At 51.4% G+C, this 51,706-nt stretch carries 51 protein-coding genes and 1 rRNA gene; all 52 read right to left on the bottom strand.

Annotated elements, in window-relative coordinates; translation table 11 throughout:
• Positions 1 to 672 precede the first annotated feature (672 nt).
• Positions 673 to 2,169 carry a lysine--tRNA ligase gene (gene lysS / locus D889_RS0111935; RefSeq protein ID WP_010632649.1) on the bottom strand — a complete coding sequence of 499 codons (1,497 nt, stop codon included), beginning with the start codon at positions 2,167 to 2,169 and terminating at the stop codon, positions 673 to 675.
• 185 nt (positions 2,170 to 2,354) lie between these two features.
• A complete protein-coding gene (gene dusB / locus D889_RS0111930; RefSeq protein WP_010632650.1) occupies positions 2,355 to 3,341 on the bottom strand; it encodes a tRNA dihydrouridine synthase DusB in 987 nt (328 codons plus the stop codon).
• Positions 3,342 to 3,415: 74 nt separating this feature from the next.
• A complete protein-coding gene (locus tag D889_RS0111925; RefSeq protein ID WP_010632651.1) occupies positions 3,416 to 3,619 on the bottom strand; it encodes a helix-turn-helix domain-containing protein in 204 nt (67 codons plus the stop codon).
• A complete protein-coding gene (folK, locus tag D889_RS0111920) occupies positions 3,571 to 4,452 on the bottom strand; it encodes a 2-amino-4-hydroxy-6-hydroxymethyldihydropteridine diphosphokinase (RefSeq protein ID WP_010632652.1) in 882 nt (293 codons plus the stop codon). The genes D889_RS0111925 and folK overlap by 49 nt, the downstream gene beginning before the upstream one ends.
• A complete protein-coding gene (gene folP / locus D889_RS0111915; protein ID WP_010632653.1) occupies positions 4,445 to 5,296 on the bottom strand; it encodes a dihydropteroate synthase in 852 nt (283 codons plus the stop codon). Before folP ends, folK begins: the two co-directional genes overlap by 8 nt.
• Before the next feature lie 163 nt (positions 5,297 to 5,459).
• Positions 5,460 to 6,380 (bottom strand): cysteine synthase A, encoded by a 921-nt coding sequence (gene cysK / locus D889_RS0111910; protein ID WP_010632654.1) that lies wholly within the window; start codon positions 6,378 to 6,380, stop codon positions 5,460 to 5,462.
• 116 nt (positions 6,381 to 6,496) lie between these two features.
• Positions 6,497 to 7,384: an Hsp33 family molecular chaperone HslO gene (gene hslO / locus D889_RS0111905; RefSeq protein ID WP_010632655.1), complete on the bottom strand. Its 888-nt coding sequence runs from the start codon at positions 7,382 to 7,384 to the stop codon at positions 6,497 to 6,499.
• Positions 7,385 to 7,410: 26 nt separating this feature from the next.
• Positions 7,411 to 8,181 (bottom strand): type III pantothenate kinase, encoded by a 771-nt coding sequence (locus D889_RS0111900; protein WP_010632656.1) that lies wholly within the window; start codon positions 8,179 to 8,181, stop codon positions 7,411 to 7,413.
• A gap of 88 nt (positions 8,182 to 8,269) precedes the next feature.
• Positions 8,270 to 10,300, bottom strand: coding sequence for an ATP-dependent zinc metalloprotease FtsH (gene ftsH / locus D889_RS0111895; protein ID WP_010632657.1), 2,031 nt, complete (start codon positions 10,298 to 10,300; stop codon positions 8,270 to 8,272).
• A 126-nt stretch (positions 10,301 to 10,426) separates the two neighbouring features.
• Complete coding sequence (gene hpt, locus D889_RS0111890) at positions 10,427 to 10,966, bottom strand: hypoxanthine phosphoribosyltransferase (protein ID WP_010632658.1); 540 nt, start codon at positions 10,964 to 10,966, stop codon at positions 10,427 to 10,429.
• Complete coding sequence (gene tilS / locus D889_RS0111885; RefSeq protein WP_010632659.1) at positions 10,963 to 12,396, bottom strand: tRNA lysidine(34) synthetase TilS; 1,434 nt, start codon at positions 12,394 to 12,396, stop codon at positions 10,963 to 10,965. The genes hpt and tilS overlap by 4 nt, the downstream gene beginning before the upstream one ends.
• Positions 12,397 to 12,521: 125 nt before the next feature.
• The gene (locus D889_RS0111880; RefSeq protein ID WP_010632660.1) at positions 12,522 to 13,457 is read right to left on the bottom strand and encodes a serine/threonine protein kinase; all 936 of its coding nucleotides are present in this window, start codon (positions 13,455 to 13,457) and stop codon (positions 12,522 to 12,524) included.
• Complete coding sequence (locus D889_RS0111875) at positions 13,438 to 14,175, bottom strand: vWA domain-containing protein (RefSeq protein ID WP_010632661.1); 738 nt, start codon at positions 14,173 to 14,175, stop codon at positions 13,438 to 13,440. The genes D889_RS0111880 and D889_RS0111875 overlap by 20 nt, the downstream gene beginning before the upstream one ends.
• 87 nt (positions 14,176 to 14,262) lie before the next feature.
• Positions 14,263 to 16,749 carry a stage II sporulation protein E gene (spoIIE, locus tag D889_RS0111870; protein WP_248676838.1) on the bottom strand — a complete coding sequence of 829 codons (2,487 nt, stop codon included), beginning with the start codon at positions 16,747 to 16,749 and terminating at the stop codon, positions 14,263 to 14,265.
• A 275-nt stretch (positions 16,750 to 17,024) separates the two neighbouring features.
• Positions 17,025 to 17,432 (bottom strand): S1 domain-containing RNA-binding protein, encoded by a 408-nt coding sequence (locus tag D889_RS0111865; RefSeq protein WP_010632663.1) that lies wholly within the window; start codon positions 17,430 to 17,432, stop codon positions 17,025 to 17,027.
• A 67-nt stretch (positions 17,433 to 17,499) separates the two neighbouring features.
• A complete protein-coding gene (locus D889_RS0111860; RefSeq protein ID WP_010632664.1) occupies positions 17,500 to 17,880 on the bottom strand; it encodes an FtsB family cell division protein in 381 nt (126 codons plus the stop codon).
• Between the two features lie 10 nt (positions 17,881 to 17,890).
• On the bottom strand, positions 17,891 to 18,469 hold the full coding sequence (gene yabQ / locus D889_RS0111855; protein ID WP_010632665.1) for a spore cortex biosynthesis protein YabQ: 579 nt from the start codon (positions 18,467 to 18,469) through the stop codon (positions 17,891 to 17,893).
• Positions 18,466 to 18,774, bottom strand: a complete 309-nt coding sequence (gene yabP, locus D889_RS0111850) for a sporulation protein YabP (protein WP_010632666.1) — start codon at positions 18,772 to 18,774, stop codon at positions 18,466 to 18,468. Before yabP ends, yabQ begins: the two co-directional genes overlap by 4 nt.
• Positions 18,775 to 18,858: 84 nt before the next feature.
• On the bottom strand, positions 18,859 to 19,125 hold the full coding sequence (locus D889_RS0111845) for an RNA-binding S4 domain-containing protein (RefSeq protein WP_010632667.1): 267 nt from the start codon (positions 19,123 to 19,125) through the stop codon (positions 18,859 to 18,861).
• Entirely contained in the window at positions 19,122 to 19,397 is a 276-nt protein-coding gene (locus D889_RS0111840; RefSeq protein ID WP_010632668.1) for an HU family DNA-binding protein, read from the bottom strand. The genes D889_RS0111845 and D889_RS0111840 overlap by 4 nt, the downstream gene beginning before the upstream one ends.
• A 142-nt stretch (positions 19,398 to 19,539) precedes the next feature.
• Positions 19,540 to 21,120: an oligosaccharide flippase family protein gene (locus tag D889_RS0111835; RefSeq protein ID WP_010632669.1), complete on the bottom strand. Its 1,581-nt coding sequence runs from the start codon at positions 21,118 to 21,120 to the stop codon at positions 19,540 to 19,542.
• A 162-nt stretch (positions 21,121 to 21,282) separates the two neighbouring features.
• Positions 21,283 to 21,822 (bottom strand): stage V sporulation protein T, encoded by a 540-nt coding sequence (gene spoVT / locus D889_RS0111830; RefSeq protein ID WP_010632670.1) that lies wholly within the window; start codon positions 21,820 to 21,822, stop codon positions 21,283 to 21,285.
• Positions 21,823 to 21,996: 174 nt separating this feature from the next.
• Complete coding sequence (gene mfd, locus D889_RS0111820) at positions 21,997 to 25,542, bottom strand: transcription-repair coupling factor (RefSeq protein ID WP_010632671.1); 3,546 nt, start codon at positions 25,540 to 25,542, stop codon at positions 21,997 to 21,999.
• Positions 25,543 to 25,632: 90 nt separating this feature from the next.
• Positions 25,633 to 26,211: an aminoacyl-tRNA hydrolase gene (gene pth, locus D889_RS0111815; RefSeq protein WP_010632672.1), complete on the bottom strand. Its 579-nt coding sequence runs from the start codon at positions 26,209 to 26,211 to the stop codon at positions 25,633 to 25,635.
• 145 nt (positions 26,212 to 26,356) lie between these two features.
• Positions 26,357 to 26,995 (bottom strand): 50S ribosomal protein L25, encoded by a 639-nt coding sequence (locus D889_RS0111805; protein WP_248676837.1) that lies wholly within the window; start codon positions 26,993 to 26,995, stop codon positions 26,357 to 26,359.
• A gap of 82 nt (positions 26,996 to 27,077) precedes the next feature.
• A complete protein-coding gene (locus D889_RS0111800; protein ID WP_010632674.1) occupies positions 27,078 to 28,028 on the bottom strand; it encodes a ribose-phosphate diphosphokinase in 951 nt (316 codons plus the stop codon).
• An 18-nt stretch (positions 28,029 to 28,046) separates the two neighbouring features.
• Entirely contained in the window at positions 28,047 to 29,426 is a 1,380-nt protein-coding gene (gene glmU, locus D889_RS0111795; protein WP_010632675.1) for a bifunctional UDP-N-acetylglucosamine diphosphorylase/glucosamine-1-phosphate N-acetyltransferase GlmU, read from the bottom strand.
• Positions 29,427 to 29,630: 204 nt separating this feature from the next.
• Positions 29,631 to 29,921 (bottom strand): septation regulator SpoVG, encoded by a 291-nt coding sequence (spoVG, locus tag D889_RS0111790; protein ID WP_010632676.1) that lies wholly within the window; start codon positions 29,919 to 29,921, stop codon positions 29,631 to 29,633.
• Between the two features lie 96 nt (positions 29,922 to 30,017).
• Positions 30,018 to 30,875 carry a pur operon repressor gene (gene purR, locus D889_RS0111785; RefSeq protein WP_010632677.1) on the bottom strand — a complete coding sequence of 286 codons (858 nt, stop codon included), beginning with the start codon at positions 30,873 to 30,875 and terminating at the stop codon, positions 30,018 to 30,020.
• Positions 30,876 to 30,918: 43 nt separating this feature from the next.
• Positions 30,919 to 31,797 carry a 4-(cytidine 5'-diphospho)-2-C-methyl-D-erythritol kinase gene (gene ispE, locus D889_RS14980; protein ID WP_033403968.1) on the bottom strand — a complete coding sequence of 293 codons (879 nt, stop codon included), beginning with the start codon at positions 31,795 to 31,797 and terminating at the stop codon, positions 30,919 to 30,921.
• Positions 31,798 to 31,957: 160 nt separating this feature from the next.
• On the bottom strand, positions 31,958 to 32,143 hold the full coding sequence (locus D889_RS0111775; protein ID WP_010632679.1) for a small, acid-soluble spore protein, alpha/beta type: 186 nt from the start codon (positions 32,141 to 32,143) through the stop codon (positions 31,958 to 31,960).
• 206 nt (positions 32,144 to 32,349) lie between these two features.
• Positions 32,350 to 32,604, bottom strand: coding sequence for a Veg family protein (locus tag D889_RS0111770; RefSeq protein ID WP_010632680.1), 255 nt, complete (start codon positions 32,602 to 32,604; stop codon positions 32,350 to 32,352).
• Positions 32,605 to 32,817: 213 nt separating this feature from the next.
• Complete coding sequence (yabG, locus tag D889_RS0111765; RefSeq protein ID WP_010632681.1) at positions 32,818 to 33,681, bottom strand: sporulation peptidase YabG; 864 nt, start codon at positions 33,679 to 33,681, stop codon at positions 32,818 to 32,820.
• A gap of 145 nt (positions 33,682 to 33,826) precedes the next feature.
• Positions 33,827 to 34,711: a 16S rRNA (adenine(1518)-N(6)/adenine(1519)-N(6))-dimethyltransferase RsmA gene (rsmA, locus tag D889_RS0111760; protein WP_010632682.1), complete on the bottom strand. Its 885-nt coding sequence runs from the start codon at positions 34,709 to 34,711 to the stop codon at positions 33,827 to 33,829.
• Entirely contained in the window at positions 34,704 to 35,267 is a 564-nt protein-coding gene (gene rnmV, locus D889_RS0111755) for a ribonuclease M5 (protein WP_010632683.1), read from the bottom strand. The genes rsmA and rnmV overlap by 8 nt, the downstream gene beginning before the upstream one ends.
• Before the next feature lie 11 nt (positions 35,268 to 35,278).
• Positions 35,279 to 36,079, bottom strand: a complete 801-nt coding sequence (locus D889_RS0111750; protein ID WP_010632684.1) for a TatD family hydrolase — start codon at positions 36,077 to 36,079, stop codon at positions 35,279 to 35,281.
• Between the two features lie 109 nt (positions 36,080 to 36,188).
• On the bottom strand, positions 36,189 to 38,186 hold the full coding sequence (metG, locus tag D889_RS0111745; RefSeq protein WP_010632685.1) for a methionine--tRNA ligase: 1,998 nt from the start codon (positions 38,184 to 38,186) through the stop codon (positions 36,189 to 36,191).
• A gap of 119 nt (positions 38,187 to 38,305) precedes the next feature.
• Positions 38,306 to 39,190 carry a 16S rRNA (cytidine(1402)-2'-O)-methyltransferase gene (rsmI, locus tag D889_RS0111740; RefSeq protein WP_010632686.1) on the bottom strand — a complete coding sequence of 295 codons (885 nt, stop codon included), beginning with the start codon at positions 39,188 to 39,190 and terminating at the stop codon, positions 38,306 to 38,308.
• The gene (locus D889_RS15440) at positions 39,105 to 39,428 is read right to left on the bottom strand and encodes a GIY-YIG nuclease family protein (RefSeq protein ID WP_345938776.1); all 324 of its coding nucleotides are present in this window, start codon (positions 39,426 to 39,428) and stop codon (positions 39,105 to 39,107) included. Before D889_RS15440 ends, rsmI begins: the two co-directional genes overlap by 86 nt.
• Before the next feature lie 14 nt (positions 39,429 to 39,442).
• Complete coding sequence (locus tag D889_RS0111735) at positions 39,443 to 40,171, bottom strand: tRNA1(Val) (adenine(37)-N6)-methyltransferase (protein ID WP_010632688.1); 729 nt, start codon at positions 40,169 to 40,171, stop codon at positions 39,443 to 39,445.
• 198 nt (positions 40,172 to 40,369) lie between these two features.
• Entirely contained in the window at positions 40,370 to 40,729 is a 360-nt protein-coding gene (yabA, locus tag D889_RS0111730) for a DNA replication initiation control protein YabA (RefSeq protein WP_010632689.1), read from the bottom strand.
• Between the two features lie 13 nt (positions 40,730 to 40,742).
• A complete protein-coding gene (locus tag D889_RS0111725; RefSeq protein ID WP_010632690.1) occupies positions 40,743 to 41,567 on the bottom strand; it encodes a PSP1 domain-containing protein in 825 nt (274 codons plus the stop codon).
• Positions 41,568 to 41,570: 3 nt separating this feature from the next.
• Positions 41,571 to 42,566: a DNA polymerase III subunit delta' gene (holB, locus tag D889_RS0111720; RefSeq protein WP_010632691.1), complete on the bottom strand. Its 996-nt coding sequence runs from the start codon at positions 42,564 to 42,566 to the stop codon at positions 41,571 to 41,573.
• 56 nt (positions 42,567 to 42,622) lie between these two features.
• Positions 42,623 to 43,060: a YaaR family protein gene (locus D889_RS0111715; protein WP_010632692.1), complete on the bottom strand. Its 438-nt coding sequence runs from the start codon at positions 43,058 to 43,060 to the stop codon at positions 42,623 to 42,625.
• Positions 43,061 to 43,088: 28 nt separating this feature from the next.
• Entirely contained in the window at positions 43,089 to 43,418 is a 330-nt protein-coding gene (locus D889_RS0111710; RefSeq protein WP_010632693.1) for a cyclic-di-AMP receptor, read from the bottom strand.
• A 5-nt stretch (positions 43,419 to 43,423) separates the two neighbouring features.
• The gene (gene tmk, locus D889_RS0111705; RefSeq protein ID WP_010632694.1) at positions 43,424 to 44,110 is read right to left on the bottom strand and encodes a dTMP kinase; all 687 of its coding nucleotides are present in this window, start codon (positions 44,108 to 44,110) and stop codon (positions 43,424 to 43,426) included.
• A gap of 4 nt (positions 44,111 to 44,114) precedes the next feature.
• The gene (locus D889_RS0111700; RefSeq protein WP_010632695.1) at positions 44,115 to 45,554 is read right to left on the bottom strand and encodes an aminotransferase class I/II-fold pyridoxal phosphate-dependent enzyme; all 1,440 of its coding nucleotides are present in this window, start codon (positions 45,552 to 45,554) and stop codon (positions 44,115 to 44,117) included.
• 121 nt (positions 45,555 to 45,675) lie between these two features.
• Entirely contained in the window at positions 45,676 to 45,924 is a 249-nt protein-coding gene (locus D889_RS0111695; protein ID WP_010632696.1) for a sigma factor G inhibitor Gin, read from the bottom strand.
• A gap of 284 nt (positions 45,925 to 46,208) precedes the next feature.
• Positions 46,209 to 47,273, bottom strand: a complete 1,065-nt coding sequence (locus tag D889_RS0111685) for an undecaprenyldiphospho-muramoylpentapeptide beta-N-acetylglucosaminyltransferase (protein ID WP_010632697.1) — start codon at positions 47,271 to 47,273, stop codon at positions 46,209 to 46,211.
• 94 nt (positions 47,274 to 47,367) lie between these two features.
• Positions 47,368 to 49,248: an ABC transporter ATP-binding protein gene (locus D889_RS0111680; RefSeq protein WP_010632698.1), complete on the bottom strand. Its 1,881-nt coding sequence runs from the start codon at positions 49,246 to 49,248 to the stop codon at positions 47,368 to 47,370.
• A complete protein-coding gene (locus D889_RS0111675; RefSeq protein WP_026039129.1) occupies positions 49,245 to 50,978 on the bottom strand; it encodes an ABC transporter ATP-binding protein in 1,734 nt (577 codons plus the stop codon). Before D889_RS0111675 ends, D889_RS0111680 begins: the two co-directional genes overlap by 4 nt.
• A 646-nt stretch (positions 50,979 to 51,624) precedes the next feature.
• Positions 51,625 to 51,706: ribosomal RNA gene (rrf, locus tag D889_RS15975) — 5S ribosomal RNA — on the bottom strand; the annotation flags it as partial.

Below are 51,706 nucleotides of genomic sequence, written 5' to 3'. Positions count from 1 at the left end.
TTTCTTTGTCAGCTTGCCGCTTCATTCCTCACGTATCGCAATACGCTCCGGTACTCGCGCCTTCGCTTCCTCGAACTCCTCGGCCCTTTTTGTCCTCGCCCTTGAACGATCCCTGCGAAAGCCTCAGCTTCCGTTTCTTACATTTTCGTTCATTCGATCCTCAGCAAAATTGAATTGACTAAAAGGGGTTTACCCTTCCAATCACGCTTGGCTTTTATTTAGTTTTCAAGGAACCATTCCTGCCGCATCTCTGAGCGACTTGTCTATTCTACCAACTAAAACGTCTCTTGTCAACAACTAAATAATCCATTGACTCGAAAAACTAATTCTCAACTGGCAGAATACCTTTATTTCAGGACCTCTATGTACAACACAGAGGAACAATCCTCATCGGCAACATTAAAATACTATCAGCATTCCCTTGTTTTGTCAATGCCTGATAGATTTCGGGTTAAGTTTTACACAAATAAGGTTGTTCGCCCCCATTGCCGGAGCTGCATGACTTCTGAGGGATCGGCAAGTGCCCGGCCTCACAGCGGTAATGGCGCGGAGACCAGCCGATCCGTGGAAAACGAGCACCTGCAGCAGAAAAACAACAACCGGGTTTACCAGGCTCAAAAAAAGAACCGTTCTGCTGCAAACGGTTCTTCAAACACATAATGAAAGATTAAATTATTTTTCTTCGTGCGGCTTCATCAGCGGGAAGAGCAGTACATCGCGAATCGATGGCGAATCGGTCAGCAGCATAATCAGACGGTCAATGCCGATGCCAAGTCCTCCGGTCGGCGGCATGCCGTATTCCATCGCTTCCAGGAAGTCCTCATCGATCACTTGAGCTTCATCGTTTCCGGCCTCACGCTCACGCATCTGTTCTTCAAAGCGTTCGCGCTGGTCAATCGGGTCGTTCAGTTCACTGAAGGCATTTGCCTGCTCTCCGCCGGCAATATACAATTCAAAGCGGTCGCTGAAGCGTTGATCATGGGGGTCTTTTTTGGCCAGCGGAGAAATCTCAATCGGATGGCCGAAGATGAACGTCGGCTGGATCAGCGTGTCCTCGACCTTCTGTTCGAAGAATTCATTGACGACATGACCATAGCTCATATTGGCGTCCACTCTCACACCATTATCCTCTGCCAGTTTTCTGGCCTGTTCATCTGTCATTTCCGGCCAGAGATCGACGCCGGTCGCTTCTTTGATCGCATCGACCATATGAATCCTGTGCCATCCCGGCTTCAGGTCAATCGGATTCCCGTCATAAGTGATCTGCGTCGTTCCCAGTACCTTCCTGGTCACGGACACAATCAGGTCCTCTGTCAGGGCCATGATATCCCGGAGATCATCATAGGCGGCATAGAGTTCAAGTAAAGTAAATTCGGGATTATGTTTCGTATCAACGCCTTCGTTACGATAGACTCTCCCGATTTCATAGACCTTTTCAAATCCGCCGATGATCAGACGCTTCAGGTGCAGCTCAATCGCGATCCTCAGATAAAGATCAATGTTCAGCGCATTATGGTGGGTAATAAACGGACGGGCAGCAGCGCCGCCGGGAATCGACTGCATGGTCGGAGTCTCGACTTCAAGATACTGCTGATCATCCAGATAGTCGCGGATGGTCTTCACAATTTTGCTGCGCAGAACAAATGTTTTCCTGACTTCAGGATTGACGATCAGATCAAGGTATCTCTGGCGGTAACGCTGTTCTACATCCTTCAGTCCGTGAAATTTATCAGGCAGCGGTCTCAGCGACTTGGAGAGAATGTTGAATTTCACCACCCGGATCGAAAGTTCGCCCATCCGGGTTTTAAATACCGTTCCCTCAACACCGACAAAATCACCGATGTCAATATGCTTAAAAATCTCATAGGTCTCGTCACCGACGTTGTCTTTACGGACATACAGCTGAATCCTGCCTTCAAAATCCTGAATATCGGCGAAACCTGCCTTGCCTTTGCGCCGCTTAGCCATCAGCCGGCCCGCAGTGACCACATGTACTGCTTTCTCCTCGAGTTCTTCTTCTGTCATCGCACTGTAAAGATCGCGGATTTTTTTGGTATCATGGGTGCGTACGAAACGCCCGCCGAATGGATTGATTCCTTTATCCATCAAGACCCTCAGCTTTTCACGCCTTGCTTCCAGCTGATTGGTCAGATCCACTTCCTGGCTCATGTCATTCCCAACCTCCAGTCAAGAGTTCATCCTTATCCCCGGTCGGAACGATCTGTTGCACACGCTTGTCCGCCCGGGGAAGGACCCCGAACAAAAATTATCCATAAATAAAACTGCCAGTTAAGCACCGGCAGTTTGACATCTATCAAAATTATAGATAAATACAGAAACACTGTCAACTTCGTTCAGACCGCCTCAGCTGCTTCGGATGCCCTGGAGAAATTTCTGAGTATTGAGCGGACTTCATCGGCGCGCTCACAGACATTGATCTTCTTGCGGACCTCGTTGCCGCCGAGAAGGCCTTTCACGTACCATGCCGCATGTTTGCGCATTTCAAGAACAGCCAGGTGCTCTCCCTTCAGCTTGATCAGCTGATCAAAATGAAACAGACAGACATCGGCCTTCTCTTTAGCGGACGGTACCGGACAGAGAATACCGTTTTCCAGATATTTGACAGTTCTGTAGAGCATCCATGGATTTCCAAGTGCCGCCCGGCCAATCATGACACCGTCTGCACCGGTCGTCTCAATCATTCGTTCGGCATCCTGAGGCGTCCGCACATCACCGTTACCGATGACAGGAATCGATACAGACTCTTTGACCTGCCGGATAATATCCCAGTCTGCGTGGCCTTCATACATCTGAACACGAGTCCGGCCATGGACAGCCACCGCCCGGCCGCCGGCAGCTTCGACGGCCTGAGCATTGCGGACGGCATAAATATGGTCGTCGTCCCAGCCCTTGCGCATTTTCACCGTAACTGGCTTATCCACTGCCGAAACCACTGCCGAAACCGTCTCATAAATTTTATCCGGATCCAGCAGCCATCGGGATCCGGCGTCACATTTCGTGATTTTCGGCACGGGACAGCCCATATTGATATCAATAATATCAGCATTTGTGTTCTGATCCACATATTCCGCCGCCTGGACCAGTGTTTCCTTGGAACCCCCGAAGATCTGCAGGCTTAGCGGCTTCTCCCGTTCGTCGACATAGAGCATATTCATCGTCCTCTTGTTATGATGAATAATCCCCCGGTCCGCCACCATTTCAGCACAGACAAGCCCGGCGCCGAAACGCCTGGCAATCAGGCGGAACGCAGAGTTGCACACCCCGGCCATAGGCGCCAGAATGACACGATTTTTCAATGCCACAGGTCCGATTTTCAGCATGTTTCCACCTCCTTCTTGATCCCCATTTACAACTCACCTCATGTATCTTACGGACAGACGTTTGAATACTGTTCTTACAATTTGCGTATATTCTGAGCAGAAATGTTGAGTGTTTCACAGATTTTTTCAATAATCTCCTGATCTGGTTTTCGGTTCTCACGCTCAATTTCACCAAGCAGAGAAAGAGAAATCCCGGTCTTTTTAGCAAAGGCAGCCTGTGTGTACCCTTTCAGCTTCCGAAAAGCCCGTATTTTCCTTCCCCATTGTTCTTCTTCCATACGCTTACGCCCTCTTTTTCGTTAAGCATCTGCCGGAGTTCAAGAACCGACCGGCCGATTCCGGGAATTACTAGATGCGGCGCAATTTCCATGAAAGGGACGAGTACAAAAGCCCGTCTGGAAATTTCCGGATGAGGCAATGAAAGTCGTTCTGTATTTAACTGCCGATTTCCGTAAACCAGCAGATCCAGATCGATCGTTCGCGGACCCCAGTGGATCTCCCGTTTGCGTTTCAGTGTTTTCTCGATGTTCTGCAATTCTTCCAGCAGCACCTCAGCAGGCAGCACGGTTTCAATACCAACCACCATATTCAGAAAGTCGCTCTGGCGGACAGGCCCTACCGGAGCAGTCTCATAAATCGAAGAGCACCTGACGACCCTTGTCAGCCGCAGAGCATCGAGCATACCGAGTGCGCGATTCAGATAGCTTTTCCGGTCTTCAATATTCGAGCCCAGTCCAAGATAGGCGATGACACGTTGCCTTTCGACTTCTACTGATACTTGTCCGGTACTTCCGGGTATCGGCGGATCCGGTTTGGTGATCCGGACGCGGCACGAGGAAACGCGGGCAAATGCCGACAGAATCCGATCGGCAATCCGGCCGGCAACCGTCTCAATCAGCGCGCAGGGCGGGCCTTCGATAATCTCTCTGACCATTTTGTACACGGCCGCATAATTAATCGTCTGCCCCAGACTGTCTGTCACACTCGCCTGATAAAGATCAACAGCAAGCGTGACATCGGCGGTAAATCGCTGGCCAAGACGATTTTCTTCCGGAAGTGCGCCATGATAGCCATAGAAATTCATTTGTTCCAGTCTGATTCGATCAGTCACAGGAATCCTCCCTCAGCATGGCATCCATCATCTTTGCCATGCGTGTGATCGGCCGGACGTCATGAACTCTCATGATCTGGCATCCTTTCATGATCCCCAGGCAGACCGTTGCCCCGGTTCCCTCGACACGCTGGTCGGCGTCCAGGTTCAGCGTCTTTCCGATGAATCCCTTTCTTGAAGTACCCAGGAGCAGCGGATAGCCGAGTTCATGAAAAGCCTCCAGATGGTTCATGACGACAAGATTCTGATGGTAGTCTTTTGCAAATCCAATGCCCGGATCCAGAATAATCTTTTCCGGTTTCACCCCGGCTGCAAGTGTCCGGTTAATACTGACCCTGAGATCGGTTTTCATGTCGTCGATAAGGTTTTTATACTGATTCCCGTCCCTGTTGTGCATCAGAATGATCGGGACATCATAAGCAGCTGCCGTGGCAGCCATGTCCGGATCCGCCTTCGTCCCCCAGATATCATTGATGATATCGGCGCCTACATCAATGGCCCTTTTTGCCGTCTCAGCTTTATAAGTGTCGATGGAAACAGGGATATCGGTATGCTGCCGAATCGCACGGATCACAGGCAGTACGCGGCCGATCTCCTCCTCCACAGGCACCGGCGTGTACCCCGGTCTCGTCGATTCACCGCCGATGTCAATGAGATCCGCGCCTTCCTGTTCCATCTCAAGCGCATGACGAACCGCCCGGTCCACTAAATCGAATCTGCCGCCGTCCGAAAAAGAATCCGGTGTGACGTTCAGAATGCCCATAATAACTGTTTTCTTACGGTAATCGATGACCCTTTTCTCCGTTTGGAGCAGGTGAATCGGTGAAACATGAAAAGTATACACAGACAGATCCGTTCCCCCACAGTTAGTTTATCTATGCGTTCAGTATAGCATATCAGCACTTCCGCTCTGAAGCGCCCGTTATTTTTTTAGACTAAATCAAAAAAGGGGACCTCAATGCGATCCTCTTTAATTCGGTCAGGCATGCAATTGTTAACAAATTTGTTCAGTGTGCGTCCTGATATAACGGCGTGCTGAGATAGCGTTCACCACTATCAGGAAGAATGATAACGACCTTTTTCCCCTTCCCGAGTTCTTTAGCCACCTGAATCCCGGCAAAAATCGCCGCTCCTCCGGAAATTCCAGCCAGAACGCCTTCTTTACGGCCGGCCAGCCGGGCATATTCAAACGCCTGATCGTTGGTGACGTCGACCACTTCATCGTATATCTCAGTATCGAGTGTCTCGGGGATAAAGCCGGTCCCGATGCCCTGGATCTTATGAGGGCCGCCCTTGCCGCCGTTGAGTACCGGAGAGCCCTTGGGCTCGACAGCAACAACCTTTATATTCCGGAAATGTTCTTTTAAAGCTTTACCGGTACCGCTCAGCGTTCCACCGGTGCCGACACCTGCAACAAACGCATCCAGCGAATCAAAGGCTTCGGCAATTTCTTTACCGGTTGTCCGGTAATGGGCTTCGGGGTTCGCCGGATTTTTGAACTGCTGGGGAAGGAAATAGTCCTTCTCCTTTGCCAGTTCCTGTGCTCTTGCTATGGATGCCTTGATGCCCTGAGCGCCGGGCGTCAGGATGACTTCAGCTCCGTAGGCTTTAAAAAGCTTGCGGCGTTCAATGCTCATCGTTTCAGGCATGACCAGAATGGCCTTATAACCCTTCACCGCAGCAACAAGAGCGAGTCCGATACCGGTATTCCCACTTGTCGGTTCAATAATCGTATCGTTGGGCTTCAGTTTCCCGTCACGTTCCGCTGCCTCAATCATCGACAAAGCAATACGGTCTTTGACACTGCCCCCCGGATTAAAATATTCGAGTTTTGCAAATAATTCTGCGTCATTCTCCCCAGTCAGATGATTCAGCCGGACAATCGGCGTATTTCCAATCAATTCGGTAACAGAATTTGCAACAGTCATACAAACACTCCTCCCAACTGTTTCTCTCAGTAAACACCTATGCTTTCTTTATAATAGTATCAATCTGTACCCCTATCGTCAATTTAATCCGCCGGTCATGAGAAGTAGGTCTCGCATTATGGCCGGTCCGGACGATGTTTCATCATTGCCCGAAGGTCCTCTTCAGAATAATGGTAGCTTGTCCTGCAAAAACGGCACACCGCTTCTGCACCATGATCCTCGTCAATCATCGACTGAAGCTCGGCAGCATTGAGTCCGGCAATGGATTTGCCGAACTTTTCCCTGGAGCAGGTGCAATGGAACTGAACCGGAATTTTCTGCAGCACCTTACTATCCTGATCCGAGAACAAGGCAATCAACAGATCCTCCGCACTTCTTCCGTGATCAATCAGCTTTGAAATCGGGGGGATTTCTTTTAATCTTTTTTCAACCTGGCTGATCAGGACATCATCGGCACCGGGCAAGACCTGAATGATAAAACCGCCTGCTGCCCGGACAGAATGGTCGGGGTTCACAAGCACACCGACACCGACAGCCGACGGAATCTGTTCCGAACGGGCAAAATAGTAGGTGAAATCATCGCCGATCTCCCCGGATACAAGCGGAACCCGACCGGTAAAATGATCTTTCAGGCCAAGATCACGGACAACACTGAGAAAGCCATCGTTCCCCACGGCACGGGCAACATCCAGTTTACCAAGTGCATTGAGATCAAAATGTACCTGAGGATGCGTCACATAACCGCGGACGTTTCCTCCCGTATCTGCATCGGCGACGATTGCGCCGATCGGACCGCCGCCTTGCACCGTCACGGTGATCTTCTCATCACCCTTCATCTGCGCTCCCATCATCAGCGTTGCCGTCATCGTCCGGCCCAGTGCTGCGGTAGCCGTCGGCCAGGTGTCATGCCGTCTCTGGGCTTCACCGACGGTCTCCGTTGTCACGCAGGTTGTCACCCTTAACCTTTCATTACAGGCCAGAGCCTTGATCAAATAGTCACCCATTCGCAATCTCCTTTCCAGATTACATTTCATTTATTTTGATTTCGTCTATAGATTAAATAAAGTCCTTTTAATGTCAGCAGTTTATCCACATGATCAATCACATTTGTTTCCCTTGATATCAGCTTGCATAGCCCGCCGGTAGCGACAACTACCGGATTGACTGGTGCTTGCTTTTTCATCCGTGCGACAATGCCCTCTACCTGACCGACATAACCGAAGACAATACCGGACTGCATGGCATGAACCGTATTACGGCCGACAATGTCAGGAGGGGTTGTAATCTCAATTCTCGGCAGCTTTGATGCTTTTTCATAAAGTGCCTCTGCTGAAACAAGCACTCCCGGCGCAATCGCTCCACCGATATAATTCTGATGTTCATCGATGTAGGAATAGGTAGTTGCCGTTCCAAAATCAATGATAATGATCGGTGCCGGATAGTCATGAACAGCGGCAACGGCATTAACAATCAGATCAGCACCGACCTCCCTGGGGCGGTCATATTTCAGATTCATGCCGATATCCGTATCCGGTCCGACGATCAGCGGCCGGACATGAAAATATTTGCGGCTCATTTTTTCCAGCGAAAAGAGTACGGACGGAACAACTGTGGAAATGGCCACACCATCAAAGTCATCAAACGTTAATTTGCTGTACGCCAGCAGGTTATCGACAATCATGGCAAATTCGTCTTCCGTCTTTTCCCGGTCTGTAGAGATTCGCCAGTGCCGGATGAGCCTGTCTCCATCAAAGGCGCCCATGACAATATTCGTGTTGCCGACATCACATACGAAGATCATTCTTCCCGCCACCATTCAAAAAAAGAGGCACCTCCATACGGAAATGTCTCTTTTTATACTTCTTACTCGTCACTAACAGCAGACATCATCAGGGTTTCTGCTCACCCGGATGATCTGTTTTGGTATCAGTCTCACCTTTTTGTTCCTCATCTTTGGGATGAAGGGTGACCTTAATATCCGTGCCCTTTACCTCATCCGTTTTTTCAGATACCGGCTTTGCTTCTGCAGCCGATTCCTCATCGTTACCGGAATCCTTCTTATCCGGCTGAGACGCATAACGATGCTTGCTTGGTTCTATATATTTGCCTGTTTCCCAGAGCGACTGAATCTGCCCTTCATCAAGGGATTCATGTTCGAGCAGCGTCTGAGACATCAGTTCCAGCTTATCGCGATACGTGACAAGCAGCTTCTTGCAGCGGGCATACTGCTCCTTCACAATTCGCTGAACTTCAGAGTCAATCTCAAAGGCAATCGTATCACTGTAATTCTGATCGTTTTGCAGGTCACGGCCCAGGAATATCTGGCCGCCATTATTATTTCCGAATTGCAGCGGTCCGAGCTTTTCACTCATGCCGAATTCTGTGACCATCCGGCGTGCCAGGTTGGATACACGCTGCAGGTCATTGCTTGCACCCGTTGAAATTTCACCGAAAGTCACTTCTTCAGCAACACGGCCGCCCAGGAGTCCGCATATTTTATCCAGAAGCTCAGGCTTGGTTAGCATACCTCTGTCCTCTTTCGGCAGGGCAACCGTATACCCGCCGGCCTGGCCTCGGGGAATAATCGTTACCTTGTGTACCTCATCGGCTCCGTTGATTGCCAGGCCGATGATGGTATGGCCGGATTCATGGTAGGCGACGATATTTTGCTCTTTCTTTGAGATCACACGCGACTTCTTGGCCACACCGGCAACAACCCGCTCAACAGCCTCATCGATATCTTCCATCTGAATGACCTTTTTGTTTGCCCGCGCTGCAACCAGCGCCGCTTCATTAAGCAGGTTCTCCAGATCTGCTCCGGAAAAACCGGGTGTCAGTTTGGCAACGGTTTTCAGATCGATATCGGGAGCCAGAGGCTTGTTTTTGGCATGAACCTTAAGCACAGCTTCACGTCCGAGAAGATCCGGGCGGCCGACAGGTATCTGACGGTCAAAGCGGCCGGGACGCAGCAGCGCCGGATCAAGAATATCCGGACGGTTGGTCGCGGCGATGATAATAATACCCTCATTGGCACCAAAGCCGTCCATCTCAACGAGCAGCTGGTTCAGCGTCTGCTCACGCTCATCGTGGCCGCCGCCCAAACCCGCACCACGCTGACGGCCGACAGCATCGATTTCATCAATAAAGATAATACATGGTGAATTTTTCTTCGCCTGGTCAAAAAGATCACGGACACGCGATGCACCGACACCGACAAACATTTCGACAAAGTCGGAGCCGCTGATCGAGAAGAAAGGCACTCCTGCCTCACCGGCAACGGCACGGGCCAATAATGTTTTACCGGTACCCGGAGGACCTTCAAGCAAAACACCTTTCGGGATTCTGGCACCCAGCGCAACAAACTTGCGGGGATCCTTCAGAAAGTCGACGATTTCCACCAGTTCCTGCTTCTCTTCGTCGGCTCCGGCAACATCTTTGAAAGTAACCTTTTTCTTATCATCAGAGTATAGTTTAGCCTTGCTCTTCCCGAAATTCATCACCCGGCCGCCGCCGCCCTGCGCCTGGTTCAGCAGGAAGAAGATCAGAAAAAAGATAATTGCAAACGGAATCAGTGAGGTCAGAAAAGTCATCCATCCGCTGCTGGTCTGTGCCGGTTTGACATCCACATTCATTCGGTTGGCCATATTGGTAATTTGCCCGACAGCTTTCTCGCTGGCCGGAATATATGCCTTAAACGTCGTGTTGGAGTCATAGCTTTTAAGCCTGCCGGTAACGGCATAAACGCTGCCTTCCGGCTGAAGCGCTGCTTCAGCAACCTTGCCGGCATTCAGATTCTGCTCAAAAGCAGAAAACGTCATCGGCTTGACACTTTTATTATTTTCAGTCAGCCAGCTGACAATTCCGATAATGACGACAAAGATAAATAAATATATGACGATATTCTTAAATAGTCGGTTCATGCCTTACCTCCTCCCACTCTAAACAAGCCATAGTTTATAGTACCACATACCCTTTATCCGCACCAAGAAAAGCCACCGGCCGGATCTGCTGCTCACCCCCGGACACAGATGACTGTCTCCGAGTGCTTAACCCTGATATATTTCCGGCTTCAGGATGCCGATAAACGGAAGATTCCGGTACCTCTCTGCATAATCCAGCCCATATCCGACCAAAAAGGCATCGGGTACGTTAAATCCAGTCATATCGGGGACCACGGATTTTTGTCTGCGTGCACTCTTATTCAGCAGTGTCACGATTTTAATCGACTTTGCCTTTCTCGTTTTGAACAAGTCGACGAGATAGCTTAAGGTCAGTCCGCTGTCTATAATATCTTCGACAATCAGGATTTCCCTTCCTTCCGCCGATGTATCCAGATCCTTAAGAATTTTTACTTCACCTGATGAAACGGTGGAATTCCCGTAACTGGATACATCCATGAAATCGATCTCGATCGGAATACGAATCTGTTTAATCAGGTCGGCCATAAAGGGCAGGGCACCCTTCAGCACACCGACGACCAGAGGAAAACGCCCATTATATTCTTCGGTAAGTATGGCTCCGAATTCGCGCACTTTTTCCTGAATCTGTTCTTCTGTTATTAATATTTTCCTGATGTCTTCCTTCATTCCTGAATCCTCCCAAAATCCTCTGACGGCTGAATCACCAGCATCAAGCATGTTTTCTTAAGTATGGCCGTTTCCGGTGGAAAATTGATTGCCCGCCGAAGCAGCGGCAGCCAGATAATCCGGCCGTCACCGTCGGCAACCACAGGCCAGCCGGTACGCTGATCACGGGCCACTTTCTCATTGATGAAAATGCGCCCGACCTTTTGCGCATGAACCAGTCCGTTCGGCCGGATCCGGTCACCGCTCCGCCAGTTCCTGATCCGAAGCGGAAGAACCATATTATCCGGATCAATAACCAGGCAGTCCGGACCGGCTGCAGTCCTGGAGAAGTCAGCCGGAACAGGACCGGCTTTAATGAAGCCCCTCGGGAACGCTGTTGTCCCGGGCAGACGGATCAGCCGGTCATATTCAGAGTCGTCCTTTTGCCTGAGAAAGCCCATGACACAAAATGTGTAAGATTTTCTTGCAGACAGGCCGCCCGGAAAGCAGAGTTCACCGGATGCCCGGTCAGAGCGAATCAGCTTCATAAAATTTTCGATATGTATCGTTTGATGCAGCGGAGGCATTTGCCTGCTTGTGTAAAGATAATTTAATATTAGATGAATCATTCTTCTTTGTAAAGGCAATGAAACCGATAACAAGGCCGAAGTTGATATTTTTACCAGTTCCGGTTCTTTTTGCAGAATTACCGTTTTCAGCGCCTTTTCGGCAAGTTCGCCGAGAAAGCGTTCGTCCTCGGTGATCCGTTCGCTTTCATACTGGAACTTCAGGTGGACAAGGGGGTTTTCTTTTTTAAGAAAGGGAAGGACACTATTTCTGAACCGGTTGCGTGTATGGCTGTCCGAACAGTTGGTTGCATCGGTTCGCGGCTGAATCCCGTTGCGTTCGCAATAGTCCGTCAGATCTTTTTTTGTCTGGCAAAGAAACGGCCGGATCAGCCGCCCGCCCGCGAAAGTCCTGCTGACCGGGATACCCGCTCTAGCCGGTCCGGCGCTGCCCCGCGTCTCACGCATCAGCATCGTCTCGATCTGGTCGTCCCCATGATGGGCGAGCGCCAGTGCATCGGCCCGGAAAAGCTGCATCACTTCAGCAAACGCCTGATAGCGCAGCAGCCTTGCTCCCGCCTCAATACCGACATGGTGGTTGCGGCAGTAACCGGCAACGTCCGCCGATCTCGGATAGAACGGGATGCCGCGCTTCCGGCAATAGTCGGAAACAAACCGGACATCCTGAGTACTTGCGGCTCCGCGGAGCCTGTGGTCGACCGAACATACCGCCAGTTGCAGATCCCATTCTGTCCTTCTCGAGTGCAAAAAGCAGAGCAAAGCCATGGAATCTGCACCGCCGCTGACGCCGGCAACGATCCGCATCCCGCGGTGAATCAGCCGGTGCCGTTCGATAAATTGCGTTACCTGTTCTTCAAAAGTCATGATTCTCCTGCTTCCTGTATATCTGATCTTGTTCTATAGACTATTCTCTCTGTTTCAACAGGAAAAGCAACAACCGGCAGCCGGTTTAAAAGATACGATCATCAGGTGGACCGGGGAAGTGTCTCTTACATCATGATGAAAATAACAAGAATAATATAAGCCGCCAGAATTAATGAGGCGGCTGTGAGTGCACGAAGCCATTCATTCCGGACGCGGTCGGTGCCCGTCCGCTCGGTCCGGCGCATCCCCGCATCGCCTTTCTTCGCCGTCACCTGATCCAGCAGCTCGCGCCGCATCTGCATGGCATCCTGATATTTCCCGGTCAGTGCCCGGGACAGGATCTGCTGATACGGTCTGAGTTCCGCACGCGCACGGATCTGCTGCAGCAATTGTTCCCCTGGACGGGCCGACTTCTCAAATCGTTTCCCCGTGGTCGCATAGATCAAAATCATCGCACATGCAAACAAATCGTAAGACGGTTCCGCTTTACGGGTGCCAAGGCCCCAATAACCCCGGTCATAAAATTCCGTATATTCTCGGATCGACCGCCCCATCCGGGTAGCCCCGCCAAAATCCAGACAGCGAATCCGCTGCTCCTGTTCGGTCAGCATCAGATTCTCCGGCTTGAGGTCGCCGAAAACATAGCCGCTATGGTGCAGCTTCTGCAGCTGACCTAATAACTGTATAAGATAAACGACCGACCAATCAAAGGATTTCGCCGGCAGTGTGTCGATCAGCGGTTTTCCTTTGAGCAGTTCCATGGCACAGATGCTGATGTTCTTTCCGGCTCCGGTTATCCAGTCGTCAAGATCAAAACAGTGCGGAGCCAGGGTCCGGTCCCCTGAACGGTTCAGTTCTTTAAGCACATTGGCCTCGGAAATCAGGGAGCCGCGAGCCTTTGCGATTTTAAGGGCAACTGCCCTTTCTCCGTTAGCCGCCAGATATACCGTACCCTGCGCCCCGCTGCCTATTTTCCGGATAATCCGGTAACGATGACCGTGCCATTTGCCGGTCAGTACCATGCCCGGAGAAAGCTGAAGATCAGCCTGGTCCGTCGTCATAAGCCTCATCGCTCTGTTCTGCAAGCTGCCGTCGCGACAGCTGATCAAAACTTTTCACTGCGTCACGAAGTGCCGGCCCGGTCGGGGTCACACCCCGGGCGCTGATCTTGTCAAAAGACCGGGTGAGATTGTCCAGTTTCGGGGTCCAGCTGATTACCTTCTGAACTGTTTTCCTTTTCCCGGGAAATAAATACAGGCAAAACTGATTATGACCCATTCGGGCAGAAAGGCTCAGCGACAGATCGGTCAGGGATTGCCGGACGGTTGCCAGCTTGCTGGTCATGCTCGCGCTTGTATCCACAAGCAGGCATACATTCAGATCGACCGTTTCACCCAATTCATCGATGACCTCCATCACTTTGCTCTGCTTTTCAGGCGGCAGGTCTTCAAGAGCTTGCGAGTTTCCGAGAATATCCTGAAGTTCCTGATCAATCACGCCCTTAATGGTTTGTGTCATCGCCTGTTTCGTAACCATCTGGACTGTCTGGACCAGCTGCTTTGTCCGGACAATCTGGCTGATACCTCCTCCGGCCCGGGCGATTCGTTCAACTTCCTGCAGTCCGCGACTGTCTTCATGATCAAAATCATCAAGAACGCCGATGACATTGACCGCAATCCCCTGTTCTCTGGCCAGCGCTGCCATCGCGACCGGATCCTCTCCCTGATTGGAACAGCCGTCCGTGATTAATAGAATTTGCTTCAGCCTTCCTTTTGCCACTTTACCGACACCCCTTTCTGAGTCTGGACTCAGCTTCGCCAGAAAAGGATGAATTTATACGCGACAAGGCAAGGATATGACCGGATCCTATCTGTTTCCCTGCACTTTACGCAGCATGGCCTTTCTGAGTTCTGTCTGAGCAGGGATCGAGGACCACTTCGGCAGATGATGATGGATTCTGGCAACAATCACCGTCAGATCGTCATTGATCGTGCCGCCGGCCACCCGGATTACCTCCTCCAGCAGGAGATCAGCCATCTCCTGCGGATTCTGCGTCTCCAGTTCTTTTATTTTCCGCTTGATCCAGAGCTCTTTATTCTCAATATTTCTCGCAGCGTCAAACATCCCGTCGCTCATCATGATCAAGAAATCCTCGGATTTAAGCTGCTCGGTCCGGACATCCAGGTCCAGCTCGTCCAGCATGCCGATCGGCGGATTCCCTGCATCAAGCATAAAGACCTGGCGGCCCCGCCGGATAAAGCTCGGGTTCGAACCGATTTTTAAAAACTTCGACTTTGCATTCTGGAGATCAATCAACGCAAGGTCAAGGGTGGCAAAAATTTCTTCTGTCGAGCGCAGCGACAGAATCGAATTGATCGACTTTATTGCCATTGTTTCATGAATACCGGATTTCAATACCTTGGTCAGCAGCTGCAGTGTATCCTTGCTCTCAGCCGATGCACGCGGGCCGTTCCCCATCCCGTCGCTGATCGCCACTGCAAATTTTCCCGATCCGACATGAAAGAGTGAAAAGTTGTCACCGGAAACAAAATCTCCGCCTCTTGCCGCCGTTGCCGCGCCGGTTTCAACGTCAAAGGCCTTGGCCGACACAAAGACGGCACGGCAGCGGCCGTTGCCGGAACGCTCAGCCTCTCTTTTATCGACAATAATAGTTTCTCCGAGAATTCCCGACAGCATCGGCGCAATCACCTTTTCACAAGTCTGGTAATCATCGCGCCGGAGCAGCATCTCGATATCCACCGCCCCGGAATCGAGTCCATAGATTTCCACACTCTCGACAGGAAGCCCGGCACCGCTCAGCTGCTTTAGAATAATCTCTTCCTGCCAGTCATGGAGACCGCGCTCCCGCTTAATTTCTCCGGCAAAATCACGCATGACCTGGGAAACGCCGTGAAGCTGATCGGCGACCAGTTTCCGGTTTTCCCTGAATTGTTTCTTCATTTTTGCACGGATTTCTTCAATCCCCTGCTCCTTCATGATGACCTCTCCGGTCCGCTCGGAGCGAACGCAATGCTCCTGCCAGTCATGTCGCAGATCACTGCTCCATTTTTTATTGCCCCCTTCCGATTCAGTCCGGATTCGAGTGATCAGCCGCTGCGTCTCAACTGTATGTCTGACCCAGCAGAAATCCTGCTTATAGCAGTTACGGCAGGATTTATCGTAGACTTTTTCAAAAAAGCGCTGATCTGCCCCCGAAGACGATGGGGATCCGGGCGAAAAACTCTTGGCCAGCGTCTGGAACAGGCCGGCAAACTGTTCGACACGGCCCACCGTGGCATCGCGGAGTCTGCGAATGTACTGCTGCTGTTCTTCCTGGTTCTCTCTTGTTCCCGGTATGAAAAAAGCCAGCTGACGGATCAGTCCTTTCGGTGTCGCCAGGAACAGGAGTATCGCGGCCATCGAGTCCATGCTCTCTTTCTGGAGCGCTGTGTAACCGCCTCCATAAATGGCAATCAGCAGTGTTGCAATCATCAGGCCGGCTGATGCGCCGATTTTTCCCGCTTCTTTCATCAGGCCGCCGAGCACACCGGAAAACGCCAGCAAACTCATCTGATACAGACTGGCCACGCTCGACATACCGACAATCAGTCCGATCACCACCCCGACGGTTGAACCGATCGCCGCGCCGCCTGCCGAGGCAAACAGCAGAACGGTGTAGCGTGCCAGAACATGATCGATGGAAATACCCAGCGTTGTCCAGCCGATGGTCCCGGCCAGAAGCGCGGAAAGAAGGATAATGAAACAGATCATCTCTTCATTCTTGAACAATTTGCGACTGACTTTTGTCGAGAGCAGAGGCACGCTCTGCATAAAGATAAGCATGACCAGGAACGCCATCGACGCCTCTGCAGCCGCCATCAAAACATCCGACCAAAGCAGATTCAGTGTAAATGCCGTCTGGCAGATGAGCCTGGCAGATAAGCCGACTGCAAATACCAGTGCCGGCAGCCCTTTATCCGATCGCCCGCCGGCATATTTCTGCACCGCTTTCCAGCTGATATAAAAAAGCAGAAGTGCCATCAGAGCATAAAAGGCCTGTCCCAACGACACCGTCATGGCGCCGGCAACAACCGCAGCCACCGACCACTTCCTTTTCCGGTTCAGCCAGAAGACGGTTGCGAAAAAGGGAAGAATAAATGGTGTCAGTGCCGACAGCAGAACGGCCCGTCCCAACAGAAAACCGGCAATCAGGTAGAGCAGATCCAGCCGGATCGCCAGCCTTTTCATTCTTATCTGAAGTGCATTGCGCCGCCCGATCCACCATCCTCCATTTTGCCGTCCGGGAAATGAACCGGCTGTGTGTGCGCCGGAATCTGCTGACTTCTGAATCATACCCATCGCCACCTTCAGCTTATTAGTGTATGATTCATTAAACCATGGCAGACTTTCATAATTTGTCAGAATTGCGATCCGGTCGGGAAAAAAGCTTCGACGCATTTCCTCCAGGTTTGCGTTGATTGCTGGAAAATCGCCGTACATGACGTTTATTGCCGGCACCTGCCGGGAGACATGTCGATACCGGCGTAAAAAAGATGCCCGGAATTTCTCCGGACATCTTTTTTTTAAATAGAATAGCGTTTAAATATATAGGAACCCCTGCCGAGTGATCAGCCCCGGCGCGCGCCCCGACCGCCGCGCTTGGATTCTGTCTGCCGTTTAATGGTCGAGAGACGGTCTTCGCTCTCTTTAAGATAGCGGCTGATTTTATCCTCAAAACTCGGCGCATGATTAAACCGTCTGCCGCCGCCGTTCCTCGGACCCCGGGAAGTATTTCTGGGTTTGTCGACAGCTTTGCGGATCGAAAGACCGATCTTTCCGTCAGGTGCGACCTGTAATACTTTCACCGTGACTTCATCACCGATTGACAGAACATCATGAATGTCTTTCACGTACCGGTCCGCAACCTCGCTGATATGCACCAGTCCGGTTTTACCGTCCGGAAGATCAACGAAAGCTCCGAAATTTGTGATTCCGGAAACCTTACCTTTCAGCTTGCTGCCTGCTTCAATTGCCATAAAAAAAAGCTTCCTCCTAATTTGGTATCTCTAATCATATTATTATACATAGTGAAAAAATTGCCTGTCAATGTGAACTCTGTCCCGGTTTTGAAAAAATAATTTCATCTTTCTTTGACAGCAGATAATTTTTACGGACAAGCTGGCCGATATAGTTCTTGTCGTGCAGCAGGCGGATCCGTTTTTTCAACACATTCTCTTTGTTTTGCGCTTTGGCGATTTGTTTTTCGAGTGTCGTTTTCTGATCAACCGCCCTTGCCAGTTGATGGCCCTGCGAGAGAAGTGAGGAAAACATGAAAGAACCGGCCAGGATCACGACCAGACAAAAAGTGATCAGGCGCCGAATCAAACCTTTGCGTCGTTTCCGGAGTCGTTTTTCCGCAATCTCCCGGGACTGGACATAATCCGTCCGGAGATGCCTCACACGTTGTCTATCCGGCTCGTTCATACTCATCCTCCTATCTGTGTCCTCTGAAAAAAGCCATCCAGCTGTGCAAGCGTTCTCTAAACTGAGCCGCAGATTTATTTACGCCGAGCAGCCATTTATCCGGAAGAACCAGATGAATCACCCCGCGGAAAAACTTCAGTGGCAGAAGCAACAAGAAAAGCACCGTACCAAGCACTGCTTTTACTGTCATTCTACACAATCTGAAGGTGAGCTTCAATAGCAAATAAAGCGGCCGGACGAATAAATTAAAGACACATTTCGCGACCAGACGGCAAGTCCGCACAAGAACAGACATCATGAAATCAAATGAGCGTAGAAATGTCTTTTCCAGCAATCCCTTGTAGAACGTATATCCCAGGGCGAGACCAAGAAACAGATAGACGCGCAAAACGCCTTCGTTCACAGGAAGAAGCACGGCGAACAGCACTATTGCCTGAACCAGCCAGAACAGCAGATCCGCCAGGGCGAGGACGACACGACGCCGGCGCAGCAGGCGCGTGAACCGCTGGTGAACCGAGAAACAAGCACCGATCCAGATACCTGCGGCAACCATCAGACCGAGCGAGGCAAACTGTTCGTGCAGTGTCATTTGAACAGCTTGCCGAAGAAGCCCTTCCCGGACTCCTTACCGGGTTCATTTAGATAGCTGATTTCAAAAATCTTTCCTTCGATGGTCACGACACCCTGCGCCACATTCAGGTTCTGCATTTTCAATGCCGCACCTTTGACCGCGAGGAACCCCATGACCGTTTCCAGCAAAAATTCCTCGTGGTCGAAGCTCTCAATATGGCTGACACCGGTAATCTCGATCATCTTCCGGTTTTTCACCACTATGTTCTGGTTCTGTTCCGGCTTGTCCGTAACCGGTCCCTGGGACAGATGGTATTGGCTCATCGGACTCCCTCCTCTTTGTCCTACACTATGAGGAAGTTGTCCGGTTTAGAACACGGCGGTGCCGCAGGAGAAGCCGTGATGCACTTATTCAGGACGGCCGGCCTGTTTCTCGTCAATGACCTGATAAAGTGAATCGGCTTCATCTTTCTTAACGGTTTCTTTTAACTGACTGATCTTTACGGTCATCAGTTTCTGTCCGAAGTGAAGGGACAGTACATCACCCGGAGCGACGTCGGAACTGGCCTTACCCGGACGGCCGTTAATGTCGATCCGTCCCTGGTCTGCCAATTCCTTGGCAACCGTCCTTCGTTTGATCAGGCGGGAAATCTTCAGAAATTTATCGAGTCTCACTTTTTTACCGCATCCTTCAATTTGTTTCCTGCCCGGAATCCGGGAACTCTGGTTTCCGGAATTATAATAGCATCACCAGTCTGCGGGTTGCGGCCGGTACGGCTTGCCCGGTGCCTGACTTCAAAGGTTCCGAAGCCGACGAACTGAACTTTTTCATCGACGCTCAGTGCCGTCTGAATGGCATCCAGTGTCGCATTGACGATAACCTCCGTATCCCTCTTTGCCACTCCGGTCTGTCCCGAAACTTTTTGAATCAATTCTGCCTTATTCATCGTGAAGTGATCCTCCGTTCCATAAAATTGTGTATCGGTACTGCCTCCGACGACACCAAATCACCTGAGTTTTCTTCATTTTAACATAAGTCACAGGGCAGCACAGCTTATCTGCACGAACTCTGCCTTCCTTCCGCCCACCTTATCGTTTCCGTGATCTGACTGTCCATCTGCCGATCAGCGGCAGGCGAAGCAGATCCCCCGGACTGAAGTAATGGAAGAACAGGATCAGAATGAGGAACACAAGGCCGCCCAGTGCTGTTCCCGACAGAGCAATAAACGTGGCGGATAGTCTGGAGGGCACCATCCAGCCGGTCAGCCACTGCCTCCAGAGGAGCACGGAAGCAGCCATGATCATGATCGCCGCACTAAGTCTGATCAATTTCCGGAACGACAGCGGTCCGATCAGCGAGAGCCGCCGCAGACAAAGAAAATCAAGAACAACGGTCAGCAAAGTCGCCAGCAAAGTTGCCGCTGCCGCTCCGGAAATCGCAAACCGGGGGATCAGCAGATAATTACCGAGTAATTTCAGCAGGGCACCTGCCAACAGGAAGAAAAAGGGCAGCCAGGGCTTTCCTGCAGACTCGAGAATCCCGGACGCAGACAAAATCAGTGAAAGCGTCAGCAGGGTAAATGCCAGCATGCCGAAAGTGAATGAGCCTTCATCGTTTCTGAAGAGCATCGTATTGACTTCCCTGCTGAGGACGGCCAGGCCGACTGAAGAACTCAAGCCGAAGACGGCACTGATCCGTATTGCCAGCCGCGCCTGACGCTGCATTTCGACACGTTTTCTCCGGACAGCCAGCCGGGCCAGTCCGGGAACAATGGAAGCGGTCAGTGACGTGGCGGCAATGATCCCAAACTGAGTCAGCAAATAAATCCGGTCATAAATGCCTTTTGACGCACGCGGATCGGGGATATGTGCCTGATGGAGCAGCGGGATGACGGTCAGCGCATCGGCCAGCTGGAAGACAAAAAGCGGCATGGCCAGTACGGAAAATAAACAGCCGCCGGTCAGCATTTCACGGATCAGCAGCCAGTCCGGCGGTGCGCTGAACAGCCGGACCGGACGCATTCTATGCTTCTGAGCAAAATAAACGAGGACGATAAATGCTGCCACAGGGGCTGCCGCCGAGCCGGCCGCCGCAGCCATACCAAACTGATAAGCATCACTCTGATTCAGGAACAGATACCAGGAAAGGCCGATAATCAGCGAAACCCGAACCGCTTGCTCGGCAATCTGCGAACAAGCGGTCGGCACCATATTTTCGCCTGCGCCCTGAAAGCTGCCGCGCAGGACGGCGACAAACGGGACAAACAAGTAAACCAGAGACACAGTCCGAAGCAGCGGACCCAGACGGGGGTCACCCATTAACAGGGTCAACGGTCCGGCGAACAGGCTAAGCAGAGCAAAGAGCACGCCGCAGAACAGGATCAGCGCAATCAGGCCGTGCCGACGTACGCGCTCCGGATCATTTCCGTTTTCTTTTTCTGCTTCGGCAATATATTTTGATAACACAATCGGAAAACCGATGCCTCCGATAGCAACAGCAAATGCGTAGAAAGGATAGATCTGCTGATAGGCGTAAAAGCCGATATCACCGGCAAAATTCTGATAGACCATTCGGTAAACTGCACTCATCAGTTTAACCAGCAGTGCAGCAATAGTCAGGACCACAGCACCATGCCAGATCCGCCGGCTTTCTTTGTTCGTTTCCTGCACGGGCAGCCTCCACCTTCCCCGGAAATTCTAAGTGGATTATAACATACCCCCCAACCGCCGGGGCTGCTTCGGTCAATGAACCATTGATCGGTTTTCCGGCACAAAAAAAGAGCCGAAGCTCTTATCCACACTTTTGCAAGGCCGCAAGCAGCGCCTTCAGGGTCAGTGTTCCATCTGTTTTCCAAGGAACGTCGCCGCTGTTTCAGCCAGTTTGACGTCGGTATCGCTGAATGGTCTGCCATCTTTATCGATCAGCATCACCGTGCCGATCGGATCACCGCCGGCAATAATCGGTGCGATCACATACGGCCCGTCTGCGCGCTCGCGTCCTTCGAGAAGCGGTTCCCCGCTGCTCTCCTTTTCGCGAAGCGTCTGGCGATACTCCATTGCCTTCTCCGGAGCGCCAAGGATCCGTTTGTCCAGAGATTCCTTTCTGGATCCGCCAGCCACTGCGATGACGACATCCCGGTCGCTGATCATCGTGAGCCTGCCTGAATTATCGGCCAAAGATTCGGCATATTCCTTTGCAAAGTCACTGAGTTCACTCATCGGGGAATACTTTTTCAGAATCACTTCACCGTCATGATCAACAAATATTTCCAAAGGATCTCCCTCACGGATACGCAAGGTACGGCGGATTTCTTTAGGTATGACAACTCTCCCGAGATCGTCAATACGGCGAACAATGCCAGTTGCTTTCATTGGGAATATCCTCGCTTTCGATTTTGGAGACTGTTCTTAGGTTCGCCAGGCGGTCCCTGCCGCTAAAAAGGCAAAATGCCCCGGCTGCTGTTCGTTCCGAACGGCCTGCTTATGATCACTGAATCTGAAATTATTATCTGCTTCAGCGACCAATCTATACATTTTCCTCCAAAATCAACCTGCTTTTTCCGCCTTCCTGCAGGTTTTCGCGATCACCTTTAAGGTCTTCAGTGCCGCTTCCAGCAGACGCCCTTTGCCCGAGTCCTTGGTCTTGATCGAGATCTTTACTTTGGAGCCGCTCGAGCCGACAGCTATACCTGTATCCATACGGCTGATCTGCTTGAAAAAGCTTTCGCGGTTCAGGGACCCCCATCCCTGCTCTGAAAAAGTGACTGCCAGGCCTTCACGATTCTGCTTGATTTCTTCAATCCTCAGTTGGTTGGCAATCACGCGGAGCGTCGCTACTTTCAGCAGTTCCGAGACCTCTTCAGGAAAACTGCCGTAGCGGTCGATCAGTTCATCTTCAAGATCACGCACCGACTGAAGCGTATCAACAGACTGAAACCGTTTGTACATATCGATTTTCTGCAGCGAATCCCCGATATAACTGTCCGGTATATAAGCATCGACATCCATCTCGATCGATACGCTCACCGGCCGGTCAAGGGTCTCTTGTACGCCCTGCCGTTTTCTGACCGCATCTTTAAGCATCTGGGAGTAGAGGTCGAACCCGACCGAATCCATAAACCCATGCTGCTGCGCGCCAAGAAGGTTACCTGCACCACGAATCGAAAGATCCCGCATCGCGATCTTGAATCCGGAACCCAGCTCAGTAAATTCCTTTATGGCCTGAAGGCGTTTCTCCGCCACTTCATTCATTACTTTGTCCCGCTGATAGGTGAAATAAGCGTAGGCGACCCGGTTTGAGCGGCCCACCCGGCCGCGCAGCTGATAGAGCTGGGCCAGGCCCATTTTATCCGCATCGTAGACAATCAGGGTGTTGACGTTCGGGATGTCGACGCCTTCCTCAATGATCGTTGTACTGACCAGTACATCTGCTGTGCCGTCCAGAAAATCGATCATTGCGGCTTCCAGTTCCGATTCCTTCATCTGGCCGTGGGCAAACGTCACCGACGCATCGGGAACGAGGGTGGAGATCAGATCCGCCATTCTCTGGATGCTTTCCACGCGGTTGTAAAGAAAGTAAACCTGTCCGCCGCGTGCCATTTCACGCTCAATGGCTTCGCGCACGAGTGTTTCGTTGTATTCGGTTACGTATGTTTGCACCGGAAAACGGTTTTCCGGCGGCGTTTCAATAATCGACAGGTCGCGGACGCCCATAATCGACATGTGCAGCGTCCTCGGAATCGGTGTCGCGGTCAGCGTCAGCACATCGACGTTGGCTTTCAGCCGCTTGATCTTCTCTTTATGTGTGACGCCGAATCGCTGCTCCTCATCCACAATCAGGAGACCGAGATCCTTGAAGACAACATCCTTCGACAGCAGCCGGTGCGTGCCGATCACCATATCGATCGTCCCTGCTTTCAATCCTCTGAGTGTCTCGAGCTGTTCCTTATGTGTCCGGAAGCGGCTCAGCACACCGATCGAGACCGGGAAATCCTCAAACCGTTCCATGGACGTTTCGTAATGCTGCTGGGCAAGAATGGTTGTCGGAACGAGAAAAGCTACTTGCTTTCCGTCCTCGATCGCCTTGAACGCCGCACGCAGCGCCACCTCGGTCTTCCCGTAACCGACATCCCCGCACAGTAGCCGGTCCATCGGCTTTTCCTTTTCCATATCCTTTTTGATCTCATCAATCGCCTGGATCTGATCCGCCGTTTCCTGATAGGGGAAGGCTGCCTCAAAAGCTCGCTGTGCAGGACCGTCCTTTGCGAAAGCATGGCCCCGGCTTGCCTCCCGCTTCGCATACAGTTTAATCAGATCGTCAGCGATGTCCTGAACTGAGGATTTTGCTTTGCTCTTGACCTTTTTCCATTCGCTTCCGCCAAGGGAATAAATCTTCGGCTCTTTACCTTCCGACCCGACATACTTCTGCACCTGACCGATATGCTCGACCGGCACAAAAAGTTTGTCGTTGCCTTTATAGATAATTTCCAGATAGTCCTTGTGTACCCCGTTGACCTCGAGCGTCTGGATCCCCGCGTAACGCCCGATCCCATGGTCGACATGGACCACGTAGTCACCGGTTTTCAGTTCATTATAATTTTTCAGTCGTTCGGCATTGGATATCTTTCTGCCCCGGTGCTGCGTTTTCGGAGATTTCTTCGTAAAGACTTCCTTCTCCGTCACCACAGCAAGCCGCTGAAGCGGTAATTCAAATCCGTTTTCCAGACCGCTGATCACCACCTGAAGATGGCCCGGCACCGGAGCTGAACCCCGCTCAGCCGTTTCGGCGTCAATACCATAATCCTGAAGGACCTGTTCCAGCCGTTTCGCGCGTTCCGGACTTGAGGCGAGAAAGACTACAGCAAATTCGCTCTTCATCCAGCGGCTTGTTTCTGTTTTCAGCAGGTTGATCTGGCCGTGAAAGTCTTGCATCGACCGGCAATTCAGATTCACAATATTCTGCGGCTGAAACTGGCCGTGATATCTGAGAAAAAGCGAGAGCAGCAGCAGCGGCTGTTTCAGCCGGTCGGACAGATCCGGCCAGCTCATGGTCAGCGGTACATCATTGACCATCTCTCCTTTTTGCAGCATATCGACCTGCCACTCTGCCTCTTCACGATCCAACTGATCCATCATTTCCTGGATTCTGCTGATCTCATCAAAAATGAGCAGCGTGTCGGCAGGGACATAATCGGTCAGTGTGGTCTGTCTGCTGTAGAGAAGCGCAGAAAACCGGCCCATATTCTGTGGCGCTTCATGCTGTTTCAGTTTCTCGATATCGGCGCCGATATGTTCATCGATCGCGTCCCTGACGGCCGGATCACCGACTCGGGACAGCGTGGCAGAAAGTGCCGTGTCAAGCGACCGGGCTGCCCGGTCATACACTTCGTCATAGAGCAGGTACTCTTTTGCCGGGCCAATGACCGGGGATTCCTGCAGCATATCAAGCGAACGCTGCGTTTCACTGTCGAAGAAACGGATGGAATCCACTTCGTCGTCGAACAGCTCGATGCGCAGCGGATGTTCTTCAGTCAGCGGGAAGATATCAATGATCCCGCCCCTCAGGCTGAATTGCCCCGGACCGGTAACCATTGCTCCCCGCTCATAACCGATGGCCGTCAGTTTTCGGATCAGATCTTCCAGATCGACCACTTCTCCGGACTTAAACCGGATCAGGCTGGTTTTCCACAGAAACGGCGGTGCGAGCAGTCGCTTGATGCCGGCGGCAGGTACTACTACAAGACACTTTTCTCCCGCTGCCAGATGGTTCAGCACATCAATGCGCTGGGCCAGCAGTTCCGGGCTGGCAACGGCAATGTCGGCAGCAATCAGATCATTCGTCGGGTACAGAAAAAGCGCTTCCGGAGCAACGAGTTCCGCAAGATCATTGTAAAGTTTCTGTCCTTGATAGAGGTTGTGCGTCACCGCAATCAGCGAACCTGAGCGCTGATCAAACATCGAGGCGATCCAGAGCGATTTGGCACTGCCCGACAGACCGGACACCAGTTGCTGGGTTATTCCTTCTGCGAATCCATCCAGTATCGTCCTGAGTTCATTTATTTTTTGCGCATAAAAAGCGCTTAGGCCAAACATTGGCAATCCTCGCTTTCGTGCACCAAAAGCGTTTTGCTCCCGCCAAAGCTTTCCGCTCTGTTACAATTCAGATTATTTCCCATAAATTAGTCACTTACTTGCATTAAACCTGTTCATCAGTTCGGAAAAAGGAAGAGACAGCCAGGCTGCTGCTGCATCCGAAGCACGTTCAAATGTATCCTCCATAATGGCCTGCTCTTCTCTGTTGAATCTGCTCAGGACATAGTTGACGACAGCCTGCTGCGTTCGTTCCGGATGGCCGACGCCTACCTTGATTCGCGCAAAGTTCTCTGTGCCGAGGTGAAGGATCAGCGATTTGATACCATTGTGCCCGCCTGAACTTCCTTTATGCCTCAGACGGAGTCTGCCCATATTCAGATCCATATCATCATGGATAACGAGCAGGTCATCATCCGGAACCAGTTTAAAAAAATGGAGCAGGGGACCTACGGCTTCTCCTGATGCATTCATATAGGTGAGCGGTTTGACCAGGATAACGGCGTTGCCGTCGATTGTTCCCTTTCCGAATAAAGCCTTGAACTTGCTGTGATCGAGACGAATCTGGTATTTTTCAGCCAGCCGATCCACAACCTCAAAACCCATATTATGTCTTGTATGCGCATACTCAGAACCTGGGTTCCCCAGCCCGACGATCATTTTCATGCCCATTTTTCTATACTCCTTCATTTTACCTGCTGCCGGGCAGATTCTACTGCCTGAGAAACAGGATCAGACGAATAAGGCTTGATTATTTTCGAGATAAAAAAAGGCGTAACCTGAATCGTTACGCCTTTTTTTATATTGTAATCCGCCATTATTCAGCAGGTTTTTCTTCCGGAGCTGCCGGTTCAGCCTGATTGGTTGCTTCCGTCTCAGGTGTCGTATCGGCTACCTTGCTGCTGTAAGAAACAGAGACGACAACGTCTTCAGGTTCGCCGAGAATCGTGTAATCGCCGGCCGGTTTGATCTCGCTGATTCTGATACTGTCGCCGACATGGAGTCCGGACACGTCAAGTTCAATCGCTGCGGGCAGATTCTTCGGCAGAGAGCGTACCGTCAGTTCACTTAGCTGATTATTGACGACGACTTCGCCGACCTCTACTGTTTCAGTACCTTTCAATTCAACAGGGACAACCGCATCAATGGCTTCGTTAACGTTGATCGCCAGGAAGTCAATATGCTGGATCGTTCCTTTCAGATTGTTAAACTGCAATTCATGGGCCATAACCGTATACTTTTTGTCATCACTGAGATTCAGTGTAATAATCGCGTTACGTCCCTCTTTGCGAAACGCCTTGCTGACTTCTCCGGCGTTTACCGCAATCGATTCGTTTTCCTCCACACCTTTTCCATAAACGACTGCAGGGATCTGTCCCTCACGTCTCAGTTGTTTTGCGATTGACTTTTTCGAATCATCGCGAATGGCCGCATTCAATGTTGCCAACTGTTGCACATCCTTTCAAACCCAATAATATATTATTTTTTAAACAGCTTGTTCCAGCTGAACCCCGTATCCTCCAGACAACCACACTGCATCAGTTAAACAGACGGCTGACCGAAAGTTTTTCATGGATGCGAATAATTGCTTCGCCAATGAGCGGGGCAACAGACAGCTGAACAATTTTGTCAGTTTTCTTTTCTTCAGGCAGCGGAATGGTATTTGTGACGACCAGTTCGCTGATTGCAGATGCCTGGATCCGTTCGATGGCCGGTCCTGAGAGAACAGGGTGCGTACAGCAAGCATACACCTTTTTTGCGCCGCGCTCAACTAATGCATTGGCTGCAAGCGTGATCGTTCCGGCCGTATCAATCAGATCATCAATAATGATCGCCGTCTTGCCTTCAATATCACCGATGATGTTCATCACTTCTGCGACATTCGGACGCGGCCGGCGTTTGTCGATAATCGCGATCGGTGCTTTAAGCCGGTCGGCCATCTTCCTGGCACGGATGACGCCGCCATGATCCGGAGAAACGACAACCACATCTTCAATCTTCTTGCTCAGGAAGTACTCGGAAAGCGTCGGCACGCCGAGCAGCTGATCGACCGGGATATCAAAAAAGCCCTGAATCTGCGGTGCATGAAGATCCATCGTCAGAATTCGGGTCGCACCTGCTGTTTCAAGCAGATTGGCAACCAGTTTGGCCGTGATCGGCTCTCTGGCACGGGCCTTCCGATCCTGGCGGGCATAGCCGTAGTAGGGAATGACTACATTGATGGTCTTTGCCGATGCACGCTTCAGTGCATCGATCATGATCAGAAGCTCCATCAGATGCTGATTGACCGGCGCGCAGGTGGACTGAATCACATACACTTCACTGCCGCGGATACTTTCTTCGATGCTGATCCGGATTTCGCCGTCGCTGAACGACGAAACCAGACACTTGCCAAGTTTAATGCCGATATGTTCGGCAATCTGCACGGCAAGATCGGGATTGGAGTTAAGACTGAATACTTTTAAATTCGGATCGAGATAGCTGACCATCCTGTTAGGTCCCTCCAGTTATGGGTTCACTCTGTAATTCAGTTTGAGTGCATAATTTTCCTTGTTCGTCTGCCGGGAACGGGCAATGGCCAGTGCATCTGCATTAACCGATTCAGTAATCGTCGAACCCGCGGCAACAAACGCCCCGTCCCCGATCGTCACCGGTGCAACCAGATTTGCGTTACAGCCGATGAAAGCACCGTTGCCGATGCGGGTTGCAAATTTATTCTTTCCATCATAGTTCACGGTAATTGTCCCGCAGCCCATATTTACATCGTTGCCAAGTACAGCGTCGCCCAGATATGTAAGATGCGATGCTTTGCTGCGCTCGCCGATTTCCGACTTCTTGACTTCAACAAAGTTACCGATATGCGCCTGATTATGGATCTTCGATAACGGACGGATATGGGAAAAAGGTCCGATTTCCACCCAGTCCCCGATCCAGCTCTCCTCGAGAACCGATTGATCGACGAGCGATTCGGAACCGATCCGGCAATTTTTGACGTGCGTACGCGGTCCGATTTTGCAGCCGCTCCCGATTTCTGTGTGGCCTTCGATAATTGTACCGGGATAAATGACCGTATCCTGTCCGATAACCGTCTCCGCAGAAATATAGGTCGTTTCCGGATCGATCAGTGTGACGCCCTGCGCCATCAAACGCCTGTTGATTCTGTCCCGCATGTACTTCTCCGCCGCAGCCAGCTGAATCCGGTCATTGACGCCGACTGTTTCTTCAAAATGCGGTGTCATCCGGGCGATTACTTTCTTCGAGGCCTGGATCAGAAGCTGAATGACATCGGGAAGATAATACTCACCCTGTGCATTCTCATTACCCACCTTGTGCAGCGTCTCAAACAGTAATTTATTATCAAAACTGTAAATACCTGTGTTGACTTCATTGACTTTCTTTTCCTCGCCGGTTGCATCCTTATCCTCAACGATCCGCTCGAGATCGCCGGAAGCCGTCCGGATGATCCGTCCATAACCGGCGGGATTGTTCAGCTTCGCGGTCAGTACGGCAGCCGCGGCGTGCTCACGTTCCTGAGCGTCGATCAGCTGCTCAATTGTCTCGTGCGTCACGAGCGGTGTATCACCGCATAGCACGATCGTTGTGCCTGCCTGTCCGGCGAGTCTGTCCGACGCCTGAAGCACCGCGTGCGCCGTACCCAGCTGTTCTTTCTGAAGCAGGCAGACCGCGTCATCTCCGACACAGCTGCTGACGGCTTCGGCACCGTAGCCGACGACCACATAGATACTTGAAAAGTCTGCCTGACGGACCTCGTCAACAACATGACGAATCATTGGCTTGCCGCAGACCTGGTGAAGCACTTTATATAATTTCGATTTCATTCTGGTGCCCTTGCCAGCAGCCAGAATAATCGCATATCGATTTGACATGATAAACCCCCACGCTGAAAACCTTGGCATCCTTTTTAGACTATAGCTTAATCACTGTGCTTTTTCAAGAAGTCATGAAACGGAGTGATTTACCGCCAATCGGCATGCAGGTTTTCTTCTGCAAGGTGACCTTTCTTTCCTGTAATTATAGAAAAAGGAACCCTGTGAAGGTTCCCGTTCGTGTTTATCTGACCGTTTCTTTTATCAGGAGGCACCGGCCTGCTCAAATGTCGGATCTGCGGCGCAGGCCTGCTGATATTCACCAAGCACCGCACTCTGTATCTTTTCCCGCGTTGCCGGTGTGATCGGATGCGCGATATCTCTGAATTCCCCGTCCGGGGTCCGCTTGCTCGGCATCGCGACAAACAGCCCGTTATTGCCGTCAATCACGCGAATGTCGTGAACCACAAATTCCTTATCAATCGTTATTGATGCAATCGCTCTCATTCGGCCGTCTGTATGAACCAGGCGCAGCCTGACATCAGTTATTTCCATGCTTCAGACACCACCCTTTCCGTGGATATCAACCCTATACTTAGGTTTCCACACAGAAAGAGGAATCTCCTGCAAAAAGAACCTGCAAATTAAATATTATCTCCTGTTCTCCAGCGAGCCACCTGTTCCCGGACCCGTAAAGAAATCCATCACATTGCCGTTTTCCATAGAAAGACGGTTTTCTTGTTCCGGAATGGACAGTCTCAATAATGATGTGTAATTACCGACCAGTTTCGGCTGTTCGTCTTCCTTTTCAACGAAAACGGCCATCCCGGCAACAGTTGCTCCGAACTCGCCCGTCAGGTTGATCATTCCTTTCATTGTCCCGCCGGCCTTCATAAAGTCGTCGACAATCAGGACACGTGCTCCTTTTTTCAGACTTCGCCGCGGCAATACCATCGTCTGAATCCGTTTCGACGAACCTGAAATATAATTAATGCTGACCGTTGATCCCTCCGTCACTTTGCTGCTGCGGCGAACCACCACTACCGGTGCGCTGCACTGAAAAGCAACCGCATAGGCCAGCGGAATCCCTTTTGTCTCCATCGTCATCACAGCATCGATTTTTTCATCGACAAAGACCGATGCGATCAGCCGGCCGATCGCATTAACAACATCCGGTCTTCCGAGAATGTCTGTCATATATAAATAACCGCCCGGAAGCAGGCGGTTCGTATCCGTCATTTGTTCTTTAAGTTCCGCTAAAAAATTCTCCGCTTCACGGCCGTTCATGAACGGCAAATAGCTGACTCCGCCGGCGGCTCCCGGAAGGGTCTGCAACCGGCCGACGCCCTGCGTCTCAAAGTTTTCTTTTATAATGGTCAGATCCTCGCTGATCGACGATTTTGCAGACTCATACCGATCTGAAAAATAGGAAAGCGAGATAATCTGGTGCGGATGCCTGAGCAGATATACAGTCATATCCACCAATCTGCTGCTGCGCCTGAGTTTCATGACAGTCCTCCAAATCCGAATAATTTACAATAATTCTACCGCATTATTCGTATTCAGACAAGAGTGCAAACGGTTTACACAGGCGTACAGCATAAACTTCCGGACAATATCCTTTCATGCCATTTAGAAGCCGCTGCATCCGTGACTCATGCCGGGTGAGAGCAAAAACTGTCGGGCCACTGCCGCTCATCAGAATGCCTTCGGCTCCAATCTGGCGCATATGCGCTTTGATTTTTGCGATTTCTTCCACCTTCTCCATCGTCACCGGTTCCAGTGTGTTGCCGAGCAAGGCACAGATCGCATCAAAATCCTGAACATGGATCGCCCGGACCATCGCATCAACATCCGGGTGCACGGCCGGACGGTTATCCCATTCTTTGTAGATCTGGCCGGTTGCCACGGACACTGCCGGTTTAACCAGGATCACCCAGCAAGGGGGAAGCGAGGGAAGCGGACTGATTTTCTCTCCCCGGCCTGTCGCCAGCGCTGTGCCGCCTTTAATACAAAAAGCCACATCGGAGCCGATTTGCCGTGCCAGATCAAGCATCGTTTCATAGCTCATACCCAGATGCCAGAGACGGTTAACCGCCCGGATGGTCGCCGCTGCGTCGCTGCTTCCCCCCGCCAGTCCGGCCGCCACAGGGATCCGTTTCTGTATTGTCAGCTGAAGGCCCTTGCTGATTCCGAACTTATCTTTAATGAGTCGTGCTGCCTGATAGGCAAAATTGCGATCATCTTCCGGAACATACGGGACCGATGAGTGCAGAACAATACGGTTGCCGGGAAGTTCGCTGCATTCAATTCTGTCGGCCAGATCAATCGCCGCCATCACCATGTGCACCTCGTGATAGCCATCGCTGCGCCGGCCGATAACGTCAAGCGACAGATTAATTTTCGCCGGTGCTTTTTCGAGTATCTTCACATCTTCCACCTGTTTCTGGATTTCCGCGCAGTCAGCCGGTTCCCTGCTGCACCGGAGTTTTCTCACACGGCGGCGTCCACCGTTCACCCTTGTAAGTGTACTGGAATTCATTCAAAAGAAAAAGGGGGCCGGCCATTTCCGGCCGACCCTCTGTTCCTGCTCAATCATTGCGCTTCCCGGCCGACAGCTGCTGTTCCGCGATCTCAATCGCCCGCCGTACCATACTGCCCGCATCACGGGCGCGGATACCGCCCCAGCCTTCCTTTTGGACGGTATCATAAAAGCCGAGTTCTTTGGCAAGTTCCACTTTCAGCGACTCCGACATGACGCCTCTTTTTCGTGACATAACCGCAAAACCCCTTTCCAGTGACCGAGCAGACATAGGTTGTGCAAAATCACTTTGCACTATTCGGCAAACGTGTTAGAATAGCAAATGAAAAAGGATTCAGGCAGCATAAACGCGCATTGCTGCTGCTTCCCGCTAATGGGAAACAAGAACATGCGCGTATCCGCTCAGACGTTAAATTGCCTTGATCCGAGAAACGGCCGGAATTATTGTCCGCTGGCCATCTCTTCCATAAAAGTGAGTTCTACCGAATCCGTCAATACATCCGTATAGCTGTAGGAAACACGGTCATAGGCGCTTGAATCTTTATCAAGCTTGACGATGAATACCGACGGATAGGTTCCCTCCAAAACACCAATGCGTTGAATCGTTTTACGTCTGCCACCATTTGCTTTCAGTGTCAAACGGCTGCCGACGCGGTCTTTCAGGACGCCCTTGATATCTTCAATGGTTTTTCCCATCTCGACAATCCACCTCGCTTAATTTTAATTGTAACATAATTATACGATTTAAGCAAATAGATTGAATTATATCAGGAAATTATGACTCATGTCAACGATTTTGCTGAGAAATTCGCTCCGATTTGCTGCCCAATTTTATTATGTCCTAAAAGTAAACCGTCATGCGCAGGCATTTTGAGAGCACTGGGCCATTCGTTTCCAGTAAATCGCAGGTTATTCCGAGGGATATGGCATTCCGGTCCGCAGCATTCCCCGGCTTTCCACGCCACCCAGTCCGCCCGCGCCGGTTAATGTATTGCGCAGCACTTCCCAGACGTTCACACTCTCCATGAATGGGGTCAGGCTGACCTTAGCTGCCAGATAAACCGGATCCAAAGCATGAATGTTCACACGATCCGGAGAGCTGGCAAAATTCGATCCGGCCCGAATCAGAAGTTCAAAATTAGACTGGCAGGCACCGGCGAAAATCACCAGCTGATCCAGGCTCGGCCAAAGGAACCGCACCTCTTTCACAGTCCTTACAAAATGCCCGGAATGCCGGTATGACTTGATTTCTTCCGGTGTTCCCTTGTTTTTTAAGAAGGCATCATGACCGGTCAGCACAAGGATATCCGGACGAATCTGCCCGGCAAGCTTCGGCACCTTTTCAGGCATTTCTTCCTCCGGCATGAATTTACCGATCACCGGTATTCTCAGCTTCTCATAGACGGATAAACATTTTTTCAGGTAATAGGGATCCCCGTCAACATGGAGCACCCGGCCGGGCATCTCAAAATAGGAGGTACCCGAACGATAGCCGCTGGTTGCCGTATATTCACGTTTCATCTTCATCTCACGGTAATCTTGGCGAAAGAGCTTGTAGGAGGCCGCATCCTTTGATTTGATCTCCTTCTCATATTTTTCACGTTCATCTTCAGTAACAGGAACCAGATCGTCAAGAGGGGCATCTGCCTGCAGCCGCAGATCATGACCCGTCAGTTCGGCCGTCTTTTTTTCCAAATCAATTTTCATGACCCGAAAGGGAAGATCACACTGATAGGAAGTGCGTGCAACCAGGTCTCCTACCTGAACAGACATTACCGAATCCCCCCTTTCCGCGGTGACGCTCGTAAAAATCCGGACTGCTCTGGTCATCTTATGTGATCCACAGCAGGGATATGTCCGGAAGAACGTCCAGCTGTCCGAAACAGGCAAAAAAAAACAGCAGCAAGAACTTCCGCTGCTAATGATCCGCCGCAGTCAGCGGCTTCAGATTTTCACTGAGCCTGGCAAATTCATCAATGGTCAGTGTCTCGCCGCGGCGCCCCGGATCGATCCCCGCCTGCTCCAGAACATCCAGAACCGCCTCTTTCTGCTCCTTTGGAAATAATTGATGCATCAGGTTGTTCATCAACGTCTTTCGCCGATGCGCAAAACTAGCCCGGATGATTTGGAAGAAAAATGGCTCATCTGTAACGGCTACGCGCTTCTCGGGCCGGATATCCAGCCGGATTACCGCAGAGTCGACATTAGGCTGCGGGATAAACACCGTTCTCGGAACGGTCATCACAATGGACGGGTCGGCAAGATACTGGACGGCAATCGACAGTGATCCGTAGCTTTTCTGCCCGGGCGACGCCTCCAGACGATCGGCCACTTCTTTCTGAACCATGACCACGATGGAACGAAGCGGCAGGTGATCGGTCAGGAGTTTTAATAAGATCGGCGTCGTCACATAATAAGGCAGGTTGGCCACAACGGTGACTGCTGCGTCTGCAGGGAATTCCTCGGCAATCATTTTCGGCAGGTCCATCTTCAGGACATCGCCGAAACGAACAACGACATTATCATAGTTCTGGAGCGTTTCTTCAAGGATTGCCTTTAGCCGGCCGTCAATTTCAACTGCCACAACCTTTCCGGCAGCTTCCGCCAGATATTGGGTCAGCGACCCGGCTCCCGGACCGATTTCAACGACATAACTGTCCCTGGTCAGGTTGGCAGCTTGAACGATGTTTTTCAAAATGTTTTCATCGGCCAGAAAGTTCTGCCCAAGACTTTTTTTCAACGTAAACCGGTGCCGGCGGATCACCTGGTGAATGACGCCCGGCGAGGAAATTCTCTTAGTCACCGGCGGATTCTCCTTTCCTGATCAGACTGAGCGCTGTCTTAAGTTCCTCAGGCGTGATCTGAAACATTTTCAGCCGTTTATAGAGCTGCTTTCCATTACTGTAACCAATCTTGAGCTTATCGCCAAGGCGCTGGCGCAGTTGCCGTGATTCCGGTCCGCCGAGAAGACCATACGCTCTGAGTTCCTGCAGCGAGATTTGTTCCTCAGGTGCCTCAAACTGGGTGTAGACTCTGGACAGCGCCTCGCGAATCGCTTCAGGTGAAGCATGCTCAATGCCAAGGCTCTGGCCGGTGCTTCCACGTCCCTGTTTACGCGTAATGAACGCGTGTTTGCAGCCGGGAACCTCCCGACTGATGATCTTTCGGATCCGTTCCCCCGGATAATCCGGATCCGTCAGAACAATCACTCCGCGTTTCTCCTGAGCATGGCGAATGGCTGCAATGGTTTTCCGGCTGACCCGGGAACCGTTTGTCTCAATCGTGTCGGCGTCAAGCGCATGGTGAATCGCCAGCGTATCGCTCTTCCCCTCGACGACAATGATTTCTTTAACAATCATGAAAACGCTCCTTATTTATTCTGTTCTGAATCTCGGTCTGCATCCGTATCAAGATGAAAACAGCGGCGGGCATTAGCTGTTGTCACAGCCGCCAGGTTTTCCAGTGAAAGCCCCTTAATTTCCGCCAGCTTTTCAGCAACGAGACGCACCCTTGCCGGTTCATTCCGCTTGCCCCGGAACGGCGCAGGTGTCAGATACGGACAATCGGTCTCGATCAGCAGTCGGTCCAGCGGGATCTCAGCCGCCGTATCCCGCTGCAGCTGCGCATTTTTAAAGGTCAGGGTACCTCCGAAACTGATGAAGAAATTAAGCTGGATAAATTTCTTTGCCCAGTCCAGGTTGTCACTATAGCAGTGCATCACACCGCCGACCGTCTCAGCGTGCTCTTCCCTGAGGATACGTTCGGTATCCGCCGTTGCTTCGCGATTGTGGATAATCAGCGGCAGCCCGGCTGCTCTGGCCAGCCGGATCTGTCGGCGGAACACACTGTGCTGTACCGGTTTCGGTGATTTATCCCAGTGGTAGTCGAGGCCGATCTCACCCAGCGCAACGATTTTCTTATGTTTCAGATGCACCTTAATCCAGCTGAAATCCGCTTCGGTCATGTCAACGGCATCCTCGGGATTCCAGCCGATCGCCCCGTAGATGGCTGCATGGTGGTCGATGATCGGAAAGACCCGCTCCATCGACGAACGGTCCACACCGATCACCACCATCTGACGCACACCGGCCTCATCGGCGCGGTGAAGCACATCGTCAAAGTCTTTGTTGAACGCTTCATCATTGATATGTGTATGCGTGTCAAACAGCATCAAACCATGCCCCTTTCAGAAAAAGAGCGGGACGACACGCTTTTTTCAAGACACGTGCCGCCCCGCAGGCCCCCGGTCGGTCCCGGCCGGGAATGTATAAGCATGCCACTCAGCGAATTTTTGCACCATTCGGAAGCGATCCGGCCACGGTGGCCACCTTGACCTTACCGTTTGCTTCGCCGGCCAGCAGCATTCCCTGAGAAATTTCACCGCGCAGTTTTGCCGGCTTCAGATTGGCAATGACGATAATCTTCTGACCAACCAGCTCCTCAGGTTTATAATAATCGGCAAGCCCGGAGACGATCTGTCGTTTTTCATAACCGAGATCCAGTTGCAGCTTCAACAGTTTATCGGCATTTTTCACTTTCTCAACCTCGATGACTTCGGCAACACGGAGATCGACTTTCTGAAAATCATCCAGATTAATTTCCGCCAGTGCTTTCGATTTTGATTTCTTCTCCTGATTACCGTTCGGCTTGGTTCCGGTCGCGCTGCGCATCTGTGATTTGATGTAGGCTACTTCCTGATCAATATCCAGACGCGGGAAAATCGGTTCAGCCTTCCGGACAACCCATTCACCCGTGTTCACCTTGGGATTCTCCAGCGTATCCCAGGCCTGATCAGCCAGATCAGTGACTCCGAGCTGACGGAACATTTCCGCCGGCGTGGACGTCAGGAACGGCTGAAGCATAATGGACACGCAGCGAATCGTATCGATCAGGTGAGCGAGTACCGAATCGAGTTCAGTTTTCTTACGATTATCTTTAGCAAGCACCCACGGCTGCGTCTCATCAATATACTTATTGGCCTGTCCGATCGCCTTCCAGATTGCAGACAAGGCAACTGAAAACTGCAGATTTTCCATCTGCGCTTCGACGGTGGATACAGCTTCGCTCAGAGTATCTTCAAGAACCTGATCCTGAGGCAATACGACACCTGTGTAAGCCGGTACCCTGCCCTCTCTGTACTGGCTGACCATGGCCACCGTGCGGTTCAGCAAGTTCCCCAGATCATTGGCCAGATCAAAATTAATCCGCTCCACAAACGCCTCAGGTGTCCATAATCCGTCCGAGCCAAACGGTACTTCACGCAGCAGGTAATAACGCAGGGCGTCAAGACCATACCGATCGATCAGCGGTTCCGGATCGACTACATTACCCTTCGACTTGGACATCTTGCCGTCTTTCATCAGCAGCCAGCCGTGGCCGAAGACTTTCTTCGGCAGCGGCAGACCGAGTGCCATCAGGATGATCGGCCAGTAAATCGTATGGAAACGGACAATTTCCTTACCGACAAGATGAACGTCTGCCGGCCAGAATTTCTTAAATTTTGAATCATCATCACTGCCGTAACCCAGAACCGTGATATAGTTCAGCAGCGCATCCAACCAGACATAAACAACGTGTTTTGGATTGTTCGGGACCTTGATCCCCCAGGAATAAGAGGTCCGTGAAACGGCCAGATCTTCCAGGCCCGGTTTGATGAAGTTATTGATCATTTCATTCTTTCGGGATTCCGGCTGAATGAAATCCGGATGATCCTCATAGTACTTCAACAGCCGGTCCGCGTATTTGCTCATCTTAAAGAAGTAGCATTCTTCTTTGATCTTCTCAACCTTGTGGCCGCTGTCCGGGCTTTTCCCGCCGATCACTTCGCCCTTGGCATTCTTTTCGATGTCGACAAGCTGGGACTCTGTGTAATACGTTTCGTCCGAGATGCTGTACCAGCCTTCATACTCGCCAAGGTAGATATCGCCCTGGTCTTCCAGCTGTTTAAACGCCTTTTGAACGACCTTCGTATGCCGTTCCTGAGTCGTGCGGATAAAATCATCATAGGAGATATCAAGTTTCTTCCAGAGCTGCTTGATCTGTGCCACCATTTCGTCACAATAGACGATCGGCGGCACACCTTTTGCATCGGCCTTTTCTTCAATCTTCTGGCCGTGCTCGTCCGTTCCGGTCAGGAACATGACGTCATAGCCGCGCAGCCGTTTGTAACGGCACATCGCATCGCCCGCCACAGTTGTGTAGGCGTGACCAATATGTAATCGCCCGCTTGGGTAATAAATCGGGGTTGTTAGATAAAATGTTTTTCTTTTTTCTGACATATTGCCTGAGCAGCCTCCTTATGAAATACATTCCGTATCTGTCGGCATCTAAAAAAAACTATACGGTTCGCCCCGGGGAATGTCAACAATTGCCTGGATTCTTTATGAATGCCCGTCTTTCAAGGCTTTTCAAGATGATGATACGCACGGTAAACGTCACGTTTCGGGAGCCGGCGGTCTTCCGCCGTCTGTTTGATCGCTTCTTTGACACTCATCCCCTGATTCGCCATATAGTAAGCGACATGCGCCGGAATGTCCAGAGCCAGCCACCACAAATCGGCCTGCGCTGCAGATCCCTCCGGCGCACCGTCAACGATCAGACAAAACTCGCCCTTCTGCGGACCGCCCATGGCAGCAATCAGTTCGTCCATCGTTCCCCTGACAAAGGTCTCGAACTGTTTGGTCAGTTCCCGGGACACCGAGACGCGCCGGTTCCCGAACGCCGCCTTCAGATCCTTAAGTGTCCCTTCGACACGATACGGGGACTCATAAAAGATCAGCGTGCAGGTCAGTGTGCTCAGTTCCTTAAGTGCCCGGCTGCGTTCCTTATTCGTTCGCGGAAGGAACCCGTAGAACAGGAAATGGTCGGTCGGCAGGCCAGAAGCAATAAGGCTCGTCAGCGCTGCGTTGGCTCCGGGCAGAGGGACTACGGGAATCTGTCTGGCTGCACAGGCGGCAGCAAGGTCGGCCCCCGGGTCGGAAATACCCGGCGTTCCGGCATCGGTCACGAGCGCCACATTTTTCCCGGACTCAAGCTCGGCAATCAGTTTCTTCCCGCTCGTCTTTTTATTGTGCTCATGATAGCTGTACATCGGCACATGGATCGAGAAATGGGTGCACAGCTTCATCGTATGACGGGTGTCCTCCGCAGCCAGGATATCCGTATGTTTCAATACATCCAGGGCCCGGAAAGTAATGTCATCCAGGTTGCCGATCGGGGTCGGTACGAGATAAAGTGTGCCCTTTCCGTGATGATCTCCCTGAAAGCTTCGTTGTTCCCACATGAGTGCCGCTCCTTTGGATCAGTTCTGTTTTTTTTTGATGCGTCAGGCGCTTGATCGCTGCCTCCCGCTGCAGCGCAGACGATTTATCGGGAAGTGCTTCTTCATAAACAATCCGCAATGGTTTGTGACTGCGGGTGTATTTGGCCCCCCGGCCGCTGCAGTGACGGGCGAACCGCTGCTGAACGTCCGCTGCATAACCCGTATACAGACTGCCGTCCGCACACTCCAGAATATACACACTGTACGATTCGCTCACGACGGCCACACATCCTTTGTGTACTTTCCGTCCGCCCCGTAAACCGCAACCGGCGGCAGAACGCGCAGCCCTGGGTGGCCGCCGCTTGTCCCTTCAATCAGCACCATATTGGCCGGTTTATCGATTCGCGAATGAACAAACTGCACCCTTTTCGGTTCAATACCTTTTCGGGTCATGACCGCCATGATCTCATTCAGGCGCTCCGGACGGTGAACCATCGCGAATTTCCCGCTCTGCCGGAGCAGTCCGGCTGCCGTTCCGACCACTTCATCCAATGTAATCAGCAGTTCGTGGCGGGCGATCGCCAGATGCCGGTTGATTTTCAGATCCCGCGCTGCTTCACGGGTAAAATACGGCGGATTGCATGTGACGACATCACAGCCATGGGCCCCGATGATACCCGGCAGCTTCTGCGCCGCATCGCAGATAAAGTCGACCCGTCCGTCAAGTTGATTCAATACGGCACCCCGCTTTGCCAGCCGGCAGACTTCCGGCTGAACTTCAATACCGGTGATCCGGCCTCTGGTACGCTGAGACAGCAGAAAGGGAATCACTCCGTTTCCCGTGCACAGGTCGACCAGACGGCCATGTTGTACCGGAACATAGGCAAAGCGGGCGAGCAGAACCGAATCGAGTGAAAAAGGAAATAGGGCATCCGACTGGACAATCTTCAACCCTGAATCAAATAGATAGTCGATCCGTTCATGCGCTTTACTGTTTGTCATTGTAAACCACCGCTCTGCTGTTGCTGAACTTCTTCATCAAAGACTTGCTCAGTCTGTTCTTTAAAAATGATGTAAGTTTTTCCTTTCCATTGTTGGAACGGATCGCCCGTGGAAAGCGGCAGGCCTATTTAAATAAAAGCCCTCCGGAGAGGAGGACCGTTCAGCGCGATAATAAGCTGGAAAGTGCAGCGCTTTCCGTCACTTTTTATTCAGGAAAGCCAGGCAGAACAGACAATCGCCGTCTTTACGCACACTGCCATAGTGCAGATTGCAGATATGAAAGCCTTCTTGATACAGTCTGGCAAGGTTATCGTATCCCTCCCCAGCCTGAAAAGAAGACGTATCCGCCGCATCCGCCGATGATTTACCGGCATTTTTCTTCTGCCGCTGTTTCGTTTTTTCGATACGTTCTCTAAGATGCCTGTTCTCAAGCTGAAGATTGTGATTCTCTTCCATCAGATCGGCCAGGTGCGCCTTCATATTCCCGAAATCCACATAGATCTGACCCAGCTGTTCTTCCAAATGACTGACCTGTGAGAAAAATTCCTTTTCCTCCAAGTTCATGCACCTCTTATTCAGTAGGAGAAATAGCCCCTTCTTCAACCAGCTCATCCAATGTGAAATCAACCACTCTGTTGGGGTCCTTCAGCTCAACCTGAACGAGCTGCTCCAGAATATTCAGTCCGACAACCTTGCCCTGGCCGTAATGGACATGGATGGTTTCCCCCAGATCCGGAAGTGCCTTTTTTGCCGACTCATATTGATCATTTTCATATTTCAGGCAGCACATCAGCCGGCCGCACACCCCGGAAATTTTTGCCGGATTCAGCGACAGGTTCTGATCCTTCGCCATTTTTATTGAAACGGGCTCAAAGTCGCCCAGAAAAGTCGAGCAGCACAGCATGCGTCCGCACGGCCCGATGCCGCCGAGCATTTTTGCTTCATCACGGACGCCGATCTGCCGAAGTTCGATGCGGGTTTTGAACACGGCAGCAAGATCCTTGACCAGCTCCCGAAAATCCACGCGACCGTCGGCAGTGAAATAGAAAATAATTTTATTGCGGTCAAATGTATATTCAACATCCACCAGTTTCATTTCAAGATGGTGGTTGTATATTTTCTGCAGACAGATATCCATCGCCTGTTCCGCATCCTTCTTATTCTTGCGGACTTGCAGTGCATCGGAATCCGTGGCGATCCGGATCACCTTTTTCAGTGGAAGCACGACATCTTCTTCATCAACGGTCTTCTGGCCGATAACAACCGTGCCGCATTCGACACCTCGGGTCGTTTCCACAATGACGCGGGCATCTCTTGGAACGGCCAGCTGTCCCGGATCAAAATAATAGACCTTGCCCGCCCTCTTAAAACGAATGCCGACGATATTATATTTCATGTTTCAGTGGATCCCTCCCAGTCTGACAGTCAGCCGTTCCAGAACGCTCAGCCCGTTGACATGCGCGTCAAGCTGCCTCCGGCCTTCAAGAATGAAACCCATCGCCTGAACAAGCTGGTCCGGCGAATAACGGAGCATCTGGCTCTTCAGCATCTCGGTCTGATCGTCATAAATCAGTGCATCGGAACGGCCTAACTGAAGTGATAGCAAATCTCTATACCAGAACAGCATCAGATCCAGGGCCATAGCTACCCTCGGCGTGCTGTCACAAACAGGCGCAATTTGTTCATAGACAAAGGGCAAGACCGCATGAGCAGAGTCGCCCAGTTTCTTGACTAATTGTAACACTATGGAACGGGCTCCCGCAAACCATGGATCCGCGCACAAGTCCTCTGCTTCATCTCGGTCATGTGTCAGCTCGGCTGCTGTCCTTGCCAGATTGTGCGGCCGCCCGGCAGTCTCCAGTTCTGTCTCAACCACCTGATCAGAGAGGGGCACGAAGGACAGAATCTGGCACCGGGAGACAATCGTATCCAGCAGCTGATGAATATGATCCGTCGTCAGCAGCGCCAGTGTCCCCGGATAGGGCTCTTCAATGAACTTCAGAAGACTGTTCTCCGCCTGAACCGTCATCTTTTCCGCACTTTCGATAATAAAAATTTTTCGTGCCGATTCCGTTCCGTGATAGGCGAATTCCTTCATCAGATAGGCAACCTGTTCCTTCTTGATTGATGCCGCACCTTCTTCCGGAATGACCCGGATGACATCCGGATGGTTCCCGGAAATAATCCGCCGGCAATTGCGGCAATCCCCGCACGGCTCGCCGTCGACGGGCGCCTCGCAGAATAAAGTCTGCGCCAGAAGCAGCGCAGTACCTGATTTTCCGGTCCCGTTCGGTCCTTCCAGCAAGTAAGCATGGGCCAGCTGCTGCCTGTCCAGTGCGTGCCGCAGAACTCTGGAAGTCACCGGCTGCTGTTCTTTTAATTTTTTCCAGTCCATATATTCATTCACCAGCTGCAGACACGACGCCCGGAGACGTTCCCGATACAGACGTGTCAGATAGATAAGTTGATCAGCAGCCCCCTGATTTCATCCAGTCGCTGCAGTAAGTCGAGTTCGTTTCTGTTTCTGTCCAGCAGATCGTTCGTCAGCTGAATCAGTTTCTGATTGATGGTGCGTACCAGTGTCTGCCGCGCACCGCCCCGCTGCCACGACCGCGACTGCTCCGTCTTGAGCCCGGAGCGAACCGCTTCTTCAAGGAACGCCTGCACACATTTTTTATATGCCTGTACTTCATGTATTGTCCGGATTGCCGCAATGCGCTCGGCCTGATCATCCACTTTGCCGAGCAATGCCCGCAGCACATCGGCATCTGCGGCTTCCCTGCGTTCGGCAAGCGTCCGTTCAAATGACATCGGGGGATTCGCTGCTGTTTGCCCATGTTTTACGGGTGTTTCTCTGATTCCGGATTCCCGGCTGATTTTAATGGCCATGAGTTCCGTCCTTCCGCAGACCTAACGATCAAAAGTGTCTGAACTGATCGACATCAAGCACAAAAACCGTGGCGCCGCCGACTTCCACATCCACCGGGTGCATGAGGTACCCGTCCGCATTGCCGTCCAGCGATGACAACGGAGCCATCACCTGAGTCCGGCTGTGACAATGATGGCCGATCAGCTGCAGCAGGTCATCCACTTTATCATCCTCTGTACCGATCATAAAGGTTGTATTTCCGGCCCTCAGAAAGCCGCCGGTACTCGCCAGTTTGGTTGTATGAAACCCGCCTTCAACAAGGGCGTCCTGTAAGCTGTTACGATCCTGATCCTGAACTACTGCCAAGACTAATTTCAAGGGTCTCACCTCTCAGTTTGTCTGCGCTCTTTCCCCTTCAGCAGATGCAGGAAATCCGTTCTGATGATCCTGAAAACCGTATCCGGACTGGTTTGACCATCCACCAGCAGGATACGCTGTTGATTCTCTTTGCATAAAGCGAAGAAACCTTCACGGACTCTCGCGTGATAGGCCAGTGCGCGCTGCTCTATCCGGTCAAGATCACCGGCATCACGGGTCACCCCGGCTTCCGGCCCCGTCCGGTGTCTCATACGCTGCCGGCCTGTTTCTGGGGGGACATCAATCAGGTAGGTCCGGTCCGGCGTCAGCCCTCCGGTCGCAAATCGGCTGATCGCGCGGATCTTATCGACCGGCTGGTTCAGTCCGTACCCCTGATAAGCAACCGACGCATCCACAAAGCGATCGCACAGGACGATTTTCCCTTCCGCCAGTGCCGGGCGAATCTTCTCTTCGACATGCTGACTCCTCGAAGCTGCGTAAAGCAGGATCTCTGTCTTTTCGCCCATCCTGAGGTTTTCGGGATTGAGGATCAGCGCGCGAATCTTATCGCTGATCTGTGTGCCTCCCGGCTCCCGGGTCAGGAGAAAAGGAATCCCCCGCGCTTCAAGTTCCGCCGCCAGTTTACGGATCTGTGTCGTCTTTCCGGATCCGTCCGGTCCTTCAAATGTAATAAATAGTCCGTTATTCTCCATCTTCTTAAACTCCTGAGCGATATATCGTTAGTTTACCAGACATGATGTTTTCATTCTGAAAAGATGCTCCGGCATCCATCCAGGTTCTGACCGCGTTGATCTGCCCGGCGGCAACACGTTCTCCCTTAAGGATTACCGGCACGCCCGGCGGATAAGGGATGACCGGTTCGGCCGCAATCCCGCCGGCCGCCTGGTCAAGTGTCACGAGGTCCTTCCGTTTTCCGGCAAGCACATCGATGGACCCGGCAAGTGTACTGCAAAGCGGAAAAGAACCAGCCGTCTTTCTCCTGTATCCGGACCGGGCTGAAACTGAATCAACCACTTCTCTGATTTTTTCAGCAGCGGGGATAAGATTCATCCGGTCCGTTAATCCAAGTGTCAGAAGGATGTGGCACGGATCCGCCATTTCCGGATAGACACCGGATTGAAGCAGCGCTTTCTGAACATCAAATCCGTTCAGTCCGGGCTTCAGTTCCAGTGTGATCTTAAACGGGTCAATGAGAAAGCGGTCCGGGTCGGCAGTCAGGACACCGGCATTTTTCATGCTGCCGAGTGCGTCAACAAACTGATCACGCCGCCGGATCCAGCACTGAAACGTCTGTCTGTCCGTGTTGGCCAGATAATACCGGGCCAGATCGAGCGACGCCATGATCGGATAGGATGGACTCGACGTCTGCAGCATCTCGCGCACGGCCGCAACTTTTTGTTTCGGAATAAGACTGCTGTTTACATGCAGGTAAGCACCCATCGTCATTGCCGGCAGCATTTTATGTGCGGACTGGACAACCAGATCGGCGCCAAGATCAAGCGAACTGGGCGGAACCGGTGTGCCTAGCCGGAAATGCGGTCCATGAGCCTCGTCGACAAGCACCGCAGCACCGCAGTCATGTGCCCTATCAATGAGCCGGCGCAGATGGACCGCCGCCATCCCGTAGTAATTCGGGTACGTCAGAATCAGCGCCTTTGGTTTCGGGTAACGGTGAATGGCCTGCACCCATGCCTCATCAGAGACACCGAAAGCCAGCCCGGATGCCTCATCTACCTGCGGGGCAAGGAAAACCGGAGAGGCACCGGACAGCTGCACCGCGTTGAACACGGATTTATGGCTGTCGCGGGCAACAAAGACTGTATCTCCCCGCCGGCATGCCGCCATGACCATCGTCAGATTGCCGGCAGTTGACCCGTTGACCAGAAAATAGCTGGCCAGCGTGCCGTAATAATCACGGAGCAGCGCCTCCCCACTCCGAAGAATTCCGTCCGGATGATAGAGTTCATCAAGGCCGGCCACCTCGGTCGCGTCAATCGCTAACAGCTTGCGAAACCATTGACCGGCTTTGTCCGGAAAGATCAGACCATCTTTATGTCCGGGCACATGAAATGAATACTGCTGCGCATTATGGTACTCCAGCAACCCGTCGAATACCGGAGTCTGTTTCTGATCCATCCTGTCCAACCTCTGTCCGTCTATCCTTCATTCTATGAGCTTATGATTCTATTTTAGCATAACTGACTTTTCAAACCGGACAGAAAACCGGGTAAATGGCGGCAAAGAAAAAAGAGAAGCTTCAGACTTGATGATGCTTCTCCCATTGCCGGTTCGACTTATTCCTCGCCGCCTGTTTGACGGCGGCCGGCTTCAAAAGCGAAAGCCTGTTTATATAGTACCGATACTTCCAGTCCGTGACCTCGGTCGCAATCATTTTCTGCTGACAGGATTCACAGATTAATTGATTCAATATGTGAATGCCAGGTACATCCGTGCGGCCACAGATCAGGCACGTGTCGACCGGAAGTCTGCTTGTCACCCGTTTCATGTCCTCACTTCCCCTTTCACTGACAGGATAACCCGATTTCTCGTAATCTATGCATCCGGGCAGGGAAACCCGTCTGAACGGCTGCATCCGACTCAGAATAGGTTATGGTCAGGACGCGCGACCGGTGCCGGAAATTTTTGATGACTGTTCTCCGGCAATGAATCTGATTTTATCCATAAAGGGGATTATCACGGCACTCCCGAACAGAAATTCAAATGTCCATGAGATGTCAAAAAAATCAGCTGACAAAAAAGTCAGCTGATTTTTCTCAAAGAAACACGGCTTCATGCCTCATGCGTCAGTGTTTTCAAAATGGTTCCGATTCCCTGAGTCGCGTTCCGGGCCTGTGCCATACGGTCAATATAGTCATATCGGTTCCGGTAGACGTCGGCAATCGTCTTCTGAAGTTCATCAGCAGTCAGTGAATCATTATCGAGAACCTCACAGAAACCCTTTTTCTTAAAGGAAGCGGCGTTAAGGATCTGATCTCCGCGGCTTGCGCGGAGCGGCAGCGGAATCAGGATCATCGGTTTCTTCAATGCCAGGAATTCAAAAATCGCATTGGAGCCGGCACGGGATAAAATGAGGGACGCAGCGGCCATGACATCAGGAAGTTCCTTGTCGATATATTCATACTGGCCATATCCTTCTTTCCCTTCCAGTTCCGGGGCGATATTTCCTTTGCCGCACAAATGAACAATCTGATAACTGCTTAATAGCGCCGGAAGTGACGCCCGGACTTCTTCATTAATTTTCCTGGCGCCCAGGCTGCCTCCCATAATCAGCAGCACCGGCTTATCCGGCCGGAACCCCAGAAACTGCAACCCTTTTTCTTTATTTCCCCGAAAAAGTGCATCGCGGATCGGGGCGCCCGAATAGATCACCTTGCCCGCCGGAAAATGGGCGGATGCTTCTTCGAACGTGACAAACATTTTGGTTGCAAATTTTACCGCAATTTTATTTGCCAGTCCGGGGGTGATATCCGATTCATGGATATATACCGGAATCCGGTTCAGCCAGCCGCCGATCACGACCGGCACAGAAACGAAACCACCCTTCGAGAAAATAACATCCGGCTTGATCTTCCTGATCATCCAGTAGGCCTGCATGACGCCGGCCATCACTTTAAACGGGTCTTTAAAATTTTTCAAGTCAAAATAGCGACGCAGCTTGCCGCTGGAGATGGCATGGTAAGTAATGCCGTGTGCCTGGACAAGATCTTTTTCAATCCCTTTTTTAGAGCCGATATAAGTGATCTCCCACTGATCTTTCAGCCGGTCGATCAGTGCCAGGTTCGGCGTCACATGACCTGCCGAACCGCCGCCGGTAAAAATAATTCGCTTAACCATGATTGTTCCCCGTTTCTTACATAGCTTTACTCTAAGAAGTGTACTGTCCCCTTTTTCAAAAGTAAACCTTATCCGGCTAATTCCTGCTGAAGCATCAGCCGGTTTCGATGTTTCTGTTTGCTTCTCCGGCAAACTGGCTGTTGTAAAGATCCGCATAGACGCCGCCGGTTTCAAGCAAGGACCGGTGTGTTCCCTGTTCAACCACCCGGCCGTGCTCCATCACCAGAATCAGATCGGCACGCTTAATTGTCGAAAGACGGTGAGCAATTACAAAACTTGTCCGATTCTTCATCAGCGTCTGCATCGCCTGCTGAATATGCACCTCCGTACGGGTATCGACACTGCTGGTCGCTTCATCAAGGATCAGAATCACCGGATCGGCAAGGATCGCCCGTGCAATCGTCAGCAACTGTTTCTGTCCCTGGGAGACATTGCTGCCGTCTTCATTGATGACCGTGTCGTACCCGTCCGGGAGTGTCCGGATAAAGTGATCGGCATGCGCCGCCTCAGCAGCACGGACAATCTCGGCCATGTCCGCCCCTTCACGCCCATAGGCAATATTCTCTTTGATCGATCCTTTGAACAACCATGTATCCTGAAGGACCATACCGAACAATTGATGCAGATATTCCCGTTTCAGATCTCTGATATCGTGACCGTCGACGGTAATCCGTCCTTTCCTGCAGTCATAGAAACGCATCAGCAGATTAACCAGTGTAGTCTTCCCGGCGCCGGTCGGACCGACGATTGCAATGGCACTTCCCGCCGGTACGTCAATACTCATATGTTCGATCAGCGGCTGATCTGCTTGATAACGGAACGAGACATCTTCAAAACGGACAGCTCCCCTTGGGTTTGCCGGTTCAATCGCATTTTCACGGTCCGGCGTGTCTTCCGGTTCGTCGAGAACCTCAAAGATCCGCTCCGCCGATGCAACCGTCGACTGGATGATATTCGATATATTGGCAATCTGATTGAGCGGCTGCCCGAACTGCCGGGCGTACTGAATAAACGCCTGAACATCGCCGATCTGAATCGACCGCTGCAAGACCAGAATGCCGCCGGCAACAGAAATCAGAACATACCCGATATTGCCGACAAACATCATCATCGGCATCATGATGCCGGACAGAAACTGGGCCTTCCAGGCAGAGTGATACAAGCTGCCGTTGATCTCACGGAATTTGCGGACGGTCTGTTTCTCTCTGCCGAACGCCTTAATCACCTGGTGGCCGGTAAACATTTCTTCAACATGTCCGTTCAGCCGGCCGATCTTGTCCTGCTGCTGCTTGAAATAAATCTGCGACCGTTTTGTAATTAGGATAATGCCGACGAAACTCAGCGGGATCGTCAGCAAAATGACGACTGTCAATAAGGGACTGATCGTCAGCATCATCACGATGACACCGAGAAGTGTGACAATCGATGTGATCGACGCGGTCAGGCTCTGCTGCAATGTATTGGCAATATTCTCCGAGTCGTTGACTGCTCTGCTGAGTACATCACCATATGAATGGGCGTCATAGTAACCGATCGGAAGTCTGGACAGCTTCTCATTGATCTGGCGCCTAAGCTTGTAGACCATTTTCTGCGACACACCGCTCATCAGGTACTGCATGATATATGTGAACAATGCACTGACCACATAGAGAATGAACAGTGTCACAATGATGTTCCAGATATAGCCGAAATCAATATGCGCACCAGGTACTCCCCTGAGCTTCTGCATCACACCCTGGAAAATTCTCGTGGTCGCGTCACCCATTAGCTTCGGCCCGATAATATTGAAGATCGTACTTAGAATAGCCGCCACAAAAACCGCAATGAGAATGAGTGTGTGCGGTTTCAAATAGGCCAGAAGCCGGTTGAACGACGCCCTGAAGTGTTTCGGCTTCTGAACCGGCATGCGCATCATCCCATGACCGTGACCGCCGAATCCGCGCTGCCGACCGCGGGCTTTCCGTTCTTCGCTCATGCCAGTTCCTCCTTTTGCAGCTGCGAGGCAACGATTTCCTTGTAAACCGGACACGTCGTCATCAGTTCGGCATGCGTGCCGATCCCGGCGATCAGGCCGTCGTCCAGCACAATAATCCGGTCGGCATCAAGGACCGTACTGACACGCTGCGTGACGATAATCCAGGTTGCATCACGATTGAATTTCTTCAATTCGGCCCGCAGCAATGCGTCCGTCCGGTAGTCCAGAGCGGAGAAACTATCGTCAAGCAAATAAATATGCGCCTGTCTCACCAGAGCACGTGCGATGGCGATCCGCTGCTTCTGCCCGCCGGAAATATTTTTTCCGCCCTGAGAAATCGGTGCGGCGTACCCTTCGCTCATTTTGCCGATAAACTCATCCGCCTGAGCAATCCGGGCCGCCTCCCGCACTTCCTCATCCGTTGCCTGCTCATTGCCGACGCGAATGTTCCCGGCGACGGTACCTGAGAAGAGCACCGCGTTCTGAGGAACATAGCTGATCCGGGCACGCAGGTCCTCCAGCGACATATTCCGGACATCAACACCGTCAACCCGTACCTCGCCGTCGACTGCATCAAAATATCTCGGGATCAAATTTAAAAGTGTCGACTTACCGGACCCGGTGCCGCCGATTACCGCAATCGTTTCCCCCGGACCGGCAGCAAATGAAATATGCGCAATTGCCGGTTTCTCAGCACCCGGATACGTATAGGTGACATCCTTAAACAGGATCCCGTGGTTGTCATCTGGTGCGGACTGAATCGACCGGACAGGCGGTTCATGAATATCCGGACTCAAATCCAGAACTTCGTTCACCCGGACCGCCGATACCTCTGCCCGCGGAATCATGATAAACATCATCGCACCCATCAGGATCGAGAACATGATCATCATCGCATATTGAATAAATGCCATCAGATCGCCGACCTGTATCGCACCACTGTTGATGCGTAAACCGCCGAACCAGACGATGGCAACCTGTGACAGATTCATTACCAGCATCATAACCGGTATTCCCGCAGCCATCAGCTGATTCATTCTGATCGATGTCTGTGTGATGTCCTTGTTCGCGTCGTCAAATCGATTCACCTCAAAACGGGTTCTGTTGAACGAACGGATCACACGGATCCCCGTCAGTTCCTCACGCAAAATCAGATTCAGGCGATCCATCTTTTTTTGAATCGCTTTAAAGAATGGAATGGCTTTTGAAGCCAGCACGATAATCCCTATGATCAGCACCGGCAGTGAGACGACCAGAACCAGCGACAGCTGCGCATCCTTAGACACAGCCATGATGATGCCGCCGATACACATCAGCGGTGCCATCGTCATCATTTTCAGGATCATCATATAAACCTGCTCAATCTGAGCAACATCATTCGTCGTTCGCGTAATCAGCGAACTTGTGCCGATCTGGTCAAATTCTTTCAGTGAAAACTCTTCCACGTGTTCAAACATCCGGTCGCGTACATCACGGCCGAATCCTGTTGCCACTCTTGAGGACAGATAATTGGCGATGATCGTGAATACTCCGGCAATCAGCGTCACGAGCAGCATCCATAAACCCGTCCTGAAAATATACGGCATATTCCCTTTTACAATTCCCGTATCGACAATCTCGGCCATAAGCGTCGGCAGATAAAGATTGGCCATCGATTGCAGAAACACAAAAACAATCGACAGAACTGCCGGCCACATGTACGGCCTCAAATATTTTGATAATCGAAGCAATCGATCATCTCCCATCCGGAGAACTCTTATTCTATTAGAATAACAAAAATTCTTGATGATCTGACAGAACAGAACTTGAATTATTTTACTTCCCTTATATGAATTCAGGATGAACGGAATGGTGCTTCACCATACTCATGTTAAATCACCAGTTTCTTCAAAGCAGCATAAATTGCAGATCTGTCATTAACGATAAGAGAAAAGATGTTGCACTGCTGATGAAAAATATGTAAAAGAGCGTGAAAATCAACAGGAATTGAACGGGGAGCATGGGCAGACAGGCAATGATTTTCCCTGCTGAGCAAAAATGCGTTGAACTCGAAACGATTTTATGCGTCTCACCAGCATATATCAGCCGATCTGAGAATATATCAGCCAAATATAAAATATATCAGCCAAAGAAACTCTACTGGTATCCACCATCTGCAACACTCGGCATTGTTCAAGGACGTCAATGAATGTATTAGTGCAGGATTCAAGTGCCGATGCCAGGTGTGCTTTATTTGACGCTTACTGGAAAAGTACATTGAAGATCAATATAGCAACACATCTGAATTTATTTGTGATTTTAACCAGCCTGATTTTACTACATATAATAAACAAAAAGAGACATCCTCCATTTCTGGAAAATGCCTCTTCATCTTTTGCCTGGCAGTGACCTACTCTCACAGGGGGACAGCCCCCCACTACCATCGGCGCCGAAGAGCTTAACGGCCGTGTTCGGGATG

It is taken from the genome of Sporolactobacillus vineae DSM 21990 = SL153 (assembly GCF_000377985.1).
Taxonomy (GTDB): Bacteria; Bacillota; Bacilli; order Bacillales; family Sporolactobacillaceae; genus Sporolactobacillus; species Sporolactobacillus vineae.
This window is presented reverse-complemented; position numbering and strand designations above follow the sequence as displayed.

Excerpts from the sequence above, each read along its gene's own strand:
- lysS (WP_010632649.1), bottom strand. The coding sequence starts at position 2,169 with ATGAGCCAGGAAGTGGATCTGACCAATCAGCTGGAAGCAAGGCGTGAA.
- dusB (WP_010632650.1), bottom strand. The coding sequence starts at position 3,341 with ATGCTGAAAATCGGACCTGTGGCATTGAAAAATCGTGTCATTCTGGCG.
- D889_RS0111925 (WP_010632651.1), bottom strand. The coding sequence starts at position 3,619 with ATGGAAGAAGAACAATGGGGAAGGAAAATACGGGCTTTTCGGAAGCTG.
- cysK (WP_010632654.1), bottom strand. The coding sequence starts at position 6,380 with ATGACTGTTGCAAATTCTGTTACCGAATTGATTGGAAATACGCCGATT.
- hslO (WP_010632655.1), bottom strand. The coding sequence starts at position 7,384 with ATGGGTGACTATTTGATCAAGGCTCTGGCCTGTAATGAAAGGTTAAGG.
- D889_RS0111900 (WP_010632656.1), bottom strand. The coding sequence starts at position 8,181 with ATGATCTTCGTATGTGATGTCGGCAACACGAATATTGTCATGGGCGCC.
- ftsH (WP_010632657.1), bottom strand. The coding sequence starts at position 10,300 with ATGAACCGACTATTTAAGAATATCGTCATATATTTATTTATCTTTGTC.
- hpt (WP_010632658.1), bottom strand. The coding sequence starts at position 10,966 with ATGAAGGAAGACATCAGGAAAATATTAATAACAGAAGAACAGATTCAG.
- tilS (WP_010632659.1), bottom strand. The coding sequence starts at position 12,396 with ATGACTTTTGAAGAACAGGTAACGCAATTTATCGAACGGCACCGGCTG.
- D889_RS0111880 (WP_010632660.1), bottom strand. The coding sequence starts at position 13,457 with ATGACGACGGACCAGGCTGATCTTCAGCTTTCTCCGGGCATGGTACTG.
- spoIIE (WP_248676838.1), bottom strand. The coding sequence starts at position 16,749 with ATGATTCAGAAGTCAGCAGATTCCGGCGCACACACAGCCGGTTCATTT.
- D889_RS0111865 (WP_010632663.1), bottom strand. The coding sequence starts at position 17,432 with ATGGCAATTGAAGCAGGCAGCAAGCTGAAAGGTAAGGTTTCCGGAATC.
- D889_RS0111860 (WP_010632664.1), bottom strand. The coding sequence starts at position 17,880 with ATGAACGAGCCGGATAGACAACGTGTGAGGCATCTCCGGACGGATTAT.
- yabQ (WP_010632665.1), bottom strand. The coding sequence starts at position 18,469 with ATGACACTGCACGAACAGTTTGCCTCGCTCGGTCTGATGGTTGCCGCA.
- yabP (WP_010632666.1), bottom strand. The coding sequence starts at position 18,774 with ATGAGCCAATACCATCTGTCCCAGGGACCGGTTACGGACAAGCCGGAA.
- D889_RS0111840 (WP_010632668.1), bottom strand. The coding sequence starts at position 19,397 with ATGAATAAGGCAGAATTGATTCAAAAAGTTTCGGGACAGACCGGAGTG.
- spoVT (WP_010632670.1), bottom strand. The coding sequence starts at position 21,822 with ATGAAAGCAACTGGCATTGTTCGCCGTATTGACGATCTCGGGAGAGTT.
- mfd (WP_010632671.1), bottom strand. The coding sequence starts at position 25,542 with ATGTTTGGCCTAAGCGCTTTTTATGCGCAAAAAATAAATGAACTCAGG.
- pth (WP_010632672.1), bottom strand. The coding sequence starts at position 26,211 with ATGGGCATGAAAATGATCGTCGGGCTGGGGAACCCAGGTTCTGAGTAT.
- D889_RS0111800 (WP_010632674.1), bottom strand. The coding sequence starts at position 28,028 with ATGGTCAGCTATCTCGATCCGAATTTAAAAGTATTCAGTCTTAACTCC.
- glmU (WP_010632675.1), bottom strand. The coding sequence starts at position 29,426 with ATGTCAAATCGATATGCGATTATTCTGGCTGCTGGCAAGGGCACCAGA.
- spoVG (WP_010632676.1), bottom strand. The coding sequence starts at position 29,921 with ATGGAAATAACTGATGTCAGGCTGCGCCTGGTTCATACAGACGGCCGA.
- purR (WP_010632677.1), bottom strand. The coding sequence starts at position 30,875 with ATGAAACTCAGGCGCAGCAGCAGATTGGTGGATATGACTGTATATCTG.
- D889_RS0111775 (WP_010632679.1), bottom strand. The coding sequence starts at position 32,143 with ATGTCACGAAAAAGAGGCGTCATGTCGGAGTCGCTGAAAGTGGAACTT.
- D889_RS0111770 (WP_010632680.1), bottom strand. The coding sequence starts at position 32,604 with ATGGGAAAAACCATTGAAGATATCAAGGGCGTCCTGAAAGACCGCGTC.
- yabG (WP_010632681.1), bottom strand. The coding sequence starts at position 33,681 with ATGTCTGTTCAGGTAGGAGACCTGGTTGCACGCACTTCCTATCAGTGT.
- rnmV (WP_010632683.1), bottom strand. The coding sequence starts at position 35,267 with ATGATTGTTAAAGAAATCATTGTCGTCGAGGGGAAGAGCGATACGCTG.
- D889_RS0111750 (WP_010632684.1), bottom strand. The coding sequence starts at position 36,079 with ATGCTGTTTGACACGCATACACATATCAATGATGAAGCGTTCAACAAA.
- metG (WP_010632685.1), bottom strand. The coding sequence starts at position 38,186 with ATGTCAGAAAAAAGAAAAACATTTTATCTAACAACCCCGATTTATTAC.
- rsmI (WP_010632686.1), bottom strand. The coding sequence starts at position 39,190 with ATGTGGGAACAACGAAGCTTTCAGGGAGATCATCACGGAAAGGGCACA.
- D889_RS0111735 (WP_010632688.1), bottom strand. The coding sequence starts at position 40,171 with ATGACAAACAGTAAAGCGCATGAACGGATCGACTATCTATTTGATTCA.
- D889_RS0111725 (WP_010632690.1), bottom strand. The coding sequence starts at position 41,567 with ATGAAATATAATATCGTCGGCATTCGTTTTAAGAGGGCGGGCAAGGTC.
- holB (WP_010632691.1), bottom strand. The coding sequence starts at position 42,566 with ATGGACTGGAAAAAATTAAAAGAACAGCAGCCGGTGACTTCCAGAGTT.
- D889_RS0111715 (WP_010632692.1), bottom strand. The coding sequence starts at position 43,060 with ATGGCCATTAAAATCAGCCGGGAATCCGGAATCAGAGAAACACCCGTA.
- tmk (WP_010632694.1), bottom strand. The coding sequence starts at position 44,110 with ATGGAGAATAACGGACTATTTATTACATTTGAAGGACCGGACGGATCC.
- D889_RS0111700 (WP_010632695.1), bottom strand. The coding sequence starts at position 45,554 with ATGGATCAGAAACAGACTCCGGTATTCGACGGGTTGCTGGAGTACCAT.
- D889_RS0111695 (WP_010632696.1), bottom strand. The coding sequence starts at position 45,924 with ATGAAACGGGTGACAAGCAGACTTCCGGTCGACACGTGCCTGATCTGT.
- D889_RS0111685 (WP_010632697.1), bottom strand. The coding sequence starts at position 47,273 with ATGGTTAAGCGAATTATTTTTACCGGCGGCGGTTCGGCAGGTCATGTG.
- D889_RS0111680 (WP_010632698.1), bottom strand. The coding sequence starts at position 49,248 with ATGAGCGAAGAACGGAAAGCCCGCGGTCGGCAGCGCGGATTCGGCGGT.